Origin of the sequence: Collinsella sp. AM42-18AC, assembly GCF_003467965.1 — a bacterium.
Taxonomy (GTDB): Bacteria; Actinomycetota; Coriobacteriia; order Coriobacteriales; family Coriobacteriaceae; genus Collinsella.
The window spans coordinates 1-57671 of record NZ_QSFY01000002.1 but is presented as its reverse complement, the minus strand read 5'-3'; the positions used below and the strand labels follow the sequence as shown (position 1 = coordinate 57671).

Below are 57671 nucleotides of genomic sequence, written 5' to 3'. Positions count from 1 at the left end.
CGGGGCGCTTGATCTCGACAACGTCGACGGAGAGCTGGCCCTTGGAGACGCCAGCGACCTTCTCGAGCTCGGTGCGGAGGGTATCGATCTCGGCACCCTTCTTACCGATGACAACGCCGGGGCGAGCGGTGAGGATGATGACCTTCACCTTGTCGCCAGCGCGCTCGATCTCGACGCGGGAGACAGCTGCGCGGGAAAGACGCTTCTCGAGGTACTTGCGGATCTCGAGATCGTTACCGAGGGTCTTAGCGTAATCCTTCTCTGCGAACCAGCGGGAGCGCCAGTTCTCGGTGATGCCAAGACGGAAGCCGGTGGGGTAGACTTTCTGACCCATACAGCTTTACGCCTCCTTTCGAGGAGCAACGACGACGGTGATGTGGGAAGTACGCTTCAGAATGCGAGAAGCGGAACCCTTGGCGCGGGGACGGATGCGCTTAAGCGTCGGACCCTCGTCAACATAGGCAGCGGCGACAACCAGGTTGTCGGCACGCAGACCGTTGTTGTTCTCGGCGTTCGCAACGGCGGAACGGAGAACCTTCTCGACATCCACGGCGACGGCGCGGTCGCAGAAGTGGAGGATGTCGAAGGCCTGAGCGACAGGCTTGCGGCGGATCAGATCGACCACCAGGCGGGCCTTGCTGGGGGAAACACGCACGTACTTAGCGACGGCGCGAACCTCGGTGGCCTCAGTTTCAATAGACTTAGTTGCCATTTACGGTTAACCCCCTATTTGGCCTTGTGGCCACGGAACGTACGAGTCGGCGCGAACTCGCCGAGCTTGTGACCAACCATGGACTCGGTAACATACACGGGCACATGCTTGCGGCCGTCGTGGACGGCGATGGTGTGACCAACCATCTCGGGGAAGATGGTGGACGCGCGGGACCAGGTCTTCACGACGTCCTTCTTGCCAGCCTCGTTCATCGCGGTGATACGCGAGAGAAGGCGAGTCTCCACGAACGGGCCCTTTTTGAGACTTCTGCTCATAAGTGCTTTCTCCTAAAACTCGGTATCCGAAATTACTTCTTACGGCGACGAATGATGTGCTGGTTCGAGACCTTCTTCTTCTTGCGCGTACGAAGGCCCTTCGTCGGCTTACCCCAGGGGGTAACAGAGGGACGACCAGAGGTGTGGTTCTTGCCCTCGCCACCGCCGTGCGGGTGGTCGACAGGGTTCATGACGGTACCGCGGACGGTCGGGCGCACGTTCATGTGACGCTTACGGCCGGCCTTGCCGATGACGATGTTGGCGTGATCGGCGTTGCCGACCTCACCGACGGTGGCGCGGCAGGTAACGAGGATGCGGCGCATCTCGGAGGAAGGCATACGGACGATAGCGTACTTGCCCTCCTTACCCATCAGCTGGCAGGAGTTACCGGCGGAACGGGCGATAGCAGCGCCCTTGCCCGGCTGGAACTCGACGGCGTGGATGAGCGTACCGACGGGGATGTCGGCGAGGGGCAGAGCGTTGCCCGGCTTGATGTCGGCGTCAGAACCGGACATGATGGTCTGACCGACCTCGAGGCCCTTGGGGGCCAGGATGTAGCGCTTCTCACCGTCAGCGTAGTGCAGCAGAGCGATGCGAGCGGAACGGTTCGGATCGTACTCGATCGTGGCAACCTTGGCGGGCACGCCGTCCTTGTTGCGCTTGAAGTCGATCACGCGGTAACGACGCTTCACGCCGCCGCCCTGGTGGCGGGTGGTGATGCGGCCGTTGTTGTTACGACCGGCCTTCTTGGGCAGGGGCTCGAGAAGGGACTTCTCGGGCTTGGTGCAGGTGATCTCAGAGAAATCGGAGATCGTCTGCCAACGCCTACCAGCGGAGGTCGGCTTAAGGTGCTTTACAGCCATTACAATCCCTTTCAATAGGAATCCGTTAGCCATCGCAGACAGGGATTCGAGGTTCTGCCTCGGGTGCGATGACACCGGACGTATACACGGTTCCGGGCGTGTCCATTTTATACGCCCGAAACCTTGAGCTCTCGCCTCCCCTATTTGGGAGGCATGAGCTCACTCAACAGCAGCGAGTCTTAGGCCTGGTTGCCAAAGACCTCGATGGTGTCGCCCTCGGCCAGCGTGACGATGGCCTTCTTCCAAGAACGGGTCTTGCCGGCGACATAGCGCACGCGCTTGGTCTTGGGCTTGACCGTCAAGGTGTTCACGCGAACGACCTTGACGCCGAAGATCTCCTCGACAGCGTCCTTGATCTGATACTTGTTAGCATCCTTGGCGACCTCGAACGTGTACTTGTTCTGCTCCATGCCGGAGAAGGAACGCTCGGACACGATCGGACGGATGATGATCTCGTGGGCGGTCATTTATGCAAGCACCTCCCCGAAGTGAGCGGCGATGTCGGCGGGCATCAGCACAGCGTTGTTGTTGACGAGATCGTAGGTGTTGGCCTCGTCAGCGGTGATGATGAACGTCTTGGGAATATTGCGGAACGACAGGTAGGCGTTGACGTCCTCATCGCGAACGATGATGGTCAGACGCTTGCCCTCAAGGCCAAGAGCCTTGAGCATGGCAACGGCAGCCTTGGTGGAAGGCTTCTCGAAGCCGTAGTCGTCGACGAGCACGAGCTCGCCATCGGCCAGCTTGGCGGACAGCGCGGAGCGCATAGCCAGCTTGACCTCCTTGTTGTTCATACGCTTAGCGTAGGAACGGGGCTTGGGGGCGAAGACAACGCCACCGTGACGCCACTGGGCAGCACGGATGGAACCCTGGCGGGCACGGCCGGTGCCCTTCTGACGCCAAGGCTTCTTGCCGCCACCGGAAACCTCAGAGCGGCCCTTAGCGGACTGGGTGCCCTGACGCCAAGAGGCCATCTGGCACTTGACGATGTGGTGCATAACGTGGATGTTCGGCTCGATGCCGTACACCTCAGCGGCGAGCTCGGCCTCGGCGACCTTCTTGCCCTCGCTGTTCTTTACTTCAAACTTTGCCATTTAAGTGTTCTCCTTGGTATGACGCTGGGCTAAATGGGCTGGGCCCTTAGGCCATACGGATGGCGACGAGACCATTCTTGGCACCCGGGACAGCGCCCTTGACCAAGATGAGGTTCTGCTCGGCATCGATGCGGACAACGGAAAGGTTCTTGACGGTAACGCGCTCGTTACCCATGTGACCGGCCATCTTGACGCCCTTGAGGACGCGCGCAGGATAGGCGCACTGACCGATAGAACCGGGGTGACGCTGGAAGTGAGAACCATGCGTCATAGGACCGCGGCGCTGACCCCAGCGCTTGATGCGACCCTGGAAGCCCTTACCCTTGGAGGTACCGATGACGTCGACCTTCTCGACATCAGCGAAATCAGCGACGGTGACGACCTCGCCGACCTTGTGCTCCTCGCCGTTCTCGACGCGGACCTCACGAAGGAAGCGGACAGGCTCGACGCCAGCCTTGGCGAAGTGACCAGCCATGGGCTTGTTCACGTTCTTGGCCTTGATGTCGCCGAAACCGATCTGGACGGCGTCATAGCCGTCGGTTGCCTGAGTTTTAACCTGCGAGACAGCGCAGGGGCCAGCCTGGATGACCGTGACGGGAACGACGTTATCGTCCTCGTCCCAAACCTGGGTCATGCCAATCTTGCGGCCGAGAATCATGCTGATCAAGATATGATCCCAACTCTCGCGTGGTCTTGGGACAATGCGTACACCACCGAGCGTACGCCCCTAGAGGACCACTACTTACACGACGTGCTCCCCAGCCTTGTATTTCGCCCGGACTACCTGACAACCCTATTAAGCAGGCATTTTGTCCAGCCAGAATACTCCCCTGGTTTCACACAGCTGTTTAGTATACACGGCTGCGGGCGTATCCATTGAGATTCATATTTCACTCACATTGTTTACGCAGGTAAAGTGCGTGGATGGCTCCCGAGCACGGCGGAGGGCCGGAGAAATATATTAAGGTCCCTGCTCTACAGTCCTGCGCAAGACGGAGAGCACATTAAGTGCTCTCCTTTGCGTGCGGAACTCGCGATGACCTTAATATATTTCTCCGGCCCTCCGCCGTGCTCGGGAGACGACACGTTGATGTCTGCTTAACTCTGCTCGCTCAGGCTAATGACTTTGTTGGGGGTCCACTATTTGCTGGAGGGTGAACTTGCATTGCATTGGCTCGCCCTCTACTTGTGGCTTTGCCTCATCGAAATCAAAAATCATGATGGCGCAGTTGGGGAGTTTTGTTGGGAGCTCGAAGCCCTCTGGGGCTGCAGCCTTGATGAATTGGCGGCTGGCGCTGCCGTGGCTTACTGCTAGGAGGGTTTCGATCCCCTCGGCGCCCATGAGATTGGTGAGGGTGGCTACCATGCGCTCCTGCAGGGCATGACTTCCTTCTCCTCCAAAGGGGACCAAGTCCTCGCCGGGGTCCCAGACGTCGGTGGGTAGGGCGTCGTGGGGGCCTTCTTCGAAGGTGCCGTAGCTGCGCTCGATGATGCCTTCGCAGGGCTCGACTGCTGCATCCCGGCCGAGGAGTTCGGTTGCGACGAGACTTGCCGTGTCCATGGCTCGGCCTAAGGGCGAAGAGACCACTTTGTCGGGGACGACGCCGTGGGCTTTGAGCCATGCGGCTGCCATTCCCGCTTGCTTGCGGCCCAGATCGGTCAACGGAGAATCGCAGCGGCCCTGGACGAGCTTTTTAACGTTGAATTCTGTCTGACCGTGGCGGAGTAGATATAGACGCTTCATGCTCTCCCCTTCTGTATAACTTGCTTTGCTGGCACAGCCCTACTCGTGGGTGTGGCCTACGTAGTCTTCGTCGATCGTGATCTTGGCGACCGACTTGGGATATTCCGATTCGACCCGTTTCGCCAGCGCGCGCTTCAGGTCCTCGGCGCTCATCGCCAAATCCGAGGGACGTACGCAGTCAAAGATCACGTTGGTATGCGTGGGGCCCGGAACACAGCGTAGGTCGTGGATCGAGAGGCGGCTATCAATCTCTTGAGCCATAGCGTTGATGCGCAGACGCATGCTCGCCACCTTTGGATCGTCGGTCACGATGGGATCGTAATGGAGCGTGACGATCATGCCGTCTTCGACCCTAAACGACTGCTCGATGTTATCGAGCGTGTCGTGACTTTCCAGCGGGCTGGCCTCGGCTGCCATCTCGGCGTGAGCGCTTGCGAACTTCCTGCCCGGGCCGTAGTCGTGAACCATCAAATCGTGAACGCCCAAAACGCCGGGGTAGCTCATGATCTTGTCTCGAATGTGCTTGACCAGCTTTGGATCGGGTGCCTGGCCCAAAAGCGGGCTCACCGTATCCAGGATGAGCTCAAAGCCGCTCCAGCCGATATAGGCGCCAACGGCAAGGCCGACCCATGCGTCAAGATTGATGTGCGTCACCTGCGAAACAATTGCGCACGCCAGCACGGCACCCGTAGCTAGGACATCGTTCTTTGAGTCCTGAGCGGTCGCATGCAGCGTCTCGGACTCAATGCGATCGCCGAGCTTTTGGTTGAGGGCCGCCATCCAGAGCTTAACAATCATCGAAAGCACCAAGACTGCCACCAGGGCAAGCGAGAACTCGACAGGTTCGGGGTGGATGATGCGCTCAACCGAGGACTTCACCAGCTCAACGCCAATCAGCAGCACGAGCGCCGCCACGACCAGACCCGAGAGATACTCGTAGCGGCCATGTCCGTAAGGATGCTCGGGGTCGGCCGGCTTGCCCGCCAGCTTAAAGCCAAGCACGCTCACGATGTTCGAGCTGGCATCGGACAGGTTGTTCATGGCGTCCGCCACAATCGAAACCGATCCCGACAGCACGCCAATTGCACCCTTCGCAGCGCAAAGCGCAACATTAGCGAGAATACACACTATGCCCGTCAACGTTCCCACGCGCGCACGGTCGCCCTGCGCACGACGAACAATCCACTCGACCATCCTCATCAGTCCCCACGGTACTACCTATATATCTATTGCTCAAACGGATTGTAGTGTAGCCACTTTGCCCCCCAGATACAAAAAGGCCGCAACCCACACGGGCCACGACCTTGGAATGTGCCATGCGGGACTGCCCCTTTGTCGATCGATTTATGCGCTTGCTTCAGCAGCGCTCGCCACTGTTTCGAGCGAATCAGCTGCGTCTTCTGCCGCCTGCATCTTTGTCGGCACCACGCCAAAACAGCAGCTCAGCGCCGCAGACACCGCAAATGCTGCGCCGCCGGCAGCGCAGCACCACAGCAGATTCGAGATGCCGCCCGTGGCAAAGCCAATGACCATAAGGACATTCGTCATGCCGATGGTATAGGCCGTAACGTGGCCCACGGCCGCAACAAGGCCTCCGACGGCGCCGCCAATGGCCATGCATGTCAGACACCTGCCATATTTAAAGCCGCAGCCGTACAGCGCCGGCTCGCTTACGCCGCCAAGCACGCCCGAGATCGAATAGCCCAGCATGAGCGCCTTCTCGTCCTTATCCACAACGCGGAGCGACGCGCCAAAGGGCATGCCCCAAACGGCGAACGTCGCCATCGTCGCAGCGATCAGAATGCACGAATCCGTTCCCACACTCATAAACTGCGCATAGGCGAGCGATAGGACAACGTTGCTGACACCCGCGATCTTAAGAAACTCCCAGCCCGCGGCAAGTCCCATAAGCGTGAGCAGCGACACGATGCCACCGGAATTGCCAAGCATAAACATAAGCTGTCCCAACAGCATGCCCAGATAGCTGCCCGCCGGCGCCGTAATACACAGCGAGGCCGGAACCATGACGAGCATGGTTGCAAACGGAACAAACGAAAACGCCACGGCCTTAGGGATAACGCGCTGGAAGAAACACTCCACTCGCCATAGCACGGGTACCGAGATGAGAACCGGAATAACAGTCGTTGTGTAATCGTTGACCGGCGCGGGAAGCAGACCATACACGAAAGTCATCGCTGCCCCCGTCGTCGATGCGGCATCGACGAGCTTAAGCAGATCGGGCGCAATCAATACGCCGCCCAGCATCATGCCCAGCTGCTCCGAGCAACCGAGCTGGCGGGCGGCCGCCCAACCAAGATAAATGGGCAAAAAGTAGTAGCCGGCGTTATAGAGCCAACTGTAGAACAGGCGATAGATTTCGGAATCGGCAGACCACAGGCCCAGCATGCCTTCGCCCATAATGACGGCGGCGGTGCGGAACAACGCCGCGCAAACAATAAACGGCAGCGCCGACATCATGCTTTTGGACAGATAGTCCACCACGGCCATGGCGTTTGATGAAACCGTCGTTGTAAACGAGGTGTTAGAAACTTGTGACATGGAACGCCTTTCCCAATGTGACATGCGGGCTGTCCCTTTGTCACATCGTGCGGTACTGACCGATTGCGCGGTACTTTTCGTAGCGGAGGTTTGTGAGGGTCGCGTCGTCGAGCTGCCCAAGCGTATCGAAGGCATCAAATGCCGAGGACATGACGACACCGGCGATCTCCTCATGCGACAGGCCCCTATCGTCAACAATGCCGTCGATGATGCCGAGCGCCAACAGATCGGGGGCCGTGAGCTTAAGCGCCTCAGCGGCCTCATTCGCGCGCTCGGTATCCTTCCACAGGATCGACGCACAGGCCTCGGGGCTCACGACCGAATAGGCCGAGCTCGAGAGCATCAGGATGCGGTCGGCCACGGACAGCGCCAGCGCGCCACCAGAGCCGCCCTCGCCTGTCACCACCGAGACAATCGGCGTCTTAAGGCCGCTCATCTCCATGAGATTCTGGGCAATCGCCTCGCCCTGGCCGCGCTCCTCGGCACCGATGCCGCAAAACGCGCCCGAAGTATCAACCAGGCACAGAACCGGCCGACCAAATTTCTCGGCTTGGTGCATCAGGCGACGTGCCTTGCGGTAGCCCTCGGGATGCGCCATGCCAAAGTTGCGACGCATGCGCTCTTTGGTCGTGGTACCGCGCTCGATGGCGATAACCGTCACGGGTCGCCCGTCTTTCCAGCCGATGCCGCCCACCACGGCAGCATCGTCGCCAAAGTAGCGGTCGCCGTGCAGCTCTACGAATCCGTCGAGACCCAACGAGATCATCTCGCCTGCCGTGGCGCGGTTCGCCGAGCGAGTCTGTTTGACGATTTCGAGCGCGCTTTTTGGTGCGGCCGAGCGCTTAAACAAGTGTCCCAGCTTTTTGTCGCGACGACCCGTATGCACGATCTCATGCGGTGCCCCCAGGCCGGGCGCGTGCCCTTCGTGCAGCGCCAGCAGCTCGCCTACCGTGAGCGCAATCTCGCCACGCGGAACAACGGCATCGCAAAAGCCGTGCTCCAGCAAAAACTCGGAACGCTGGAATCCCTTGGGCAGACGCTTGTGCATGTTCTGCTCGATCACGCGCGGGCCGGCAAATGCCGTCAGGGCATCGGGCTCGGCCAGGATAATGTCGCCCTCCATGGCAAAGCTCGCGGTTACACCTCCGGTCGTGGGATCGGTGAGCACCGTGATATACAGGCCGCCCGCCTCGCTGTGGCGCCTAACCGCCGCAGAAATCTTGGCCATCTGCATGAGCGAGGTCACGCCCTCCTGCATGCGGGCGCCGCCCGATACGGTAAAGCCAACGACCGGCAGCCCCAACTCGGCCGCGCGCTCAAAGACACGACAGATCTTCTCGCCCACCACGGAGCCCATTGAGCCCATCATAAAGTTGGCATCCATAAAGAAGAGCGCGGTATCGCAGCCGCAGATTTTGCCCCTGCCGCACACAACGGCATCGCGCTCGCCCGAACGCTCGCTCACGCTCTTAAGCTTGTCGGCATAACCGGGAAACGAGAGGAAGTCCTTCGACGCCAGATTGGCATCCCATTCCTCAAAGGTACCCGCGTCGACCGTCATGCGCATGCGCGCGCGACCGCTCACGCGAAAGTGTTTGCCGCAACGAGGGCAGACCTCGAGGTTGTCGTGCAGGCGCGCCTCATCGATCACACGGCGGCACTCCGGGCATTTGACAAACACGTGGCGCGCGGGGAACTCGGCGCACGACTCGGTTATCGGCCCCTCAAGGACATTGACCGTCTTCGCTTTTCTATTCATCAGCATAGAGATGCCCCATCAGATCGGTGTGATACATGCCCGACAAAAACTCGTCGTTTGCCAGCACGTCGAGCTGAAGCTCGCTATTTTCGCTCACGCCCTCAATCACGAGCTCGCCCAGGGCCGAGCGCATCTTGCGAATGGCACCGTCACGCGTGGGCGCGCACACGATGAGCTTGCCGAGCATGGAGTCGTAGTACGGCGGAACGTTCGCTCCGGTAAACATGGCGGAATCCCAGCGCACGCGCGGACCACCCGGCACACGCAACGCGGTGACCGTTCCACATGACGGTAGAAAGTCCGGCGTTTCGGCATTGATGCGGCACTCCATGGCGTGGTTGCGGACCGGTACGTCCTCCTGCTCAAAGGGCAGAGGCTGGCCGGCAGCCACGCGCAGCTGCCACTTGACCAGGTCGGTATCGGTCACAAACTCCGTAACCGGATGCTCCACCTGCAAGCGCGTGTTCATTTCCATAAAGTAGAAATTGCCGTCATCTGAGTACAAAAACTCGATGGTGCCAGCGCCCTCATAGCCAACGGCACGAGCCAGGTCGCGCGCGGCCTTGTGCATGCGCGCGCGAATATCATCGCGTCCGTCGAGGCACGGCGCGGGGCTCTCCTCGATCAGCTTTTGGTTGCGGCGCTGCACCGAGCACTCGCGCTCGCCGAGCGAAAACACATGGCCCTGCTTATCGGCCATAATCTGTACCTCAACGTGATGCGCCGGCGCAACGAACTTCTCCATGTAGCACTCGCCGTCGCCAAAAACGGCCTCACCCTCGGCACGCGCCTCGATGAACGCCTTTGCCGCATCTTCCACGCGCTCGACCTTGCGAATACCGCGACCGCCGCCGCCCGCGCGCGCCTTAATAAGCACGGGGCAGCCGATGCGCTCGGCCTCGGCCGTTGCTTCCTCGGGGCTTTTGAGCAAATCGCAGCCCGGCACGATGGGCACGCCCGCAGCAGCGGCCGTTCGGCGTGCGGCGTCCTTGTCGCCCATGCTGTCGATCACCTCGGCCGAAGGACCGACAAACGCCAGACCGAACTTGTCGCAGTCGCGCACGAAGCTCGCCTTCTCGGAAAAGAAGCCATAGCCGGGATGAATTGCCTTAGCTCCCGACTTTACGGCACAGGTGAGCACGGCATCGTCGTTGAGGTAGCTCTCGGCAAGACGCGGGCCGCCGATGCAATACGCCTCGTCGGCAAGCTGCACGTGTAGCGCGTCCGCATCGGCCGTGGAATAAACGGCGACGGTCTTGATGCCCATATCGCGGCACGCGCGGATAACACGGACCGCGACTTCGCCGCGGTTGGCGATGAGCACTTTGTCGAACATGGAGCCTTCCTTAACTTTCGTGCATGAGTGCAAAAGACATATCGGCGCGGCAGCAAACCTCACCGTTGACGCTCGCAGTACCCGTCGCAAAGCGGAACGGCCCGCGCGCACGCGTGATGGAGCACACCAGATCAACCGTGTCGCCCGGGCGCACCGGACGCTTAAAGCGCACCTTATCGAGGCTCGTATAGAACGGCGTCGCGCCGCGCGCCTCCTCGTCGCCCATCAGCAGCACGCAGCAGTTCTGGGCGAGCATCTCGCACTGAATCACGCCGGGAACGACCGGGTTTCCCGGAAAATGTCCCTGCAAAAAGTACTCGTCGCCTGTAATCGTGATCTTGCCGTGGGCCTCGTCGCCCACCAGCTCGGCTTCGTCGAGCAAAAGCATCGGCTCGCGATGCGGTAACAGCTTCTTGAGCTCTTCTTTGTTCATGGATATCACCTATCCGATCCTCATGAGGCAGCTGCCAAACTCCACGAGGTCGCCGTCGGCCACGCAGATCTCGAGCACCTCACCGTCTGCCTCGGCCGTCACCTCGTTGAGAACCTTCATGGCCTCGATGATGCAGAGGGTCTCGCCGGCCTTGACCTTGGAGCCCACGCGCACAAATGGCTCGTCGCCCGGCGCAGGGGCAGCATAGAAGACGCCCACCATGGGAGCAGTCACCTCGGTGCCCTTGGGCTCCGGCGCGGCGGCAGGTGTCTGCGTGGCGGGTTCCGGTGCGGCAGGCGCGACTGTGGGAGCTGCAACTTGAGCGGCCATGGCGCTCGGCATAGGCATGGGCACGGCAACCGGCTGCGCCACACTCGCGCGCTCGAGTTCGACCGCGGTGCCATCGGGCTCCTCAACACGTACGCGCGTAAGGCCGCGGTCCTCCATCACATCGGCTATCTCGGCAAGTCTTTTGGAATCCATGCTCTAGCTCCTCGTATATCTACGCAGCGCGATGGCGGCGTTGTGCCCGCCAAAGCCCAGGTTGGTCGAAAGCGCCCAGGTAAGGTCGGCGCGAACCGCTCGATTAGGCGTGTAATCAAGATCGCAGGCGGGATCGGGCGTGTGGTAGTTAATGGTCGGGGGCACCACGCCCTGCTCGAGCGCCATGGCACAGGCCATGACCTCGATGGCACCCGTGGCACCGATCATGTGCCCGGTCATCGACTTGGTCGACGAGACGTGTGCGGCGCGTGCCGCGTCCTCGCCGAGCGCCCGCTTAATGCCTGTCGTCTCGGACGAATCGTTGAGCTTGGTCGAGGTGCCGTGGGCGTTGATGTAGAGACCCTCGGAAGGCTTGACGTCGCCCTCGGCTACCGCCAGCGATATCGCACGGGCAATGCCGGCGGCATCGGGGTCGGGACTCGTAATGTGATAGGCATCATCGGTGTTGCCGTAGCCCACGACCTCGGCATAAATGTGCGCACCGCGCGCCTGCGCATGCTCCATGCTCTCGAGTACCAGCACGCAGGCGCCCTCACCCATCACAAAGCCATCGCGGTCTGCGTCGAACGGGCGGCAGGCCGTCGCGGGATCGGGGTTGGTGGTCAATGCGCGGCAGGACGTAAAGCCTGCAACAGCATCGGGGATAATGGCCGCCTCGGCACCGCCCGCGAGGATCGCGTCGGCATAGCCGTGCTTAATAGCACGGAACGCCTCGCCCACCGCATGGGCCGAGGTCGCGCACGCAGTCACGACTGGCAGGGTCGGTCCCTTTGCCTTGTGACGGATTGCGATATTGCCCGATGCCATGTTGGGGATCATCATCGCGATCATGTAAGGCGATGCGCGGCGGGGCCCACGGTCGGCAATCGTATGGACGTTGTCGACGAGCGTCTGCATGCCGCCCACGCCCGACCCCACGTAAACGCCCAGGCGCTCGCGATCGATGGCGCCTTCGGCATCAAAGCCCGCATCGTGCATGGCCTCGTCCGAAGCCGCCATCGCAAACTGAACGCAGGGGTCGAGATGCTTGGCGTCACGCTTGCCAAAGTACTCGTTGCCGTCAAAGCCCTTGACCTCGGCCGCCACCTTGACGGCAAACGCATCGGTATCGAAGTGCGTGATCGGGCCGATGCCGCACGTGCCGGCACACATTGCCGCCCAGGTGGCAAGCGCGGTGTTGCCGAGCGGCGATACGGCACCTATGCCGGTGATTGCAACTCTCTGTTCCATCATGGTCTCCTCATCCAAGCCGTTCTTCGGCCCTGGTTTCTACATCGCCATTCCGCCGTCGACGCGCACGACCTCGCCCGTAATGTAAGCAGCCGCATCGCTCGCTAAAAAGCGCACCACGCCGGCCACTTCCTCGGGACGTGCCATGCGCTTAAGGGGAATCTGTTCCTCGGTTGCCGTACGCACCTTCTCCGAGAGCTTTGCCGTCATATCTGTCTCGACAAACCCGGGAGCGACCGCGTTCGCGCGTACGCCACGAGGCGCAAGCTCGCGCGCCACCGCCTTGGTAAGCCCTATCACGCCCGCCTTGGAAGCAGCGTAGTTGGCTTGCCCGGCATTGCCCATCAGGCCCACGACCGAGCTCATGTTGACGACGCAACCGCCGCGCTGGCGCATAAAGGTCTTGGTGAGCGCGCGCGTCATATTGAATGTTCCCTTGAGATTGACATCGAGCACGCGATCGAATGCGTCATCGCCCATGCGCATGAGCAGGCCATCGCGGGTGATGCCGGCGTTGTTGACGAGCGCCCAAATGGAACCAAAGTCGTTGAGGACCGCTTCCACGCACGCGTTGACGGCAGCGGGATCGGCCACGTCGCATTGATATGCGCGTGCCGTGGCGCCAACCGCCTCACAGGCTTCGCACGTCTTGCGCGCCGCATCGACGCCGCCGGCATAGACGACGGCGATATCAAAGCCGTCCTCCGCCAGACCGACAGCGCAGGCGCGGCCGATACCCCGCGAGCCGCCCGTGACCAGTGCCACGCGACGTGAGTCGTTGCGCTCGAGCGCGCCGTTGTTCAAGTTGCCCATGTCATTCCTTTCGGGTTACAGCCCTGTGGATTATGCGAGCTCGTCGGCAATAGCTGCGACCTGCTCGGCCGTCTCGCACGAATACACGCGAACGTCGCTCAGCGTACGCTTGACCAGGCCCGACAGCGTTTTGCCAGGGCCGACCTCAATAAACGTATCGATGCCCTGATCCTGCAGAGTATGCAGCGTGTCGACCCAGCGCACGGCATGACTCACCTGGTTGGCCAGCACCTCCGATGCCGCCTGCGGGTCGGCCGGATAGGGCGCTGCCGTCATGTTTGCCATAACAGGAATGAGCAACGGGGACGGCGCGTGACCGGCCTCGATATATGCAGCAAGGCCACAGGTCGCCTCGGCCATATAGGGGCTATGGAATGCACCCGACACCGCGACCTTCATGGCGCGACCGCCAGCCTCTTTTACCAGGACGTCGAGGGTCTGCAACGCATCGGGCGCTCCGGCCACAACCGTCTGCTGGGGGCTGTTGTAGTTGACCGGCCAGCAGTCCTCGCCGACCTGCGAAGCCAGGTTCTCGACTTGCGCCGCATCGAGTTTGATGACGGCGCGCATGCCGCCGGGGTGACGCTCGGCAGCCGCGGCCATCAGCGCCGCGCGCTCGCACACGAGCTCAAAGCCCGCTCGCGTATCGAACGCCCCCGCAAAGGTGAGCGCGGCGACCTCGCCCAGCGAAAATCCCGCACAGGCGGCAGGCACCACGCCGCGCTCACGCAGTGCGGCAGCCGCTGCCAGGTCATGGACGAACACGCAAGGCTGCGTGTTCTCGGTCTGCGACAGCTCCTCCTTGGAGGCGCTCCGGCACTGCTCGCTGGTTCCCGGACGTACCTCGTCGGCGATCGCGAACACCTCGGCAGCCGCCGGCGATGCCTCGATCAGGTCGACGCCCATCGCAGGGTGTTGGGCGCCCTGGCCGGCAAACAGAAACGCTACGCTACCCATGCGGACGCACCCTTCAGGACGCGCTCGGCGCCATCGACCAAGTCGTCAACGATTTCACGTGCGCTCTGGCACTCGTTGACCATGCCGGCAATCTGTCCACACAAAAACGAACCCTCCTCGTAATTGCCGTCCATGGCGGCCTTGCGAAGGGCGCCGGTGCCCATGGCCCCGAGCTCCTCGGAGCTTGCGCCCGCCGCCTCGCTCTTGGCATACGCGTTGGTGAAGGGGCTCTTAAGCGCACGCACCGGATGTCCCGTCGAGCGGCCGGTCGCACGCGTCGAGGTGTCGTTGGCCTTCAGGACCATCTCCTTGTACTGCTCCGATACGGTGCACTCGTCTGCGACCAGAAAGCGCGTACCCACCTGCACGCCGGCGGCACCCAGCATAAAGGCGGCCGCCACGCCGCGGCCGTCGGCAATACCGCCGGCGGCCACGACGGGAATGTCGACCGCATCGACGACCTGCGGCACCAGTGCCATCGTCGAGGTCTCGCCAATATGGCCGCCCGATTCGGTGCCCTCGGCAACAACCGCCGTGGCTCCACGACGCGCCACGAGGCGCGCCAGCGCCACCGAGGCAACGACCGGGATGACCTTGATGCCCGCCTCGTTCCACGCCTTCATGTACTTGGCGGGATTGCCGGCGCCCGTCACGACGACCGGCACTCGCTCGTCAATCACGACCTGCGCGACCTCGTCGGCAAATGGGCTCATGAGCATGACGTTGACGCCAAAGGGCTTATCCGTCTTGGTGCGCAGCTCGTGAATCTGATCGCGCAACCAGTTTGCGTCGGCATTCATGGCCGCGATAATCCCTAAGCCGCCTGCCTCGGACACGGCAGATGCCAGCGAGGCATCGGCAATCCAGGCCATGCCGCCCTGGAACACGGGCTTTTCGATGCCGAGCAGCTCGCAGAGAGGAGTCTTGAGCATCTCTACTTCTCCAATGCCGCCTCAACCGTATCGACGAACTCGCCGACCGTCTTAGGGTTCTCCTCGGTATCGAGCTGAATATCGAACTCGTCCTCGACGGCCACGAGAATCTCGACGGTACCCAGACTGTCGAGGCCGATCTCCTCGAGCGTGGACTCGGGCTTCATCTCGACGTCGTCAAGGCCGGCGGTCTCGCGGATAACGTCGCAAACGCGCTCGAAGGTCTTCTGATCTGCCATGGTAGTTCTCCTTTGTTTGTGCCCTAGGGGCGTTTTTATTTCCTATGTGCGACTACTTCCAACGAAGCAGATAGCCACCTATATCCAGGCCGGCGCCAAATCCAACGAGGGCGATGGTGTCGCCCGCATTCAGTGCGTCGGTACGTGCCAGCCGGTCAAGCGCAAAGGGAATGCAGGCGCTCGAAATGTTGCCGGTCTCGCGCAGCGTTCGAATCACGCGCTCGTCTGGCACGCCGAGGCGCTTGACCGCCTGGCTCAGGATTCGTTCGTTAGCCTGATGGAATACAAAATGATCGATATCTTCGACCGAAATGCCCGCATCGCTCGCAAGCTTATGGACCGTGTCGCAGATGGCGTTGACGCCGAACTTGAACACGCGGCGGCCATTCATGGACAGCACGCTCTCGCTATCTGCGGAGGCCTTAAACGGCGAGGTACCGACCAGACCGGGAACGCGCAACGTCTCGACATCGGGTGCGGTCGAAAGCTCAACAGCGAGGGGATTCTCTCCCCCAGCCTCTATGACCACAGCACCCGCGCCATCGCCAAAGAGCACGCACGTGGCACGGTCGGTCCAATCGAGCGCGCGCGTCATCTGCTCGGCGGCAATGACCAGCACATGCTCGGCGCGACCGCGGGCGATATAGCCCTCGGCAACATCGAGCGCAAATACGAAGCCGGCGCAGGCCGCCGAGACATCGAAGGCAGGGCACGTCGCGCCTAGTCGCTCAGCAACGGCACACGCCTCAGCGGGAACAAGGTGATCACCTGTCGTCGTCGAGCAGACGATAAGATCCAGCTGGCTCGCGTCGATTCCGGACACCCGGAGTGCCCGCTCGCTCGCCGCTACGGTAAGGTCGTCAAGTGACTCGGTGGTGCAGACGTGGCGGCTCTTGATACCTGTGCGGGTAAAAATCCACTCATCCGAGGTATCGAGGAACTCGGACAGCTCGTCATTGGAAACACTGCGCTCAGGAAGCGCCGAGCCTGTTCCAAGAATCGTGAAACCCATCACTAACCTCCTTTGCGTTGTTGACGTGTTTACATCGACCAAGAGAGGATAGCGCAATTTTGTCGTTGTTGACGTGTTAACATTAAATTGTCCAAATGCGACAAAGGCTTCACATTGTGTCTATCTCTCGAGACCATTGCGTTATTCACTTATTCATTAAGGAGGTGGCAGCCATAATGGATGCCAAATTAACGATAGTCGACGTAACCGGATCGACCAACGATGACCTGCTCGAAGCAGGAAAACAAGGAGCGCCGCACGGCACAGGACTTGCCGCCCGGGCTCAAACAGCAGGACGTGGCCGGCGCGGGCACAAGTGGGACTCAACCGTCGGCAACTTATTGCTTTCGATTGTCCTGCGCCCATGCGTTAATCCTGCAAAGTTCTCTGGTCTTGCCGCCGTCAGCGGCCTAGCGGTGCTCGAGGCGCTCGAAAAACAGGGTCTTGCAAACGATATTGGCCTCAAATGGCCCAACGACCTGGTCGCGCGTGAACGCAAACTCGGCGGCATTCTGGTCGAGGCCGCACGCGATAACGAAGGCAAACCTTTCGCCGTATGTGGCATTGGCGTCAATGTGAACTATGCGCCCCAAGAGGTGCCCGATGGCGGCCTGCCGGCAATCGGTCTCTCGGACCTTAACGAGAACGTTCCTGCTGTCGACATGCTCCTCGATGAGGTCTATCACGCAGTTATAGACGCTGTAGATGCGTGGGCAGAGCGTCTCAACGCCATGGAAGAAGACGCCGGACCGCTCGCGCCCGTCCACAGCGAATATATCGCTCACCTCAATTGGATTGGGGAGCACGTTATCGCCCGCTCCCCCGCTGGGGACGAGCTGGCGCGAGGCATCTTTAAAACCGTCGATGACTTTGGTCGAGCGTGCATCGAGACGGAAGGCGACTTACGATCCTTCCATTTTGAGGAGGCATCGCTGCGTCCCATGGGTAAATAAGGCGCCATAGCCACCCATTCGGCCGCATTACCTGGGCCCCAAGGCCACCATTCAAAACAAAAGAGCCCCGCTGCCGTTATGACAGCGGGGCTCTGTAAGCTATGAGCGATATCGCTTAGAGCTTGATGTCGATGTCGACGCCAGCGGGGAGGTCGAGACGCATGAGCGAATCAACAGTGCCCGAGGTGGGGTCGAGGATGTCGATGAGGCGCTTGTGGGTGCGCATCTCGAACTGCTCACGGGAGTCCTTGTTCACGTGCGGCGAGCGGATAACCGTGTACAGGTTGCGCTCGGTGGGCAGGGGGACAGGACCGGAAACGCGAGCGCCGGTCTTCTGAGCGGTCTCAACGATAAGCTTCGCGGACTGATCGACGACCTCGTGATCATAGCCCTTGAGGCGAATGCGGATCTTCTGGGTAGCCAACTTAAACCTCCAAAGAGTGCGAGAGACGTTCTCGCGGATTACGTAACAGGGAGCTCGAACTTAGGCGTTCTTGCTCATGACCTCGTCCACGATGGACTTGGGCGCGGGCTCATAAGAGTCGAACTGCATCGTGTAGGATGCACGGCCCTGGGTCTGGGAGCGAAGGTCGGTAGCGTAACCGAACATCTCGCCCAGCGGCACCTTGGCACGGATGAGCTTGCTGTTCTTGCGATCCTCCATGCCCTCGATCTTGCCGCGGCGACCGGAGAGGTTGCCCATAACGTCGCCCATGTACTGCTCGGGAGTCTCGACCTCGACAGCCATGATCGGCTCGAGCAGCTGCGGGTCGGACTTCTTGAGGGCGTCCTTGATAGCCATGGAACCGGCGATCTTGAAGGCGGCCTCGGAGGAGTCGACCTCGTGGTAAGAACCGTCGAACAGGGTGACCTTAACGTCGAGGACCGGGAAGCCGGCGATAACACCGGTGTTCAGGGCCTCCTGGATGCCCTTGTCGATGGACGGGATGTACTCCTTGGGCACGACGCCGCCGACGATAGCGTTGACGAACTCGTAGCCGAAGCCCTCCTCCATCTTCTCGAGCTTGATGACGGCGTGGCCGTACTGACCGCGACCGCCGGACTGACGGACGAACTTGCCCTCAGCCTTCTCGACGTCGTGACCAGCGGTCTCGCGGTAGGCAACCTGGGGCTTACCGACGTTAGCGTCAACCTTGAACTCGCGGAGCAGACGGTCGACGATGATCTCGAGGTGCAGCTCGCCCATGCCGGCGATGATGGTCTGGCCGGTCTCGTGGTTGGTGGACACCTGGAAGGTCGGGTCCTCCTCGGCGAGCTTGGTCAGAGCCAGGGACATCTTGTCCTGCTCGGCCTTGGTCTTGGGCTCGATGGCAACGTCAATAACGGGCTTAGCGAACTCGATCTTCTCGAGGACGATCTCCTTGCCCTCGGCGCACAGGGTGTCACCGGTGGTGGAGTTCTTGAAGCCGACGCAAGCGACGATGTCGCCGGCGGCAGCGTCGTCACGGTCGATACGCTCGGCGGCGTTCATCTCGAGGATGCGGCCGAGGCGCTCGCGCTGACCATTGGAAGCGTTGACCACGTAGGAGCCGGACTCGGCACGGCCGGAGTAAACGCGGACGTAGGTGAGCTTACCGACGAACGGGTCGGTCATGATCTTGAAGACCAGGCCGGAGAAGGGCTCGTCGAAGGAAGGATGACGCTCGATCTCCTCGCCGGTGTCCGGATCGGTACCGGTGACGGCCTCGACGTCAAGCGGGCTGGGCAGGTAGTCGACGACAGCGTCGAGCAGCTCCTGAACGCCCTTGTTCTTGTAGGCGGAGCCCACGAAGACGAGGTTGAGCTCGTTGGCCAGAACGCCCTTGCGCAGAGCGGCCTTGAGCTCCTCGACGGTGAAGTCCTCCTCCATGAGGATCTTCTCCATGAGCTCGTCGTCAAAGCTGGCAGCAGCGTCGAGGAGCTCCTCGCGCTTGGTGGCAGCGATATCGGCAAACTCAGCCGGGATCTCGTCCATCGGCTCGGGGTAGGTCATGCCCTTCTCGTCGGCCTTGAAGTCCCATGCGGTCATGGTGACCAGGTCGATGACGCCCCAGAAGTTGTCCTCGGCGCCCATCGGGACCTGAGCGGCCACGGCGTTAGCGTCGAGACGATCCTTCATGGTCTCGATAGCGTTGAAGAAGTCAGCGCCCACGCGGTCATACTTGTTGATGAAGGCGATGCGGGGAACGTTGAAGGTAGAAGCCTGACGCCAAACGGTCTCAGACTGAGGCTGAACGCCGGCAACGGCGTCGAAGACGGCGACAGCGCCATCGAGGACGCGCAGGCAGCGCTCGACCTCGGCGGTGAAGTCAACGTGGCCCGGGGTGTCGATGATCTGGATGCGGTAGTCCTTGCCGTCCTTGTTCCAGAAGCAGGTGGTAGCAGCGGAGGTAATGGTTACGCCGCGCTCCTGCTCCTGAACCATCCAGTCCATGGTGGCAGCGCCCTCATGGACCTCACCGATCTTGTGGGTCTTACCGGTGTAGTAAAGAATACGCTCGGTCGTGGTGGTCTTACCGGCATCGATGTGAGCCATGATGCCGATGTTACGGGTATCGGAAAGCTTGTACTTAGGCTTAGCCATGTTAGTTCCTTACCTTAACTTACCAACGATAGTGAGAGAACGCGCGGTTGGCCTCGGCCATCTTGAAGACGTCCTCACGCTTCTTGACGGAAGCGCCCAGGCCGTTGGAGGCGTCGAGGATCTCGTTGGCGAGACGCTCGGCCATGGTCTTCTCCTTGCGAGCGCGGGAGAAGTTGACGATCCAGCGGATACCCAGAGCGGTGGAACGACGGGAGTTGACCTCCATCGGGACCTGATAGGTAGCGCCACCGACACGCTTGGGCTTAACCTCGAGCGTGGGCTTGACGTTGTCCATAGCCTTCTTGAAGGTAGCGAGAGCGTCGCCACCCTCGGACTTCTCGGCAACGATCTCGAAAGCGGTGTAAACGATGCGCTCAGCGGTGGCCTTCTTGCCGTCAAGAAGGACCTTGTTGATGAGCTGAGTCACCAGGCGGTTGTTGTAAACGGCGTCAGGCTGAACCTCACGACGATTAGCTGCTGCACGACGCGGCATGTGAAATCTCCTTAAGTGTCTACCGTGCGGCGCTCAAGACGGCACACGGCGAAAGTATCAAAACGTTATCTGGCTTATTTAGCCTTGGGGCGCTTAGCACCGTACTTGGAACGGGCCTGCATACGGTTCTGGACCGGAGCAGCGTCGTAGGCGCCACGGATGACGTGATAACGGACACCAGGGAGGTCACGGACACGACCGCCGCGGACGAGCACGATGGAGTGCTCCTGCAGGTTGTGGCCCTCACCCGGGATGTAAGCAGTAACTTCGATGCCGTTGACAAGGCGAACACGGGCAACCTTACGAAGAGCCGAGTTCGGCTTCTTGGGGCTCGTGGTGAAGACGCGGGTGCACACGCCGCGCTTCTGGGGGTTGTGCTGCAGAGCAGCGTTCTTGGACTTCTTGGGCACGGAACGACGGCCCTGGCGAACCAGCTGGTTAATAGTAGGCAAAGCGTACTCCTTCTCGAATGATTCCAGCTTTCTGTAAAGTGCAACGGCTTGAATCGAGGGGTCAGCATCCCCCTACGAAACACGCAGTTCGATAGGATACGTGGCGTTAGCTGTGCCGTCAACAGACCACGCCGCCGGGCGTATCCCAAAATTGGCACATTTCCGCAAAGCCTACACAAAAGGAATCCCCTCCTGTGCGCGCTGGCGGATCCCCGGCCCGGGCGGCCCGCCGTTTAAGTTTGCTGCTCTACAGTCCTGCGCAAGACGGAAAGCACATTAAGTGCTTTCCTTTGCGTGCGGAACTCGCGACAAACTTAACCCCTGTGCCGCCCGGGCCGGGGATCCGACGTGCTCGTCAGGGCAACGTTACCTGCCAAAAAGGGACAGGTTTATTTTGGTCGGTTTTATCTGGGAAAACGCCGCTCTTCACGGTGATCCGCATCCATTTGCCACGTTCTTCCGAGAATCAGACAAATAGCGTTCAATCTAACCGCCCATTTAACGCTAAAAAGGCCGCTTCCCCTCTTGGGAAGCGGCCTAGACCTTACGAATAGACGATGGTAAAGGGTACTTTCGTTTCGGTCTCCCCCGTTGATGTGTACCTCGCGCCCTCGAGGGTTACCGAGACCACTTGATCGACATCAATCAACTTCGTTGGCACCCAAATGTTCTCTCCGCTATTGCGTCCCATCGAAACATAGAAATTGTACGCCCCTGCGTCGTCATCTTCGATAATCTGCTCCGATCCATCCTTGTAGCTGACGGTCAGTTTATGATCAACTGCTTCATAGCCCAGATCATCGATGTGCGTCTGGATGGAAAACGGACTGATCTCGAGAGGCGAGTCATCAGAGCGGAGTTCTTTTGTATCGACGTGCGCTCCGACGTTAAACTCTTGCGTCGATACCTCGATCACCTTCGCATCCCCACCTTTGCCCTCCGTCCAACTGATATTCCAGGTGACCGCATGTCGTAAATCTCGATCGCGATTCCAAGATGCAAAGTACATCGTGCCGTTAATGACCGTGTCGCTTGATGTGTCTTTATCAATGGTGCAGCGTGTATCAGCCCATTCCTCGCCGAAGTTCATGCTGGGTGTACTGACGCCCCCTTCTTCTTCACCATAGAGAACAAGTTCGCCAAGCTCTGCCGCCGGCTTGTAGTAGTTAACGCCATTCGGATTGGACAATGTAAACGTCACAGCACCGCAACCGTTCTCGTCGATTGCCATCTCATGAATGTCGAGCGTATAGCCGTTGCCCTCGACGGACAGATTGACCTTCTGGACTGCACCCTCCAGGCTTTGGGGCGCGATACCATCACCAAACTCTCTGGTGTAGGTATATTTCGTCCCCGACGAGCCGCCATTTGTCCAGGTAACGGACTCTCCGTTGCCATGGTTTCCCCAGGCAGAGGCAAAATAACTGGAATTGACAACAGCGTAGGCGACCCCTCCGGTCGCCAGCACTCCGGCAAGACATCCGATTACGGCAACATACAGAGGCTTCGCGTGACCCTTTCGGCGAAGCGGCTCGCCAGCAGCGGCATAAAGAACACGGTCAGCAAGATCGCTATCGGCTTGGACGGACTCGAAGGCCTGCTTGATCTGGTTGGATTTCACGGTCGCCCTCCTCTAGGATGAACTTGAGCTTCGATCTGCCGCGAGCTAAACGCGTTCGAACGGTCGCGGCTGGCACATGCAGTAACTCGGCAATTTCTGAAGTCGAGAAGCCCAGATAGTAATAGAGCACGATAGGAATACGGAATCGCTCCGGAAGTCGCATAACGTCTGACAGGACCGCCTTGGTCTCCTCCTGCGCCGTCGAAAGCGAATCGGCCAGGTTCTCAATATCCTCCACGCGCCTCCATGGCTTTCGAAAGAGAGATTTACATTCATTGATCGTGACCCGGATAAGCCATCGACGAAGATGCTCCCAGTTTTCAAATTGCGCGTCGCTTTTGAGCAACTTAAGAAAGACGTCTTGAGCGACATCGTCGGCGTCAGCGCGATCACGCAGATACGTCAATGCGATCCGAAACACGACATCCCGGTGGTCTTCGACCGCCTGTCTAAAAGCTTGTTCTTCCATAATCACCTCCCGGTGACATTAATGGTTCTCGATGAGGCCCTCACCATAGATACGCTCTTGTCGGGCGAAATGTTTCAAATTCAAGCATGAAAAACCGACCAAAATAAACCTGTCCCTTATTGGCAAGGGATCAACGGAACGCAACAGGTTGAGCATACGCAAGCGAGCGGTCCCCAGAGCGTACAAGGTGGCATGAAAAAGGCAGGGCATTGACCTTTTGGTCATGCCCTGCCTTTTGAATGACAGATTGTAGCTCTGGGGACCGCGCAGCGACGGAGGTCGCCGCCGTTCGTTAGAACGGCGGAACTAATTACTCCTCGTCGTTGTCCTTGGCCTCTTCGGCGTCGTCGGTGTCTACGAGCTGGTTGAGTAGCTCGTCGAGGGAAGCCATGTCCTCGTTGATGGCACCGTTGGCGGGAGCCTTCTTGTCGTCGATCGGGGCGCCCAGGAGCTCCTCGTCGGCGTCGGCGTGATGCGTCGGCGCGGCGGAGGTGCCCAGCAGGATGTCGTCCGGACCGTCGGGGCTAAAGACCATCTGCAGCAGCTGCGAGAGGTCTTCCTCGTCGGCAACGTCGTCGTTGTTCTCGAGGATGTAGAGCAGGTCGTGGGCCTCCAGACCGTCACGGAGCTCCTCGATCGCCTTGGCACCGATGCCATCGATGCGCAGCAGATCCTCCTCGGACTTGCCGACTAGGTCGCCGACCGTCTCGATGCCGACCTCGCTGAACTTGTTGGTCCAGCGCTGCGACACGCCCAGGTCGTCGAACAGGTACAGGCGAGCCTTCTCGGCGGAGATGGTGTGGCCGTTGCGGGTGAACGAACCGTCAGCACCACCGAACTCGTCGTAGCCGGCCCAGTCGAGCTGCTGCGGGAGCTGCTCGTCCAGGTCCTTGAGCTCCACAGGAGCCCACTCGGGCAGCGACTTGGCGTTGGGCGAAGCCGGGCCATCGATGTCGACATAGCCATCGGCCGTGCGATACGTCAGCTTGGCGTTGGCGTACGGCTTGAGGCCGGTACCAGCCGGGATCTTCTTACCGACGATGACGTTGGACTTAAGGTCGAGCAGATGGTCGACCTTGCCCTCGATGGCAGCCTCGGTAAGGACACCGGCGGTACGGATGAACGAAGCGCTCGACAGCCAGGAGTCGATGTTGGACGCGACCTTGAGCGTACCCAGGATGACGGGCTCGGCCACGGGAGCCTGACCGCCCAGACGGGCAACGCGCTCGACCTCGTCGGCGAACTCGTAGCGGTCGACGTACTGACCAAGCAGGTACTTGGAGTCGCCGGGGTTGGTGATCTGAACGCGACGCAGCATCTGACGTGCGAGCACCTCGATGTGCTTGTCGTTCAGGTCGACGCCCTGGCTGGTGTAGACGTCCTTGACGCTCTCGACGAAGGTGTGCATCGTCGACTCGATGTCGGTCAGCTTGCGCAGGTTGCGGAAGTTGACGAAGCCCTTGGTGATCTGGTCGCCAGCGCGAACCTCGCAGCCGTCCTCGATCTCGGGCATGAAGCGCACCGAAGCGGGGACGCGACGCTCGTCGAGGACACGGGTGTGATCCTCGGAGTCGGTGAGCGTCAGCACGTACTCGGACTTCTCGGGCTTAATCGAGAGGTGACCAGAGTACGGAGCCAGCTCGGCCTCGCGACCCAGGATCTTCTCGTTGACGTTGCCGACGATATCGAACATACGGCTGACCGTAGGCAGACCCTGCGTAATATCGTCGACGCCAGCGACGCCGCCGGAGTGAATGGTACGCATCGTAAGCTGCGTACCGGGCTCGCCGATGGACTGGGCGGCAATAATGCCGACCGCGGTACCGATGGCGACCGGACGACGGGTGGAAAGATCCCAGCCGTAGCACTTCTGGCACACGCCGTACTTGGAGCGGCAGGTGAGCAGCGCGCGAAGCTTGACCTTCTTAAGGCCGGCATCGACCATCTTCTGGATGTCGGCGACCTTCTCGATGTAGCCGTCCTGCTCAAAGAGCACGGTGCCATCGGGGGCCACGACGTCCTCGATGAAGCAACGGCCGACGAGGTCGGTGTTGAGGTCGGTGGTGCCGGGGATGATGAGGTTGTAGGTGACGCCCTCGTGCGTACCGCAGTCCTCCTCGCGGACGATGACGTCCTGGGCCACGTCGACCAGACGACGGGTCAGGTAACCAGAGTCCGAGGTGTGGGATGCGGTATCGACCAGGCCCTTACGGGCGCCGTAGGTCGAAATGAAGTACTCGAGCGGCAGCAGGCCCTCGCGGAAGTTCGCCTTAATGGGAAGGTCGATCGTCTCGCCGGACATGTCTGCCATCAGGCCACGCATGCCGCCGAGCTGACGCAGCTGGGTCTTAGAACCACGGGCGCCGGAGTCGGCCATCATGTAGAGCGGGTTCTCCTCGTCGAACAAGTCGAGCATGAGCGCTGCGACCTTATCGGTACAAGCGGTCCACTCGTTAACGACTTCGATGTGGCGCTCCGTCTCGTTGATGAAGCCCTCCTCGAAGTACTCGTTGATCTGGTCGACGTTGGCCTGGGCGCGATCGAGCAGCTCCTGCTTCTCGGCAGGGATGAGAGCGTCCCACACCGAGATGGTGAGGCCGGCGCGGGTAGCGTAGTGGAAGCCGGAGTACTTGATGGCGTCGAGGATCGGACCGACCTTGGCCTCGGGGTAACGATCGCAGCAGTCCGCAACCAGCTTGGCCACGTCGCCCTTGACCATCTTGTAGTTCATGAACTCATAGTCTTCGGGCAGGCACTGGCGGTTGAAGATGATGCGGCCGATAGAGGTCTCGAAGCGCGCGGTCTTGTTGCCGGTGACGTCGTAGTCGACAAACTCGTTCTTGCCGTTCTTGACGCGGAAGATACGGGTGCCGTCCTCGTTGATGACATTGGCGTCGGCAGCGGACACGCGGACCTGAATCTTGGCCTGCATGTCGACCTCGGAGCGGCAGTCATAGGCGTGCAGCGCGTCGTCGAAGCTGGCGAACACGTGGTTCTCGCCCGGCAGACCGTCGCGGACCTGGGTCAGGTAGTACACACCGATGATCATGTCCTGCGAGGGGATGTTAACCGGCTTGCCGGATGCCGGCGAGCGCAGGTTGTTCGCAGAGAGCATGAGCACGCGAGCCTCGGCCTGAGCCTGGCTGGACAGCGGCACGTGGACAGACATCTGGTCGCCGTCGAAGTCGGCGTTGAAGGGCGAGCAGACCAGCGGGTGCAGGTGGATAGCCTTGCCCTCGACCAGCACCGGCTCAAAGGCCTGGATGGACAGACGGTGCAGGGTCGGTGCGCGGTTGAGCAGCACGACGCGGCCGTCGATGACCTCTTCGAGGATGTCCCACACAAAGGTGGCACCGCGGTCGATAGCGCGCTTGGCGCCCTTGATGTTCTCGACCTTGCCAAGCTCGACCAGGCGCTTCATGACGAAGGGCTTGAAGAGCTCCAGCGCCATGGTCTTGGGCAGACCGCACTGGTGCAGCAGCAGCTTGGGGTCGGTAACGATTACCGAACGGCCGGAGTAGTCGACACGCTTACCCAGCAGGTTCTGACGGAAGCGACCCTGCTTGCCCTTGAGGGCCTCGGCGAGCGACTTGAGCGGGCGACCGCCACGGCCAGAGACCGGGCGACCACGACGGCCGTTGTCGAACAGGGCGTCCACGGACTCCTGGAGCATGCGCTTCTCGTTGTTCACGATGATCGCAGGGGCGTCCAGATCGAGCAGGCGCTTGAGTCGGTTGTTACGGTTGATCACGCGACGGTACAGGTCGTTGAGGTCGGACGCGGCGAAGCGGCCGCCGTCGAGCTGGACCATCGGGCGCAGATCGGGCGGAATGACCGGGATGACGTCCAGGATCATGTTCGCGGGGCTGTTGCCGCCCTTCAGGAAGGCGTCAACGACCTCGAGGCGCTTGACGGCCTTCTCGCGCTTCTGCTTCTGGGAGTCCTCGTCGGCGATGATGGCCTTGAGCTTCTCGGCCTCGGAGGGGAGGTCGATGGCAGCGAGCAGGTCGCGGACGGCCTCGGCACCCATGCCACCCTTGAAGTACATGGAGTAGTAGCGGGTCATCTCGCGGAACAGCGGCTCATCGGAAATGAGGTCGCGCTCGGTGAGTTTCATGAAGGCGTTGAAGGCGTCCGTACGGAGCTGCTTCTCGTCCTTGCACTCTTCCTCGATGTCGACGATGCCGGAGGCGATCTCCTCGGGGGTCAGCGGCTCCTCGTCAGAGAACTCGTCAAAGTTCTCGGGGTCGCCCTGCTCCTTGAGGGACTCGATCTGGCGGGCGCACTCGGCATCGATCTCTTCCAGATCGGCGGCGAGCTCCTCGCGCAGGTCGTCGGCGTCGGCCTCGCGGGCCTCGTAGTCAACCTCGGTGATGATGTAGCTGGCAAAGTACAGAACCTTCTCGAGGTCCTTGGACTTGATGTCGAGCATACGGCTCATCGGGAAGCTCGTGGGGCTCTTGAAGTACCAGATGTGGGACACGGGAGCGGCGAGCTCGATGTGGCCCATGCGGTCGCGACGCACCTTGGCCGAGGTGACCTCGACGCCGCAGCGCTCGCAGACGATGCCCTTAAAGCGGATGCCCTTGTACTTGCCGCAGGAGCACTCCCAGTCCTTGGCGGGACCGAAGATCTTCTCGCAGAACAGGCCGTCCTTCTCGGGCTTGAGGGTACGGTAATTGATGGTCTCCGGTTTCTTGACCTCACCGTGCGACCAGGAACGGATCTGGTCGGCGGAGGCAAGGGAGATCTTTACCGAGTCAAAATCAGTAGCTTCGAAATCTGCCACAGTCAACTACTCCTTATCAGTGGTCGTGGCGGCGACAGCCTCGGGTGCCTCGGCGGTCTCGGCATCCTCGGCCTCGACGTCGGCGTCAACGCCGGCGAGAGCAGCCAGGTCGTCGAGAGCGGAGGTCTCCTCGGCGGTCACAGGGGCGGAGGCGTCCTCGTCGGCATCGTGCATGGGCTCGATGTCCAGCGCGAGGGAGCGAATCTCCTTGACGAGAACCTTGAAGGACTCGGGGATACCCGGGACAGGAACGTTCTCGCCCTTGACGATGGACTCGTAGGTCTTGACGCGGCCCACGGTATCGTCGGACTTGACGGTCAGGATCTCCTGCAGGACGTTGGAAGCACCGTAAGCGTACAGTGCCCAAACTTCCATCTCGCCGAAGCGCTGGCCGCCGAACTGAGCCTTGCCGCCCAGAGGCTGCTGGGTAACCAGGCTGTAAGGGCCGGTCGAACGGGCATGGATCTTGTCGTCGACCATGTGGCCGAGCTTGAGGATGTAGGACGTACCCACGGTAATGGGCTCGCGGAACTCCTCGCCGGTGCGGCCGTCGAACAGACGGGTCTTGCCGCGCTCGTCAAGCTGGGTGACGAACTCGGGGCGCATGTGATCGCCAAAGGCAGCGGTGGCCTTGTTGAGCATGTTCTTGTTGGCACGACGGATGACCTCGGCGATCTCGTCCTCCTTGGCGCCGTCGAAGACGGGCGTGGCGGTGAAGAACGGGCCGGGGACGTACTTGTCGGAGTCGGCCTGCTCGGTATCCCAACCGCAGGCAGCAGCCCAGCCAAGGTGGCACTCGAGCAGCTGGCCGACGTTCATACGCGAAGGAACGCCCAGCGGGTTGAGGATAACGTCGATCGGGGTACCGTCAGCCATGTAGGGCATGTCCTCGACCGGCAGAACGTTACAAATAACACCCTTGTTGCCGTGGCGGCCGGCGATCTTATCGCCCTGCTGGATCTTACGACGCTGGGCGACGTAGACGCGCACCTGCTCGTTGACGCCGGGGGCCAGGTCGTCGCCGTTCTCGCGGCTAAAGCGGACGACGTCGATAACGCGGCCGTAAGCGCCGTGAGGCATCTTAAGGGAGGTGTCGCGGACGTCGTGGGCCTTGGCACCGAAGATGGCGCGCAGCAGGCGCTCCTCGGCGGTCAGAGCGCTCTCGCCCTTAGGCGTGACCTTGCCGACCAGGATGTCGCCAGGGCCGACCTCGGCGCCGATGCGGATGATGCCGTCCTCGTCGAGGTTGGCAAGCATGTCCTCGGAGAGGTTCGGGATCTCGCGGGTGATCTCCTCGGGGCCGAGCTTGGTGTCGCGGGCGTCGATCTCGTGGCGGGTGATGTTGATGGTCGTCAGCAGGTCCTCGGCCACCAGGCGCTCGGACACGACGATACCGTCCTCGTAGTTGAAGCCTTCCCACGGCATGTAGGCCACGGTGAGGTTCTGGCCCAGTGCGAGCTCGCCGTGATCGGTCGAAGGACCGTCGGCCAGGGGCTCGCCCTGCTCAACGGTGTCACCGACGCGCACGAGCGGACGGTGGTTGATGCAGGTGGACTGGTTGGAGCGCTGGTACTTGGCCAGGTGATACTCGTCCATGCCGCCGGCATGCTTGACGATGATCTTGGCGGCGTCGGCAAAGATGACCTCGCCGGCGTTCTTGGCCAAGGTGACCTCGCCGGAGTCCAGAGCGGCGCGACGCTCCATGCCGGTACCGACATAGGGAGCGGCGGGGTGAACCAGCGGCACGGCCTGACGCTGCATGTTAGCGCCCATCAGCGTACGCTTGGCGTCGTCGTGCTCAAGGAACGGGATCAGCGTGGCTGCGACGGAGAGCATCTGACGCGGCGAGACGTCCATGTAGTCGACATCCTCGACGGGCACGTCGGCGGGAGCGCCGAAGGAGCCGTCGAAGTCGCGGGTACGGGCGATCACGGTATGCGGACGGACGATCTTGCCCTCGGCATCGGTCGTGATGAACTCGTTGGTCTTGGGATCGAGCGGCGTGTTGGCCGGCGCGATGACGTGCTTCTCTTCCTCGTCAGCGGTCATCCAGTCGATCTGGTCGGTGGCAACGCCGTTCTCGACGCGACGGAACGGGGCCTCGATGAAGCCATACTCGTTGACGCGGGCGTAGAGAGCGAGCGAGCCGATCAGGCCGATGTTGGGGCCTTCGGGGGTCTCGATCGGGCACATGCGGCTGTAGTGCGAATTGTGAACGTCGCGGACGGCCGTCGGCACGTTGGTGCGGCGGCTGGAGCCGGACTTGTGGCCGGCAAGACCACCAGGGCCGAGTGCGGACAGACGGCGCTTGTGGGTCAGACCGGTCAGGGGGTTCGCCTGGTCCATGAACTGCGAGAGCTGCGAGGAACCGAAGAACTCCTTGATGGAGGCCACGATCGGGCGGATGTTGATGAGCGACTGCGGGGTGATCTCGTCGATGTCCTGGGAGCTCATGCGCTCACGGACGACGCGCTCCATACGGCTCATGCCGATACGGAACTGGTTGGCGACGAGCTCGCCGACGGTGCGGATGCGGCGGTTGCCAAAGTGGTCGATGTCGTCGACCTTGAAGCCCTGCTCGCCGGCAGCGAGGGACAGCAGGTAGCGCAGCGTCGCGACGATATCCTCGTCGGTGAGCACCGTGACCTCTTCCTCGGTGGTGAGGTTGAGCTTCTTGTTGACCTTGTAACGACCGACGCGGGCCAGATCGTAGCGCTGCGGGTTAAAGAGCAGACCCTCGAGCAGGCTGCGGGAAGCGTCCACGGTGGGAGGCTCGCCCGGGCGCAGGCGACGGTAGATCTCGATAAGGGCATCCTCGCGGGTGAGGGCGGTGTCGCGCTCCAAGGTGCGCTTAATCACATCGGAGTTGCCGAGCAGCTCGATGATGTCGTCATTGGTGACGGCGATGCCAAGGGCGCGCAGGAACATCGTGGCGCTCTGCTTGCGCTTGCGGTCGATAGAGACCATGAGCTGGTCGCGCTTGTCGACCTCAAACTCGAGCCAGGCACCGCGGGACGGGATGATCTGGGCCTTGTAGATCTGCTTGCCCGAATCCATCTCGGAGCTGTAGTACACGCCCGGGGAGCGGACGAGCTGCGAGACGACGATACGCTCGGTACCGTTGATGATAAAGGTGCCCTGATCGGTCATCATGGGGAAGTCGCCCATGAAGACGAGCTGTTCCTTGATCTCGCCGGTCTCCTTGTTGGTGAGACGGACGTCGGTCAGAAGCGGGGCCTGATAGGTCATGTCCTTCTCGCGGCACTCCTCGACGGTGTGCGCGGGATCGCCGAACTGATGCTCGCCGAAGGTAACCTCGAGAACATGGTTCTGGCTCTGGATGGGGCTGGATTCCTTGAACGCCTCACGAAGGCCCTCGTCCTTAAAACGCTCAAAGGATTCCCTTTGAACAGAGATAAGGTTGGGGAGCTCCATGGCCTCCGGGATTTTCCCGAAGCTGACGCGCTTGCGCTCAGTGGCAGTGTATGCGTAGGTCACCAGGTTTTTCCTCCTTCACGGAAATGCTCGGTGGGTTGGCGAGGCATAGCTTCGCCAGTTATCGCAACCTAATAGTTTATCAGGTACCGACCGTTGGGCAAGAAAAGCCTTGACGCGATTGAGTTTTTGGAGTAGCAAAGATTTTCGACAGAAAAGGTGCAGGTAGATACGTATATATCGAACACCTGTTCATATATTTTCTGTGAACAGCGCTGCTGATGCGCGCCGTTGAATGGCGGAATGGCGGCGAGGGGTTGATCGAGCGGAAGCTGCGTCCCGTTTTGAGGCCCCAAACTGGGACGCAGCTTCCGATTGAGCCCTGTTTGGGAAAGCACATCCCATTCTGAGCCGAAATTCCGGGTCGCAGTTTCCGCTAGGGGCCCCAACCGGAAAGCACATCCCAGAATTCGACGAAATTATGGGTCGCACTTTCCGGGGCTAAGCTGTAGCTCGCATAAAAAACGGGTGCAGACCGAAGTCCGCACCCGTAAATGTCGATGACCGAAGGCTTACTTGCGCATCAAACCGCCGCGCTCGTCGATGGCGTCCCAGAAGGCGCCAGCAAAGCGAGGATCGCTTGCGGCCATGAGGGCGTTGGTGGCCATCCAGCCAGACGGGGTGCCGGTGTCGTAGCCCGAAAGTGGATCGATGACGACGGCGTACATGGCCTCGCGGTCGAGCGAGCGGGCCATGGCGTCGGTCAGCTGGATCTCGCCGCCCTTACCAGCCTGCTGATCGGCCAGCAGGTCCATGACCAGCGGGCTCAGCAGGTAGCGACCGACGATGTACAGGTTGGACGGAGCCGCCTCGGGAGCGGGCTTCTCGACCAAACCGCCGATGCGCCACACGGCACCCGGCTCGCCATCGGCAACGTCCTCGGCGCCCTCGAGCGAACCCACGCGCTCGCCGGCGATAACGCCGTAGCGGCTGACTTCCTCGGGCGAGCAAGCAGCGACGGCGATAACCGAAGCGCCACCGTGCTCTTTGGAAACGGCGAGCATCTTGTCGCAGATGTCGCGGTTAGGCACAACGTAGTCGCCCAGAAGAACCAGGAAGTTCTCCCCTGCCACGGCGTCGGCAGCAGAGCGGATAGCATGGCCGAGGCCCTTGGGCTCGTACTGATAACGGAAGTCGACCGGCATACCGCCAGCATGGGCGACGGCATCGGCATAGGCATTCTTGCCGCGCTCGCGCAGCAGGTTCTCGAGCGAGCGATCGGGCTGGAAGTAGCTCAGCAGCTCGGGCTTACCGGGAGAGGTAACGATGATGGCGTCGTCGACCTCCTCGGGGTCGAGTGCCTCCTCAACGACATACTGAATGACCGGCTTGTCGAGCACCGGCAACATCTCTTTGGGCGTGCACTTAGTGCCAGGCAGAAAACGCGTGCCAAGACCGGCGGCGGGGATGATTGCCTTCATGTTATTCAAGGATCCTTTCGCAGGCGCAGAATGCGCCCTATGCGTGCGGCACGGCGGCCGCAGACCAAATTGCGATACCGAAGTATCTTACCGCCGGAGACATACGTCACCGTAAGGCAAACGCAATTCTTCAGCAGGTCAACGCAAATTATTGCTCGAATGGTGCAATTTTACGCCCCAGCGGTAACGGGATTGGCACGGCGAAGACAACGGTGTTCTGCGTGCCGAGCAATGGGAATGAGAGGCCAAAACAAAAAAGACGGGGCTCGCATAGCGAGTCCCGTCTGCAAAGAAATCTGGCGAGAGAGCCTGATTACTTGAGGGTGACAGCAGCGCCAGCAGCCTCGAGCTTCTCCTTGGCAGCCTCGGCGTCCTCCTTCTTGGCACCCTCGAGAACAGCCTTGGGAGCGCCCTCGACGACCTCCTTGGCCTCCTTCAGGCCAAGGTTGGTGAGCTCACGGACGGCCTTGATGACCTGGATCTTGTTGTCGCCGAAGCCCTCGAGCACGACGTCAAACTCGGTCTTCTCCTCGGCCTCAGCAGCGCCAGCAGCAGGAGCGGCGACAACAGCGGCAGGAGCAGCGGCAGAAACGCCGAAGGTGTCCTCGATAGCCTTGACGAGCTCGGAAGCCTCGAGAAGGGTCATTTCCTTAAGAGCATCGATGATCTCATCGGTGGTAAGCTTAGCCATTTCTAAGTCCTTTCGGTTTCCGTGTCTGTGCACGGAGATCAGTTAAAACACGGCGCGAATGCGCCAGGGGTGCGGCGTTGCCGCCGCGGGTGAAAACAGCGACTAGGCTGCCTTCTGCTCGGAGACCTGCTGGATCGAACGAGCGAGACCAGAGGAAACGCCGTTGACGCAGACAGCGATGTCGCGAGCGAAACCGGAGATGAGACCGGCGATCTGGCCGAGAAGCTGATCCTTGGTGGGCAGCTCGGCGATAGCCTTAACATCATCGGCGGAAACGGCCTTGCCGTCGGAGATACCGCCCTTGATCTCAAGGACGCCCTTGGACTTAGCAGAGAAGTCCTTAAGGGCCTTAGCGGCCTCGACCGGCTCGGTCTCGTAGAACACATAAGCGACGGGGCCGGCGAGGATCTCGTCGAGCTCGGGCTGCTCCTGGTTCTTGAGAGCGATCTTGACCAGGTTGTTCTTGTAGACCTTCATCTCGGCGCCGCACTCACGGAGCGTATGACGCAGCTCCTGAGCCTGCTTAACCGTCAGACCGTTGTAGTTGACGACGAACAGACCGGCGTTCTCGGCGATACGGGACTCAATCTCTGCAACCTTGTCGATTTTGTACTGCTGGGGCATGAATTACACCTCCTCGAATTCTTTCCGGGCACGGTCCGCCACAAGGACGTGACGGGGGCATGTCCAAAAAGAAAGCCCCCGCGCTGCATGAGCGACGGGGGCGAGAAGACATATCTACTCGACCACCTCGGCTGGCGGGAAGTCCCATTAAGCTCGCGGGTAAGACCCGTTTGCGCCGGCTGTCTCTGGCAGCGGATTCGTGCGTGAACCGAAAGTATTATGGCGGGGACCCCGGCGTCGGTCAACGGGCGCGAGGATTCGTACACAAACCCTGCATACGCTCCGGTCCGAGGGGCCGGGTTGAGATTTTCGCTCGGTCAAGTCCTGGCTCGCACGAAGAGCACATTAAGTGCTCTTCGGCTCGTGCGGAATCTACGAAAATCTCAACCCGGCCCCTCGGACCGGAGCTGCGGTAACTTTGCTGCGAATCCTCGTGTCCGTTGAGCGACGTGCCCCACTCATAATGCTTGGGTCGGTGGGCTGATGTGTTGCATCCCTGAGGGCTAAAAGGTTGAAATGAAGGTGGACAGGCGGTGGAGGCCTTCGTCTAGGTCTTTGTCGGAGACGCAGTAGCTTAGGCGGATATGACCTTCGGTGCCGAAGCAGTCGCCCGGGACTAGGGCTACGTTTGCCTCTTCGATGGCTTTGATGCAGAAGTCTTCGCTGGTTAGGCCGAACTTTTTGATGCTCGGGAAAGTGTAGAAGGCTCCTGCGGGCTCTACTACGTCGAGGCCCATGGCGTTTAAGGCTGCGAGTACGCGTTCGCGGCGGGCTCGGTAGACTTTGAGCATGGGGGTTGGGTCGACGGTGAGGGCTCGGGCTGCGGCGTCCATCTCGAAGGAGACGGCACTCGATACTAAGTATTGGTGAGCTTTTGCAATCTCGGCGATGACGGGGGCTGCCGCTGCGAGCCAACCCAAGCGCCAGCCGGTCATGGCCCATGGCTTGGAGAAGCTCTCGATGACGACCGTCTGCTCGCGTAGCTCCGGGTGGCGTTGGGCAAAGCGCTCGTAGCCGTCCACATAGACGAGGCGGTTGTATACGTCGTCGCAGACCACGTAGATGCCCGCCTGCTCCGCTACGCGCGCCACGGCGTCGAGCGATGCCGCGTTGAGAATGCAACCCGTGGGATTGTTGGGCGTGCAGATGACGATGGCCTTGGTCGCCGGGGTCACACAGGCGCGAAGCGCATCCTCGTCAATCTGAAATTGCGCAGGCTCCGTATCCAAAAAGACCGCTTTGGCGTGATTGGCTACGACGATGCTCTCGTACAGGCCAAAGGCCGGCGTGGGGATAATGACCTCGTCGCCGGGGTTGAGCATGGCCATGAATGTTGCCGACAGGGCCTCGGTCGCGCCGTCGGTCAGGATGACCTCGTCGGCCGAAAACGTAAGGCCCGCGTCCCCCATGTAGGCAGACAGTGCCTCGCGCAGGACAGGGCGACCGTTGTTGGGCGGATAGTGTGTGTCGCCGCGGCCCAGTGCGGCGGTCACCTCGGCGCTAATCACATCGGGCGTGGGAAAATCAGGCTCGCCGAGCGCAAGCGCGATGCATCCCGGATGCTGAGCGGCGAGCGCGTTGATTCGGCGGATACCGGAGGGCTTGAGCGTGGCAAGCGAGGTATTCATGGGCAGGCGCATGGCGTTCCTTTCGTAAGGGTTGCACTAGGATAGCGCGGCGAGGCGCCACCAGACGGTGTAACCTAAACGGAAACCGACCGGAAAGGAGGCAGCATGGAGACGACCGCACGCGGCGATGTACCAAAAACACTGCATAACATCGCGTTTGTCAGTATTCCCAAGAGCGCCGATCTTGAGTTTTTGCTCTGGGACCTGCAGGATGCCATCGCCGCCTATGCACAGATTTCCGGCACCGCACTCCCCCATCCAGTCGACTTGGAGGCGGATGATGCCGGCAGCGTTGCCGGTACCGCCGATGGCATTGTGTTCGCCGTTGAAGATGCACCCAATGATGAAGCGATGGCGCCCATTGAGCAGGTGCTCGACCGCTTTGGCGGCGCAGGGACGCGTGCCTACGTTGTTGTCCAGGCCGACATCGGCGGCCTGGAGCGAGCACACGGGCTCGTCGTGCGTCTGCGAGCGGCGTGCGACCTTCGTGGGCTGTCATGGTGCGGCGGCGTTGTCGCCTGTACCGGCAGCGGCTTCGCGGCGCTTCGTCACTCACCGCGCATGGGACTCTTGCGGCGACCGTTTTCGGAAGCGATGGACAAGCTCGTAGGCGCCGTTCGTATGGGCTGTTCGGTTGAGCATGCGCAGCGACTTGGTGGTGGTAATGCCGAGGACGTCGACGCCGACGGCATGGCTTGCGCCGAGCCAGCCGTGCCCGTGCCGATCTGGCGAGGCGTTCTGAAACGCCTCGGCGCCCGCACTCAATCAATAATCTAAATTAATGAGCTGCCCAGTCAACGGCTTCACTCCAACGCTCGACAAGCCGCTCCAAACGCCACGCCGCGTTGGCAGGACTCGTCGACGGCAGCACGATGGCGGGTAGCCCCGTCCGCTCTTGTAGATAGCGTTTGTAGAGCCGTCCGGCCGTGCCGCCGTTGCAAACAACGATCTCGATCGGCGTGGCATCCACAATGCGTTCAATATGTGCCGGCACAACGTTTTTGATGCTAGCGTCACTCGAGCCCTTAATGTCGCAGCTCTCGATCACGTCCCACAGGGCCACACCGCCGTTGAGCAGCATAGCCCGCTTGGCAGCAATCGAGGCGGCGAGCGTCGCGGGCTCGCCGCTCGCCAAAGAGTCTCCCTCGTTGGGCGGCACGGGCGCACCAAGGCACGCGGCCATCACACGCCAAAAGCGGTTCTGCGGATTGCCATAGTAGAAGGCATTGGCACGCGAGAGCACCGAGGGAAACGACCCCAGCACCAAAACGCGCGAGCGCCGGTCGAACACGGGCTCAAACCCATGCTCAATATGCTGATAGCCCTCGTCAGACACAGGCATGGGCTAGGCCCTCAGCAGATAGCGCACCTCATAGGGTGCAAGCTCGAGGGTACCCGTAAGCTCGAGCGTGGGCGCATCGTCGGCAAGCAGGTCGACAAAGGAGCCGTTGAGCTCGCCGGCTCCAAAGGTATAGGGCTCGTTCACGGCATTGACCGCCACGAGCACCGTCGCGCCGTCACAGGCGCGCTCGAACAGCAGCTGCTTGTTCTGGATCACCACGTTGCGATAGGCACCGTAGTTGAGAGCACGGGCCGCCGCGTCGTCGGCCGAGCGAAGGTGCGCGAGCTGCTTGATGAAGGCCGTCAGCTCGTTGGGCGCAGGCTCATCGAGCGCAGGTCGCAGCGCCCAGTCGCCATCGGGGCCACCCTTTTCACCGGCAATTCCCCACTCGCTGCCATAGTAGACGCACGGGATGCCCGGCATGCCAAAGAGCATGCCATAGGCGGGACGCAGGCACGACTTGTCGGTGAGGATGCTCGCCAGGCGCGGCACGTCGTGGTTGTCGACAAACGACAGCAGGTGCTTGCCGCGGTAGATGCACCACGGATCGCCGCCAAACTGGCGATGCAGCGAATGCGCGATCTCGAACATATTGACCGAGTTAAAGCTGGAGTACAGGCCCTTGTAGCACTCGTAGTTGGTGCAGGAGTCGAGCATCTCGTCGTTGACGATCTGGTTGTAGTCACCGTGAAGCGTCTCGCCGATCAGCACAAAGTCGGGCTTGAGCTCACGGGTAAAGGCGTGCAGGCGACGCATAAAGTCGCGGTCGAGCATATAGGCAACGTCCAGGCGCAGACCGTCGACGCCAAAGACCTCGGCCCAGCGGCGCACGGACTTGAGCAGGTAATCGACCACGGCGGGGTTTTGCAGGTTGAGCTTCACGAGCTCAAAATGGCCTTCCCAGCCCTCGTACCAAAAGCCGTCGCCATAGCAGGAATCGCCGTCAAAGCTGATGTGGAACCAATCCTTGTACGGCGAGTCCCACTTACGCTCCTGCACATCGCGGAAGGCCCAAAAGCCACGGCCCACATGGTTAAAGACCGCATCGAGCACCACGCGGATGCCATGGGCGTGCAGCGTCTCGCATACGGCGGCAAAATCGGCATCCCCGCCCAGGCGGCGGTCGATATGGCGCAGGCTGCGCGTATCGTAGCCGTGGCTATCAGACTCGAGCGGCGGGTTAATCAGCACAGCGCCAATACCGAGTTTTTGCAGGTAGTCGGCCCATTGGGCGATCTTCATGATGGGCGCATCGGGGTTGGGCGCAGCGTTGGCAGCCTGGGCGAGCTCATCCTCGGCAACGGGCGCGGCGTTTTCGCGCGGAGCTCCGCAAAAGCCCAGCGGATAGATCTGATAGAACGTCGTCTCGTATGCCCACATAGCAACCTCCCGGCAATCTTTCACGCAACGCCATCCATTGTATGCCCGCCGCGCATCCCCTCCCCCAAAATAAGTTGCGGTGAAATAGGGACTGTTGAGACCAATAAACCGGGCAAACAGTCTCTATTCCACCGCAACTGATGAGAGAACGTGATTAGGCGACGGGCTTTGCGCGGCGTATGACCGGGAACAGCACCGTAATGGCGAGGATGACGCCCACGACGGTAATCGCCCCGCCCGCAAAGCCAATCCAAGCGATACCGGGACCCGAAACCACGGCGCCGCCGATTGCGGTGCCCGTGCCGATACCGAGGTTAAACAGGCCCGAGAAGATCGACATGGCGACGGCCGACGAATCCGCCGGCGTGTACTTGATGAGCTCGGCCTGGAACGCCACGTTAAAGGCTGTGGAGCAGCAGCCCCATAGCGCACAGACGGCAAGCACTGCTACGAGCGACGATGCGACCGGACCCATGAGCAGCAGAGCCACCGGCACGCCGGAGAGCGTGATAGCCAAGAACGGGAAGCGATGCCCATCGAACAGGCGGCCAAACAGCCAGCTTCCGAGCAGACCGGAGCAGCCAAACGCCGTCAGCGTCATGGTAATAGCGCTTGCGTCGACGTGCGCGACCTGCGCCAGGAACGGCTCGATATAGCTGTAACCCGCATAATAGCCGGTTGCCATGAACACCGTGACCGCATAAAGCGCGATGAGGAATGGATTCTTGAGCAGCTCGGGCAGCTGCTTAACGGTAAAGCGCTCGCCCACCGGCATGGCCGGGAACACCGCGGCCTGGTACACCACCGCGGCGGCAGAGAAGGCACCGACCACGGCAAACGTCATGCGCCAGCCCACAGCTAGTCCGATGGCGCGGCCGATCGGCAGGCCAAAGATCTGCGCGATGGACGAGCCCGTGGCGATTATGCTGATGGCGAGCGCCCCGTGGCGACTGTCGACCAGGCGCGAGGCCATGATTGAAGCGACTGACCAGAACACGGCATGCGCGCAGGCGACCACCAGACGCGCGCAAACCAAAATAGGATAGGTGGGCGCCACAGCGGACAGGAACTGGCCGAGCGAAAACACGGCCAAAACGCCCAACAGCATCCGCTTGAACTCAAAGCGCGAGGCAAACACCATGAGTGGCAGCGACAGCAGCATGACACCCCAGGCGTAGACCGAAATCATGATGCCTGCCTGGGCCTCGGTGAGCGAGAACGATGCGGCGATATCAGTCAGAAGGCCAATGGGCATGAACTCTGATGTGTTGAACACGAACGAACAGCAGGCGAGCCCGATAAGCGGGAACCACTGCTTGAGCGAGATGCCATCTTGTCTTGCCTGAGTCATGTAGGAAACCTCTCCGATTGTCTTGGGCGGTGGGCGATTATATAGCAACGGCCCCGCATCCGTCAGTACAGATGCAGGGCCGCAATCAACTCAATACACAGAGGTTGCGCCGTCAATAAATAGCTAAGCCAACCCCAGCAATATGCCCGCCGAATGCACGACAAACGCCACGATCCAGGCGACCGTCACCTGAAACGCGAATACAGCCACGGCATAGCGCGCGCCCAACTCGCTCTTGACGGCGCCGATGGACGCCACGCAAGGCGGGTACAGCAGCGTAAAGACCAAGAACACGTAGGCGGTAAACGGCGAAAACATGGTCGACAGCGCCGCGGGCGACGTTGCGCCCAAAAGCACCGTGAGCGTCGAGATGACGCTCTCCTTGGCGATAAGGCCGGTGACGAGCGCCGTCGAGGCGCGCCAGTCGCCAAAGCCGAGCGGCGCCAGCACCGGCGCGATGATGCTGCCGAGGCCCGCAAGCAGGCTTTGCGACTGGTCGGCGACCACATTAAAGCGGATATCGAACGTCTGAAGGAACCAGATGACCACCGTAGCGGCAAAGATAATGGTAAAGGCCTTGGTAATAAAGTCCTTGGCCTTATCCCATGCCAGCATCACCGTCGTCTTGATGCTCGGCAGGCGGTAGTTGGGAAGCTCCATGATAAACGGCACCGGGTCGCCCTTAAATGCCGTGCGGTTGAGTACCAAAGCCGCGATGCAACCGACCGCAATGCCAATCAGATAGAGCGAGACCATGGCGGGAACCGTCGCCTGCGGGAAAAACGCCCCGCACAGCAGACCGTAGACCGGCAACTTGGCCGAGCAGCTCATGAACGGCGTGAGCATGACCGTCATCTTGCGGTCGTGCTCGGATGGGAGCGTACGGGTCGACATGATAGCCGGCACGGTGCAGCCAAAACCAACGAGCATGGGCACGAAGCTGCGGCCCGACAGACCAAAGCGGCGCAGCACCTTATCCATGACAAAGGCCACACGCGCCATGTAGCCGGAGTCTTCCAGAATGGAGAGGAACAAGAAGAGCACGACGATGATCGGCAGGAAGGTCAGCACGCTACCCACGCCCGTGAGCACGCCGTCGACCGCGAGTGAACGCACCACGTCGTTGGTGCCAAACGCCTTGAGGCCCGCGTCGGCCGAAGCAATGATGGCAGCAATGCCGTCCTCCATGAGGCCCTGCAACGCCGCGCCGATCACGCCGAACGTCAGCCAAAAGACGAGGCCCATGATCACCAGGAACGCCGGAATGGCCGTGTAGCGACCCGTCAGGATGCGATCGATCTTGACGGAGCGCACGTGCTCGCGGCTCTCGTGGGGCTTCACCACGCAGCGTCCGCACACGTCGCCGATAAAGGTAAAGCGCATGTCGGCCAACGCGGACAGGCGGTCGGTGCCCGCCTCGCCCTCCATCTGGGTAATGATGTGCTCGATGGCGTCGAGTTCGTTGCGGTCCAGGTGAAGCGCCTTTGTCACCAGCTCGTCGCCCTCGACCAGCTTGGTCGCTGCAAAACGCACCGGGATATGCGCCGTCGCGGCGTGGTCCTCGATAAGGTTGGCAATGCCGTGGATGCAGCGATGCAGTGCACCGCCGTCCGGACCGTCGGGCGCGCAAAAGTCCAGGCGGCCGGGACGCTCGCGGAACCGCGCCACGTGCAGAGCGTGCTCCACCAGCTCGCCGATGCCCTCGTTGCGGGCAGCGCTAATGGGGACAACGGGCACGCCCAGCAGGCTCTCGAGCAGGTTGACATCGATGGCGCCGCCGTTGGCCGTCACCTCGTCCATCATGTTGAGCGCAATGACCATGGGACGGTCGAGCTCCATGAGTTGCAGCGTCAAATACAGGTTGCGCTCGATGTTGGTGGCGTCGATGATGTCGATGATGGCATCGGGATGCTCGTCGAGGATGAATTGGCGGCTGACGATCTCCTCGCCTGTGTACGGCGACAGCGAATAGATGCCGGGCAGATCGGTGACGCTCGCCTCGGGGTGATTGCGGATGGTTCCGTCTTTGCGGTCGACCGTCACGCCGGGAAAGTTACCGACGTGCTGGTTGGAACCCGTCAGCTGGTTGAACAGCGTGGTCTTACCGCAGTTTTGGTTGCCGGCGAGGGCAAAATGCAGCGGCGAGCCCTCGGGCACGGCCGTCTTTGCCGCGCGGGGCGAATACGTTCCCTCGCCGAGTGCCGGGTGCTCCGTCGTGCCGATTGCGGCGTTCACACGCGGACCCGTATCGGTGTCATGAATGCCCACGAGCTCGATGCGAGCGGCATCGTCCTTGCGCAGCGTCAACTCGTAGCCGCGCAGGCGAATCTCGAGCGGGTCGCCCATGGGGGCGTACTTCATCATGGTGACTTCGGTGCCCGGCGTTAGACCCATGTCCAAAATATGCTGTCGGAGCGCCTGATCGTCGGATGTCACCGATGCGACAACGGCGTCCTTTCCAATCTCGAGTGTATCGAGCTTCACGCGCTCATCCTTTCGTTAGACGCGGTTAACCGTTTACCGGGGCTAACCAACTCGTAACGACAAATGATAGCGCTCTGAACTATTTTATAAAGTCAAATACCGATGTTTACCTGCGCAAACTTTATGCGGTGCGCCCCGAAAGCTCTTTGCGCATACCGCTCAGCGAGATCGAAACGGAACCCGACCGCGCGGTAGCAGTGAGTCGATCACCCTCGACTGACCCCGTGCATGCAAAGGGCGCCTTGCCCATCAAGACATGGGAGATAGTACCCGAGAGTTCAAAGAAATCGCCTTCAGCGCGGGCGCTCGAGAGAGCGATATTGAGACCCCTGACGTTTAGTACTGCCCTGAGCACGCCGTTCACCCCATGTGAAAACGTCACCTCGCCGCGTTTACTCCCCACCGGCGTCTGGGCCGAAACCACATACGTACCCTCAAGCATGGCTCCTCCTCTAAGCAGACTTTTTGAAACGGGCAAGTAGTCTACTTTTACATATGGCGCTCCAGGAAGCGGAAGGCTAGGCGAATCCAAGGACGGACCGCCACCTGCTTGTCCTCGTTGTCGACTGCGGTGTTGGCGTTGCCGAGCGAAAGGCCGTGGCCGCCCTGGTCAAAGACGTGCGTCTCACAAGCGACGCCCTCCTCGACCATGCGTTGGGCAAACGGATAGACCTGCGCGATCGGCGCCGTCTTGTCGTCGGACACGCCCCACACAAAGGTCGGCGGCATCTGACGCGAAACATGCGTGGTGGGGCAGATATCGGCCAGGTGCTCGTCGGTGGCCTCGCCGCCCGTCACCATCGACAGATAGTCGTTGAGTAAATCGCGCCCCGTCTTGCCACCCGTCTTGGGCACGCGCAGGTCGATGCGCGGGTCGCGCGTCTGCATATCACGCACATAGGCAAAGTCGAGCAGCGGATAGCCCAGCACCACGGCATCGGGGCGAATGTCGTCCGGACGCGCCCCGGCAAGTGCCGCGAAGGGGCCGGTCTTCCACTGCGTTGCCAGCGAGGCACAGATCATGCCGCCCGCCGAGAATCCCACGACGCACACGCGCTTAGGATCGACATGCCACTCGTCGGCGTTGGCGCGCACCGTGGCGACCATCTTGGCAAGATCTGCCTGGGGGCGCGGAAAGCTCACGTCACCCGTAGAACTCGTGACATAGTTGAGCACAAAGGCCTGGTAGCCGCGGTCCAAAAATGCAAACGCCACCGGGTCCTGCTCGTGCGGAGCGATATGCGTAAACCCGCCTCCGCCGCAGATGATCACCGCGGGGCGGCGGCCATTGGGCTTGTCGGGCAGCGGCTCGGCACCCAGATACGTAAAGGTCGCCGGATAATCCTCGGTCGGCTCCTCGCCCCACAGCGCATAGTTCTCGACAATCATATGTGCTCCCTTCGCGCAAATTATGCGCCCTTGTTTTTGCCTTCAAGCGTACCCCACTTGAACCCGTGGCGCAGAAACACACCAGCAATAAGTTTCCCTTCAACTGATATATCACATAATCCCAGCTCAGAGGTATCGCTGAGCAGCGTAAAATAGGGGGCGTTGACCAAGCCGCGAAACACATATGAAACGTTTCCGGCAAACCAAACGCGCGATATGCGCCTATTTAAGTTGGAGGCAACTATGGGTCTGCTCGATTCGCTTAAGTCCACCTTCACCTCGACCGGCGAGGCGTCTGTTCCGCCCGCAGCAAGCTTCGCCACCCGCGAAGGCGTCATCTATGCCCCCGTCAACGGCGTGCTCGTCAACCTGGACGAAGTTCCCGACGAGACGATCGCCTCGGGCATGCTTGGCCAGGGCTATGGCATCGAGCCCATTACCGGCACCATCTATGCGCCCGCCAACGGCCGCATCGGCGCCACCACTGTCACCAACCACTCCATTGGCATGATCACCGAGGACGGTCTTCGCGTGTTCATCCATGTTGGCCTGGGCACCGTGGAAATGAACGGCAAGGGTTTTGCCCGCTTTGTCGAGATGGGCGATGTGGTCAAGGCAGGCCAGCCGCTCATCAGCTTCGACCGCGAGGCCATTAAGGCCGCTGGTCACGAGGACATCGTGACCGTCATCGTCTCCGAGCTCGATCGTCTTAAGAGCATCGACCATGTCGGCGAGTCTGGAACGCTTATCGGCGGCAACCCGCTCGTCAAGCTTGGCGACCCGCTGCTGGTAGCCAAGACCAAGTAGCCAGGCCCCGCGCCACACAGCCAAAAGGCACCTCGTCAAGCGCCCGCGACCATCTGGCCGCGGGCGCTTTTCGTTTGAAAAACCATCCCGCCAATGCCTTATCTGTATAGCCCAAATGAGCCGAGCTGCTAGAATATCGAACTGTATGGATAGCTATCATTCAACCGTTATGGGAGGATACGTGAACCGCACCAAAATCGCGCAGCTCTATGCCGATGCCGAGTCGCTCGGTGGCCAGACCGTCACCGTTGCCGGCTGGGTCAAGTCCGTCCGCGACATGAAGAACTTTGGCTTCGTTACGCTCAACGACGGCAGCTGCTTCCGCGACCTGCAGGTCGTCATGAACCGCGAGGCGCTCGACAACTACGACGAGATTGCCCATCAAAACGTCTCGGCCGCACTCATTTGCACCGGCACCGTCAAGCTGACCCCCGATGCGCCCCAGCCCTTCGAGCTTTCTGCTACCTCCATCGAGGTCGAGGGCGTCAGCGCTCCGGATTACCCGCTGCAGAAGAAGCGTGCCACCGTCGAGTTCCTGCGCACTCAGCAGCACCTGCGCCCGCGCACCAACCTGTTCCGCGCCGTGTTCCGTATCCGCTCTGTCGCGGCTGCCGCCATCCACCGCTTCTTCCAGGAGCAGGGCTTTGTCTACGTCAACACCCCCATCATCACCACGAGTGACTGCGAGGGCGCCGGCGAGATGTTCCGCGTGACCACGCTCGACCCCAAAAACCCGCCCCTCACCGAGTCCGGCGAGGTCGACTGGAGTCAGGACTTCTTTGGCAAGCATGCGAGCCTCACCGTTTCCGGCCAGCTCAATGCCGAGAACTTTGCCATGGCCTTTGGCGACGTGTACACCTTTGGCCCCACCTTCCGCGCCGAAAACTCCAACACCACGCGCCACGCCGCCGAGTTTTGGATGATTGAGCCCGAGATGGCATTTGCCGACCTCAACGACTACATGGATAACGCCGAGGCCATGCTCAAGTACGTTCTTAAGGACGTTATGGCCACCTGCCCCGACGAGCTCAACATGCTCAACAAGTTTGTGGACAAGGGTCTGCTCGAGCGCCTGGACCATGTCGCCAACTCCGACTTTGCCCGCGTCACCTATACCGAGGCCGTCGAGATCCTGGAGCAGGCCGTCGCCGCCGGTCACAAGTTTGACTATCCCGTGAGCTGGGGCATCGACCTACAAACCGAGCATGAGCGTTTCCTGACCGAAGAGCACTTTAAGCGCCCGACCTTCGTAACCGACTACCCGGCCGAGATCAAGGCCTTCTACATGCGCATGAACGAGGACGGCAAGACCGTCGCCGCCGCCGACTGCCTGGTTCCCGGTATCGGCGAGATTATCGGCGGCTCCCAGCGCGAGGAGCGCCTGGATCTGCTCGAGGCCCGCATCAAGGACCTGGGCATGAATCCCGAGCAGTACAAGTACTACCTTGACCTGCGCCGCTACGGTTCCTGCAAGCACGCCGGCTACGGTCTGGGCTTCGAGCGCTTGGTCATGTATCTGACCGGCGTGGGCAACATCCGCGACGTCCTGCCGCACCCGCGCACCGTGGGCAACGCCGACTTCTAATCGTCGGACGCTAGCTCGCGTCGCCACACGCCAACGCTCATCGCATAAGCGTCTCTCGACATCGGTCGAGAGACGCTTTTTTCAACAGCATCCGTCAAGCTTTTGGCAAGTTTTTGGTCAGTTGAGCAGGGCTGTTGAAAACTCGACCCGCCGTTTGCCGACGACTACCGACCGCCCAGAGCGCCCTGTGCCCCTGGGAAAGCCCCACGTCCTAGGCTCCATACCGTCGCCACCCAAAACGGAAAGGACGTGGGCACCATGACCGAAGCCGCTGTTGAAACCTACGACACCACGACGAGGGGCGCCGCCTCGATGGCAGCCTATCGCGCCGTTCGCATCCTGCAACTATTAAGCGAAAACACCGGCGAGGACAAGGCCATGCTTTCCGATGAGTTGATCCGGCGCCTCGCCCATCCCGACGACCCCGCCCGCATGCCCATCTCGGCGGCGCGGCGCAGCATCTACACCGCCATCTCCGCGCTTCGCCATGCCGGATACGAAATTGAGTACAAACGCGGCGTGGGCTACAAACTTCTTACCCGCCCGCTTGCTGACGAAGAGATCATACGGCTCCACGGCATGGTCATGCGCAACCGGTCGACGCCCATAGCCATTCGAAAGAGCATGGCGCAGCACCTGGTCGCCATGGCGAGCGCCGATGTTCGCGACTATCTCGATATGCCCGAACCGGCACCGGCCGCCAACGACGCACCCGTCAAGACAACGCGTCCGCACGCCAAGCGTATCGACACGTGCGAGCTCATCGAACAGGCCATCGACCATGGAACAACCGTCAGCTTTGATATCACAAACGTCCTGACCCGAGGCGAAATCGAGGTGGTGCGGATGACGGTCCGGCCCTTTGCCATCAGGCAGCGCGACGGCGTCTCGTATCTGCTGGGAACGGTCTACGACACCCGAGGCGCCGACGACACCCTGCGCACCGTTGAGGTCAGCCGCATGAGAAACGTCAGCACGCGTTTGCTCGACGGCAAGAAACTCTTTGCCGCGCTAGACGAAGAAGACAGCACCGCACCCGCAGCGTAAGCCCCGTTACCGTCCGTCGTTCCTCAGCACCGCCCATCCGGTTCAGTATTAAAAAACGCGCCAGGATGTTGTAAAAATGGGCATCGGCGTTACTATAGTCCCACTTGCACTTTTTCCTAGTGCAGTGTTTCCAGCCATTTTTATACTGGGGGTAATGATATGAAGGACATCACCATCAGCCGCAGGAGCCTTCTTGTCTCCGCTGGCCTGCTCGCGCTCGCTCCGCTCGCCGGATGCGGCGGCAACTCTGGTTCCGGCTCCGCTGCCGCCGGTTCCGACTACACCATCGGCGTTCTGCAGCTCACCGAGCACTCCGCGCTCGATGCCGCCAACGACGGCTTCGTCAAGGCCATCAAGAAGAGCGGTCTCAAGGTCAAGATCGACCAGAAGAACGCCCAGAACGACCAGTCCACGTGTAAGTCCATTGCCGACAAGTTCGTAGGCGACGGCGTCAACCTGATCTATGCCATCGCTACGCCTGCCGCGCAGGCTGCCGCCGGCGCCACCGCCGATATCCCCATCGTTGGCTGCGCCATCACCGACTACGCCGCTTCCGGCCTGGTCCAGGACAACGACAAGCCCGGCACCAACGTCACGGGCGCTTCCGACCTCACCCCGGTCGCCGAGCAGCTCGAGATGATGCAGAAGGTCCTGCCCGACGTTAAGAAGGTCGGCCTGCTCTACTGCACCGCCGAGTCCAACTCCGACGTCCAGATCAAGGCCGCCAAGAAGGAGCTCGACAAACTGGGCCTCGAGTACACCGACTTCACCGTCTCGAGCTCCAACGAGATCCAGTCCGTCGTCGAGTCCGCCGTGGGCAAGGTCGACGCGCTGTACTCCCCCACCGACAACACCATCGCCGCGGGTGCTTCGCAGGTCGGCCAGATCTGCAAGGAGAACAAGCTCCCCTTCGTTACCGGCGAGGAGGGCATGTGCAAGGCCGGCGGCCTGTTCACCCTCTCCATCAACTATGAGGACCTGGGCTACGCCGCAGGCGAGATGGCCGTTAAGATTCTGAAGGGCGAGGCTAAGCCCGAGGATATGCCGATCAAGCACCTCTCGAGCAAGGACCTGGTCGTCGTCAAGAACGACGAGATGGCCGAGGCTCTGGGCATCGACCTTTCCGCTCTGGACGCGTAGCGTCATGCGTGGCAATGCATCTAGAGCCCGCGCTCGTGCCATAGCCGCGTTATTCAATATCTGAGCCACAGGGGCGAACGCTAAAGACCGGCGTCCGCCCTGCTTGTTTCGGATGAGACAAAACATCCGTCCGCAACTCTTTTATGCAGCGTTACCGCTATTATGGAAAATCACGTGTCCACCCTATCCTAGGAGGTATGAAGCATGCTCATTGCATTGCAGGGCGCCGTTTCGCAGGGCGTCCTCTGGGGCATTATGGTGCTTGGCGTGTTTATCACGTTCCGCCTGCTCGACATCCCCGATATGACCTGCGACGGCAGCTTTGCCCTCGGCGGCTGTGTTTGCGCCGTGCTCATCGTCAACAACAACGTCGACCCCTTGCTCGCCGTGCTGGCCGGCATGTGCGCCGGTGCCATCGCCGGCGCTGTCACGGGCATCTTGACCACCGTCTTTGAGATTCCCGCGATCCTCGCCGGAATCCTTACGCAGATCAGTCTGTGGTCCATCAACCTGCGCATCATGGGCAAATCCAACACGCCCATCCTTGCCAAGGGCACCATCTTCTCGTCTGTCAGCCACATGACGGGCCTGCCGCAGTCCACCGTTGCCATCATCCTGGGCATTGTGCTGGCCGTGGCCATCGTCGCCATCCTGTACTGGTTCTTTGGCACCGAGATCGGCTCGGCGCTGCGTGCCACCGGCAACAACGAGTACATGATCCGCGCCCTGGGCGTCAACACCAACTCCACCAAGATGATCGCCCTCGTGCTCTCCAACGCCCTTATCGGCCTTTCGGGTGCGCTCATCTGCCAGAGCCAGAAGTACGCTGACATTGGCATGGGCACAGGCGCCATCGTTATCGGTCTTGCCGCCATTGTTATCGGCGAGGTGCTCGGCCGCCTGCTGCCCGGCGGTCTGACGCAGTTTAGCGTCCGTCTTGCCTCTGCCGTCTTTGGCTCCGTGGTGTACTTCCTCATTCGCGCCATCGTGCTGCAGCTGGGCATGGATGCCAACGACATGAAGCTGCTCTCCGCCGTGATCGTTGCCGTGGCCCTGTGCGTGCCCGTGGTTTGGGAGCGCTATAAGCTCCGCAGCTCCTACACGAAAGGGGATGAGGCAGATGCTTAAGCTCTCGCACGTCAAAAAGACCTTTAACAAGGGCACCGTCACCGAGAAGCGCGCACTCACCGGCGTTGACCTCACCCTTAACGACGGTGACTTTGTGACCGTGATCGGCGGCAACGGCGCCGGCAAGTCCACGCTGCTCAACATGATTGCCGGCGTGTATCCGCTCGATTCGGGCGTTATCGAGCTCGACGGCACCGACATCTCGCGTCTGAGCGAGTCGCAGCGCGCCAAGTACCTAGGCCGAGTGTTCCAGGACCCCATGCGCGGCACCGCAGCCGACATGCAGATTGCCGAGAATCTAGCCCTCGCCAAGCGTCGCGGTCAGCGTCGAGGTCTTTCGTGGGGCGTCACCAAGGCCGAGAAGGACGAGTACGTTGAGCTGCTCAAGCGCTTGGACCTCGGTCTGGACACACGCCTCAACGCCAAGGTCGGCCTGCTCTCGGGTGGCCAGCGCCAGGCACTCACCCTGCTGATGGCCACGCTCACCAAGCCGCGCCTGCTGCTGCTCGACGAGCACACCGCGGCCCTCGACCCCAAAACGGCATCGAAGGTGCTCAACCTGACCGAGGAGATCGTCGACGAGAACCACCTGACCACGCTCATGGTCACGCACAACATGAACGACGCCATCCGTCTGGGCAACCGTCTGATCATGATGCACGAAGGTCACGTGATTTACGACGTGGCGGGCGATGAGAAGAAGTCACTCACCGTGGCCGACCTGCTGCAGAAGTTCGAGGAGGTCTCGGGCGGCGAGCTCGCCAACGACCGCATGCTGCTGAGCTAAAACCTGCCAAAAAGGGACAGGTTTATTTTGGCAGGTTTTATCTGCGCAAACGTCAAAACCGCCGCAAAGGGACAGGCACCTTTGCGGCGGTTTTCGCATATTATGTCGATAATCCAGCGTCAGCAGGGACCACTGGTCAAGAACTAAGGAAACTGCCTTGAGAAGATCTCTTCCCCGCCGTGCAAACCTTATACCCAACAAGAAGCCCGTCTGAATTTGATCGGACGGGCTTCTTGTTGGGTATCATGGTTGAACGATCATGAGGAGGTTTCCCTACATGGAATTGTTTGAGCCAATTCTTCATTTCTTTGCACAACGATGGGTCCACAACATCATCTGGGCAGGTATCTTGGCTATCGGCACCGCCGTTGCCGCCAAGGTCGCGTCCAAGACCCTGCGCCACCTGCTTAACCGCGACGATAACCCACTCCCTTCATCGAGCATCTTCATCAACATCGCGCGCGCCGTCATATGGACGATCGGCGGCAGTTTTATCCTCGACAACTGCTTTGGCGTTAACGCAAACGCCCTCGTCGCCGCTCTTGGCGTCGGCGGCATCGCCATCTCACTCGGCTTTCAGGACACACTTTCAAACCTCATCGGCGGCATGCAGGTGACGTTTATGGGCATTATCAAACCCGGCGACAATATCGAGGTCGGCGGCGTGTCGGGCGTGGTCCAAGATATCACCTGGCGCCATACGACCATCGAGGACGCCTGCGGGCAGACCATCATCGTCCCCAACTCCAACATCTCCAAGAACACGCTCGTGCATTTGATGCCCTTTGGGCGCGTGGCCGTCCCCGTCGCGGTCAAAGACCCCTCCAAATGGGCGTCGCTCGATGCGTTAGCAGGCGAGCTCGCCAGCGCCACCAAAACGGCTGTCTCGCCCATCTCAGGCTTTGACAAGGAGCCCTATGTGCTCTTTAGCGAGATCGGCGACTTTGGCATCAAGGGCAAGATCATCTTTATCGTCAGCGACGACAGCACTACTTTCACGGCAGCCGACGCCTGCATCCGCGCCATCGCCCCCATCATCGCCTAAACCACCACAAAGGGGACAGGCACCTTTGTGGTGGTTTTCATTCGTGGTACCATGATTCATATAGTTGTTTAAACGACTAAGGGAGCAAAACTATGGAAGAGGCCTATCGTCAAGCACGCAAGCGCGGCGAGCAAGGACGTCGACGCGCCATTAGTCAAAGCGAGCATCCGTACCTCACGGACCTCGATAGCTTAGTTGCTCAGCTCCCCTTAGGCCAGCGAGAGAATGTCGGCCTGAGAGACATTCCGCTCGAAATGGTCGTCGGCACGGTTACCAAGGGCCGTCAGTCCGCCTTTTCATGCAACTTTATGCCCTTGCTGCCGTTTGGCACCGAGTTCGCCCGCAAATGGTCCAACCTCTACGACATCCAGGTGACCGAGGGCTATCGCGACCCCATCATCGTCACCGAGTTCATGCATCGGTTCTATGTCCAGGAAGGCAACAAACGTGTCAGTGTCCTCAAATTCCTGGACGCCCCGACGGTTTCGGCCAAGATTACCCGTCTCTACCCCGGCACATGGGATTCCGTCGAAAGCCGCCTGTACGGCGAGTTCTGCGCGTTTTGGCGCGTCTGCCCCCTATACGAGATCGAGTTCTCTCGCGAGGGAAGCTACGAAACGCTCGCCAAGATGCTCGGTCAGAACCTTATCGAAAAATGGCCGCAGAAAAAGGTCGACTACCTGCGCCACACCTTCCTGCTCTTTAAGCGTGCCTACCTTCGCGCGGGCGGCGACCACCTGGACATTACGCCCGCCGACGCCATGCTCGTCTACCTCAATGTGTACAACCAGGACCGCCTGCTGGATACGCCAACGGATATCGTCGTAAACCGCCTGTGCAAGATCTGGCGCGAGCTGGTCATCGCCGGGAAAAGTGACGAGGACAAGGTCGATCTTGTCGAAGCGCCGAGTGTCGATGAGGAGGAGTCGCCCGCCAAGTCCACCTCCGGTGTGCTCAACTTCTTTATGGGCAAGACCGTCTATTCGGCGGCCAATCCCCTGCGCATCGCCTTTATCCATGAGTTCCCCTGTGCGACGTCGAGCTGGGACAGCCTTCACGACCAAGGGCGTCAGTATCTCGATGAGCACTTTGGCGGCATCGTGCGCACCGAGGCGTTCGAGGACTGCCACGATCCGGACGTGTTCTACGCCGCCGTGGAGACCGCCGTCAAGCACGGGGTGAACGTCATCTTCTCGACTTCACACCGCCTGATGGAATATACGCTCAGAGCCGCCGTTGAGTATCCCCAGGTGCGATTCCTCAACTGCTCTATCGGCCTTCCCCACCAAAGCGTCCGTTCGTACTTTGGCAAGATGTACGAGGCCAAGTTTCTCCTGGGCGCCCTTGCGGCCAGCATGGCGGACAACCATCGCATTGGCTACCACGCGTCGGTCTTTGCGTCGGGAGCGCTTAGCGAGATCAACGCCTTTGCCATCGGCGCCTCGCTGCTCGACCCTCGTGCGCAGGTAATCCTCACCTGGGGCGATGTACCCGCCGGCGGTCTTGCCGAAGCCATGTGTCGCGAGGGCGTGAGCGTCATGACCGGCGCCGATATGTCCAAGTCTCTCGAGGACCCCACCGCCTACGGGCTTCACCGTCTGGTAAACGGCAAGGAAGTTACCGGTATTGCTATGCCGGTATGGAACTGGGGCCGTTACTACGAACTCATCGTACGCAGCCTACTGCACGGCACATGGGACGAGACCGCCGATGACCAGCAGGTGCGCGCCGTCAACTACTGGTACGGTATGAGCTCCGGCGTCATCGATATTCGCTACGCTCCGGGCCTACCCTATCAGACGCGTAAACTTGTGCAGCTGCTTCGCAACGGCATTGTCGAGGGCTCCATCAACCCATTTGGCGGCGAGCTCCACAGCCAGGACGGCGTGGTTCAGATTGAGGGCTTCCCTCCCCTGCCGAGTACGCAGATTGTCGAGATGAACTGGCTGGCTGACAACGTTATAGGCTCGATTCCGCAGCTCGATAACGAGCCGGAGGTCCGTGCCCTATGAATATCCTAGCCATTGCCGATGTAGAGGAGCGCTGCCTGTGGGAATGTTTTCGCAAGGAGCGCTTTGAGGACGTTGACCTGATTCTATCCGCAGGCGACCTGGATCCGGACTATCTTGAGTTTTTGGTCACTGTCATCAACAAACCGCTTGTGTACGTTCGTGGCAACCACGACGACCGCTACGCGCGCCATGCACCGGGCGGGTGCATTTGTGTTGAGGACAGCGTATATGTGTACCGAGGTATTCGCATTGCGGGTCTGGGCGGTTCCATGCGCTACCGCGACGGCGCGAACATGTATACCGAGCGCGAGATGGCAAAACGCATGCGCAAGCTATCGCGAAAAATCGCACTGGTAGACGGATGCGATATTCTACTTACCCATGCACCCGTCGCAGGCATGGGCGACCTGGACGACCTGCCGCATCGAGGATTCGAGTGCTTTAATGCGGCTCTTGAGTCTTGGGGTCCCGACTATATGATTCACGGGCATGTGCACCAAAGCTACGGCCCCAACTTTCAACGCGAGCGCCAACACCCATGCGGAACGAAGATTGTCAACGCCTGCGGCTATACCAAGATCGAAATTGACGAGGCGCGCTACCCCACGCGCGGTTGGAAGGCCGCTTGGCTCAACTCGCAAACCATGCGCCGCGAGCTCAAACGCCACGAAGCAATCGAGTCTTCAACCGCCAGAACCCCCTGGTAACTGCCAACAACCACCACGAAGGGGATAGGCACCTTTATGGTGGTTTTGCTGACTCGTCCGACCTGTCCATCACGGTGCTTGTGTAATTAACGAGAACACTCATTGTTTTGTAAGGACGGCGCTCACGTGCCGTCTTTTTTTGTCAACTTATGCAGTCTCGACCGTGTTGTATGTAGAGGGACCTCGCGAGACGCCTTCCCTATATCCACCACGACCAATTGGAGGTGACACTATGCCTGCACGCCGTAACCGCAATAGCACGCTCCGATGCGATGCCGATCAGATCGAGCGGGAAGCAAAGCGCTTGGTCGACACGTATTCCGACCTCATCCTTCGATTGTGCTATTCGGCCCTTGGATCCGCTGACGACGCTCAAGACATCTGCCAAGACACGCTGATCAAGATTCTCCAACGCACTCAACCGTTCGACTCGCTCGAACACGAACGTGCTTGGGTGATCCGAGTCGCACTGAACGCATGTCGCGATATCGGCCGTACGCACGCGAATCACCCGGTTGTCGACCTCGATTCGCTCCCCGATTTCTGCGCACCCGTAACACATACCGAGCAAGAATTCGCGCAACGCGACTGCGCCATTCTTTCCGCTGTCACGGCCCTGCCTCAAGCACAGCGCATCGCCATCTTTTTGCACTACTACGCAGGCATGAGCATCAGGGAAATCGCAGACGCCGTTCACGCGACGCCAGCTGCAACCGCCCAGCACCTTAGCCGCGGACGTGCGTCACTTCGGCTTTCCTTGAAAGGAGACCACAATGACTACGAATTCGAATGACTATCGCCACGCCCTGGAGCACATTTCGTTTACCGATAATGCGAAGCAGCACATGGCAAACTCGATTGCTCAGTCCGTCGCCTCGAGCGATGCGGCGACCGCTCAAAGCAACTTTAATGGCACGCGACGCAAGCCGCGCATCGCCCGCCATCCCGTAAGAACAGTCGCTCGCATTGCCGCTGTAACGGCAGTCCTCGCTATCGTCATTGGAGGCGCTGGCACGGCTATGGCAACAGGCGTCCTGCCGCTTCCTTCTGACATGCTTTCCGACATCTTTGACGGACCTGCTTCTCAAACCGAGATCATCGACCGTATTGGCCGGCCCGTCGGTGCTAGCTGCTCCAACAACGGAGTCACCGTGACCGCCGACGCCATCATGGGCGACAAGGATATGGTTACCATCGCCTATACGCTTACGTTCGACGATCCCGCTGCCCTGAAAAAGCTTTCCGAGCCGGGCGAGAACGGAACTATCGCCGGAAGTGTCGATGGAAACGTATACGTTGATGGCGAGCATGGCGGCCAAGGCCAATCATGGCTCATTGACAAGAACCCCAATGACTCCAGCATTCAATACTTTACACAGTTCAGCGTTGAATCACCCGGCCTTATGGGCAGGACCGTCCGCACGCATATCAACTCTCTCGTTGTGCCACGTGCTGGCAAAGAGCTTCCCGAGTATAAGAAAATACTTACGGGCCCATGGGATCTTAAGTTCCAGCTGAATTACGAAGATACATCCGTTACGATTCCCGCGCCCAAATCGGTCAACTTTAACGGCACCAAGGCGACGATTCAAGAGGCCACCGTATCCTGCGTTGGCGTTTCAGTCCGCTACAACATAGATCGTTCCATCGAACACGACAACAACAGCGGCAAGATGTCTCAAAACATGGAGGAGTCTATGGATGCCGTTGGCAACATACCCCTCATCGTGACGTTCAAAGACGGTCATGTTGAGGACGCAACCAGCCACAGCGGCTATTTCGCAAATAAACTGGATAACGGCACCACTGATGTCCACAAGACCTGGCCGTTCTCGCAAGTTTGTGACACAGACAAGATTGCAAGCGTACAAATTGGCGATACGGTCATTCCCATGAATTCGTAACGCTACGCGGCTCGTATATGCACCCGGTTCCGCGCTTCGCGTCTAAAGATGCGCTGTCATCGAGCAGCGTGAGCGCAAGGCCGCCCGTATGGTCGGCTGGGAACACCTCGTTGCGCTAAAAACCACCACGAAGGGGACCGGCACCTTTGTGGTGGTTTTGCTGACTCGTCCGACCTGTCCCAACGGTTTGTCTCAATCTGTAACAGGTAGGGCCCAAATAATCGGTTAGCTGTTACAGATCGAGACAGACCACGGATGCTCAGCCGAAAATCTCAATCTGTAACAGGTAGGAACGATTTTGCCCCTTAGATGTTACAGATTGAGATATTTGACAGCTTGAATCGGCATCGCCTACAGCGCGGCGACGACCTTGTCGCCCATCGTCGTGGTGCCGAGGATCTTATCTGCCGGGGTGTTGACATCGGCGATGTCACGGGTGCGCCAGCCCTCGTCGAGCACGCGCGCCACGGCGCTCTCGATCCACGCGGCTTGCTCGCCCATGTCGAGCGCGTAGGTCAGCAGCATCGCCACCGACAAGATTTGAGCCAGCGGATTGGCCACGCCGAGCCCCGCGATGTCAGGAGCGCTGCCAGCGCTCGGCCCAAACAGCGATACGCCATCATCCAGCGAGGCAGAGGCAAGCATACCGAGCGATCCGGTAATCTGAGCCGCCTCATCGGACAGGATGTCGCCGAACATGTTCTCCGTCACCACGACGTCAAAGTCTGCCGGTCGACTGATGAGCTGCATGGCGGCGTTGTCGACGAGCAGGTCCTCAAGCTCCACGTCGGAGTACTCCTCGTCTTGCACGCGATGCACGATCTCGCGCCACATGCGGCTCGTCTCCAGCACGTTGCGCTTATCAACGCTCGTCACCTTGCCGCGACGTTTGCGCGCCGCCTCAAATGCCTGGCGCGCAATGCGCTCAATCTCGTACTCGCGATACTCCATCACGTCGACCGCACGCTGACCGGCCGCACCCGCAGCGCCCGCGCAGGTCACGGATGCGGGCGCCAAAGTCCCACGGCATGTTGTAGCCCATCGTATCGGGGATGTTCACGACCGTGGCACCGGCCTTTACGGCCGCCTCGATAATGCGCACCAGAAACTCCTGATCGGAGCGGCCGGCATCCTCGGCATAAAACTCAACATCGTCAACGAACTTGCGAGCATGTTTGACGGCATGGATCGCTCACTCAATTGCCCTTTCCTCAGTCATATGGAGCTTGTCGCGCAGGTGACTGGTGCTCACACCCAGCCCTGTATGGATACGGGGCCTCTGGGCCGTTTTGAGCGCCTCTGCAGCCACTTCGATACCCCTGTCGACAGCGCGCGTCAGGCCGCATACCGTGCATCGGTCGCCCGCAATCTTGCCAATCTCCTGTACGGAGCGAAAGTCACCAGGACTCGAGATGGGAAAGCCCGCCTCGATAACGTCCACGTTCATGCGCACCAGCTGGCGGGCGATGAAGAGCTTTTCCTCGGTATTCATGCTGGCGCCCGGCGACTGCTCACCGTCGCACAGGGTGGCGTCAAAGATTGTGATTTTGTGGCTTATATGTTCCTCCTGATTGACCGTTTTATGACAGATGGCTTTCAGGAGAGAGAGAAGGCCTAGAGATAGAAAAATACCCGTGTCGCTCATCACGCCTGAAAGCGGCAGACGATAGCGCACCCGGGTACAACAAATCGTTATAGCGAGATTACAACCCTAGCGCGCTATCCAATCTAGTAGCGCTAGGCCTAGGAGCTGTTGCGTGTTCTTAAACATGTTGGGCTCCCTTCGGCCTCGGGTAGTACTACATCGCGCTAAAGTACAACACAAGTAAAACCACCACAAGGGTGCCTGTGAACTGCGCCCCGAAACTTGGACTGAATAAA

The 57671-nt window shown here is 60.5% G+C and carries 52 protein-coding genes and 1 pseudogene (1 of these 53 running past the window's edge); 13 read left to right on the top strand and 40 right to left on the bottom strand.

Features of this window, described 5'->3' with window-relative positions; all coding sequences use genetic code 11:
* From rpsC to DW913_RS01795, 20 genes are all read right to left on the bottom strand, one after another.
* Nucleotides 1-334 carry the beginning of a 30S ribosomal protein S3 gene (gene rpsC / locus DW913_RS01890; RefSeq protein ID WP_006235037.1) on the bottom strand. The gene continues 377 nt to the left of window position 1, outside the view, so the window shows 334 of its 711 coding nt (coding positions 1-334); the start codon lies at nt 332-334; the stop codon falls past the left edge of the window.
* Between the two features lie 6 nt (nt 335-340).
* Nucleotides 341-712, bottom strand: coding sequence for a 50S ribosomal protein L22 (rplV, locus tag DW913_RS01885; protein ID WP_006235036.1), 372 nt, complete (start codon nt 710-712; stop codon nt 341-343).
* Between the two features lie 14 nt (nt 713-726).
* Complete coding sequence (rpsS, locus tag DW913_RS01880) at nt 727-987, bottom strand: 30S ribosomal protein S19 (protein ID WP_006235035.1); 261 nt, start codon at nt 985-987, stop codon at nt 727-729.
* Between the two features lie 32 nt (nt 988-1019).
* Nucleotides 1020-1850: a 50S ribosomal protein L2 gene (gene rplB, locus DW913_RS01875; protein WP_055250219.1), complete on the bottom strand. Its 831-nt coding sequence runs from the start codon at nt 1848-1850 to the stop codon at nt 1020-1022.
* Nucleotides 1851-2029: 179 nt separating this feature from the next.
* Nucleotides 2030-2317, bottom strand: a complete 288-nt coding sequence (gene rplW, locus DW913_RS01870; RefSeq protein ID WP_006235033.1) for a 50S ribosomal protein L23 — start codon at nt 2315-2317, stop codon at nt 2030-2032.
* Complete coding sequence (gene rplD, locus DW913_RS01865; protein WP_006235032.1) at nt 2318-2944, bottom strand: 50S ribosomal protein L4; 627 nt, start codon at nt 2942-2944, stop codon at nt 2318-2320.
* 46 nt (nt 2945-2990) lie between these two features.
* On the bottom strand, nt 2991-3611 hold the full coding sequence (gene rplC, locus DW913_RS01860; protein ID WP_035137484.1) for a 50S ribosomal protein L3: 621 nt from the start codon (nt 3609-3611) through the stop codon (nt 2991-2993).
* Between the two features lie 450 nt (nt 3612-4061).
* A complete protein-coding gene (locus DW913_RS01855) occupies nt 4062-4688 on the bottom strand; it encodes a histidine phosphatase family protein (RefSeq protein WP_117797427.1) in 627 nt (208 codons plus the stop codon).
* Between the two features lie 39 nt (nt 4689-4727).
* A complete protein-coding gene (locus tag DW913_RS01850; protein ID WP_199580043.1) occupies nt 4728-5882 on the bottom strand; it encodes a cation diffusion facilitator family transporter in 1155 nt (384 codons plus the stop codon).
* Between the two features lie 150 nt (nt 5883-6032).
* Nucleotides 6033-7247, bottom strand: a complete 1215-nt coding sequence (locus DW913_RS01845) for a PTS fructose transporter subunit IIB (protein WP_117797425.1) — start codon at nt 7245-7247, stop codon at nt 6033-6035.
* A 40-nt stretch (nt 7248-7287) separates the two neighbouring features.
* Nucleotides 7288-9012 carry an acetyl-CoA carboxylase, carboxyltransferase subunit beta gene (gene accD / locus DW913_RS01840; RefSeq protein ID WP_089572485.1) on the bottom strand — a complete coding sequence of 575 codons (1725 nt, stop codon included), beginning with the start codon at nt 9010-9012 and terminating at the stop codon, nt 7288-7290.
* Entirely contained in the window at nt 8999-10342 is a 1344-nt protein-coding gene (locus tag DW913_RS01835; RefSeq protein WP_117797424.1) for an acetyl/propionyl/methylcrotonyl-CoA carboxylase subunit alpha, read from the bottom strand. The genes accD and DW913_RS01835 overlap by 14 nt, the downstream gene beginning before the upstream one ends.
* A gap of 10 nt (nt 10343-10352) precedes the next feature.
* Complete coding sequence (fabZ, locus tag DW913_RS01830; RefSeq protein WP_099432064.1) at nt 10353-10775, bottom strand: 3-hydroxyacyl-ACP dehydratase FabZ; 423 nt, start codon at nt 10773-10775, stop codon at nt 10353-10355.
* 9 nt (nt 10776-10784) lie between these two features.
* A complete protein-coding gene (gene accB / locus DW913_RS01825) occupies nt 10785-11258 on the bottom strand; it encodes an acetyl-CoA carboxylase biotin carboxyl carrier protein (protein ID WP_117629227.1) in 474 nt (157 codons plus the stop codon).
* A 3-nt stretch (nt 11259-11261) separates the two neighbouring features.
* The gene (gene fabF, locus DW913_RS01820; RefSeq protein ID WP_117797423.1) at nt 11262-12509 is read right to left on the bottom strand and encodes a beta-ketoacyl-ACP synthase II; all 1248 of its coding nucleotides are present in this window, start codon (nt 12507-12509) and stop codon (nt 11262-11264) included.
* 39 nt (nt 12510-12548) lie between these two features.
* Nucleotides 12549-13322, bottom strand: a complete 774-nt coding sequence (gene fabG / locus DW913_RS01815) for a 3-oxoacyl-[acyl-carrier-protein] reductase (protein WP_117797422.1) — start codon at nt 13320-13322, stop codon at nt 12549-12551.
* A 30-nt stretch (nt 13323-13352) separates the two neighbouring features.
* Nucleotides 13353-14279, bottom strand: coding sequence for an ACP S-malonyltransferase (locus tag DW913_RS01810; protein WP_117797421.1), 927 nt, complete (start codon nt 14277-14279; stop codon nt 13353-13355).
* Nucleotides 14267-15211: an enoyl-[acyl-carrier-protein] reductase FabK gene (gene fabK, locus DW913_RS01805; protein WP_117797420.1), complete on the bottom strand. Its 945-nt coding sequence runs from the start codon at nt 15209-15211 to the stop codon at nt 14267-14269. Before fabK ends, DW913_RS01810 begins: the two co-directional genes overlap by 13 nt.
* A gap of 2 nt (nt 15212-15213) precedes the next feature.
* Nucleotides 15214-15450 carry an acyl carrier protein gene (locus tag DW913_RS01800; RefSeq protein ID WP_117797419.1) on the bottom strand — a complete coding sequence of 79 codons (237 nt, stop codon included), beginning with the start codon at nt 15448-15450 and terminating at the stop codon, nt 15214-15216.
* Nucleotides 15451-15502: 52 nt separating this feature from the next.
* Entirely contained in the window at nt 15503-16462 is a 960-nt protein-coding gene (locus DW913_RS01795; protein WP_117797418.1) for a 3-oxoacyl-ACP synthase III family protein, read from the bottom strand.
* Nucleotides 16463-16638: 176 nt separating this feature from the next.
* Between DW913_RS01795 and DW913_RS01790 the strand changes: the two genes are divergently transcribed.
* Nucleotides 16639-17415, top strand: a complete 777-nt coding sequence (locus DW913_RS01790; RefSeq protein ID WP_158566169.1) for a biotin--[acetyl-CoA-carboxylase] ligase — start codon at nt 16639-16641, stop codon at nt 17413-17415.
* 115 nt (nt 17416-17530) lie between these two features.
* Here the strand turns inward: DW913_RS01790 and rpsJ are convergent, their stop codons facing one another.
* From rpsJ to DW913_RS01725, 12 genes are all read right to left on the bottom strand, one after another.
* A complete protein-coding gene (rpsJ, locus tag DW913_RS01785; RefSeq protein WP_022094184.1) occupies nt 17531-17839 on the bottom strand; it encodes a 30S ribosomal protein S10 in 309 nt (102 codons plus the stop codon).
* Nucleotides 17840-17899: 60 nt separating this feature from the next.
* A complete protein-coding gene (gene fusA / locus DW913_RS01780) occupies nt 17900-19999 on the bottom strand; it encodes an elongation factor G (protein ID WP_117797416.1) in 2100 nt (699 codons plus the stop codon).
* A 19-nt stretch (nt 20000-20018) separates the two neighbouring features.
* The gene (rpsG, locus tag DW913_RS01775) at nt 20019-20492 is read right to left on the bottom strand and encodes a 30S ribosomal protein S7 (protein WP_006235013.1); all 474 of its coding nucleotides are present in this window, start codon (nt 20490-20492) and stop codon (nt 20019-20021) included.
* A 74-nt stretch (nt 20493-20566) separates the two neighbouring features.
* Entirely contained in the window at nt 20567-20944 is a 378-nt protein-coding gene (gene rpsL / locus DW913_RS01770) for a 30S ribosomal protein S12 (protein WP_117797415.1), read from the bottom strand.
* Nucleotides 20945-21488: 544 nt separating this feature from the next.
* Nucleotides 21489-22565: a DUF4179 domain-containing protein gene (locus DW913_RS01765; RefSeq protein WP_117797414.1), complete on the bottom strand. Its 1077-nt coding sequence runs from the start codon at nt 22563-22565 to the stop codon at nt 21489-21491.
* On the bottom strand, nt 22516-23034 hold the full coding sequence (locus DW913_RS01760) for an RNA polymerase sigma factor (RefSeq protein WP_187364957.1): 519 nt from the start codon (nt 23032-23034) through the stop codon (nt 22516-22518). Before DW913_RS01760 ends, DW913_RS01765 begins: the two co-directional genes overlap by 50 nt.
* Before the next feature lie 310 nt (nt 23035-23344).
* The gene (locus DW913_RS01750) at nt 23345-27823 is read right to left on the bottom strand and encodes a DNA-directed RNA polymerase subunit beta' (protein WP_199580722.1); all 4479 of its coding nucleotides are present in this window, start codon (nt 27821-27823) and stop codon (nt 23345-23347) included.
* A 6-nt stretch (nt 27824-27829) separates the two neighbouring features.
* Entirely contained in the window at nt 27830-31258 is a 3429-nt protein-coding gene (locus DW913_RS01745; RefSeq protein WP_006235007.1) for a DNA-directed RNA polymerase subunit beta, read from the bottom strand.
* 572 nt (nt 31259-31830) lie between these two features.
* Nucleotides 31831-32739 (bottom strand): UTP--glucose-1-phosphate uridylyltransferase, encoded by a 909-nt coding sequence (locus DW913_RS01740; protein ID WP_117797411.1) that lies wholly within the window; start codon nt 32737-32739, stop codon nt 31831-31833.
* A gap of 313 nt (nt 32740-33052) precedes the next feature.
* On the bottom strand, nt 33053-33430 hold the full coding sequence (gene rplL, locus DW913_RS01735; protein ID WP_006235005.1) for a 50S ribosomal protein L7/L12: 378 nt from the start codon (nt 33428-33430) through the stop codon (nt 33053-33055).
* 102 nt (nt 33431-33532) lie between these two features.
* The gene (gene rplJ, locus DW913_RS01730; RefSeq protein ID WP_117797410.1) at nt 33533-34054 is read right to left on the bottom strand and encodes a 50S ribosomal protein L10; all 522 of its coding nucleotides are present in this window, start codon (nt 34052-34054) and stop codon (nt 33533-33535) included.
* A 503-nt stretch (nt 34055-34557) separates the two neighbouring features.
* Complete coding sequence (locus DW913_RS01725) at nt 34558-35694, bottom strand: pyridoxal phosphate-dependent aminotransferase (RefSeq protein ID WP_117797409.1); 1137 nt, start codon at nt 35692-35694, stop codon at nt 34558-34560.
* Nucleotides 35695-35787: 93 nt separating this feature from the next.
* On the opposite strand from DW913_RS01725, the gene DW913_RS01720 reads away from it, so the two are divergent.
* Entirely contained in the window at nt 35788-36459 is a 672-nt protein-coding gene (locus DW913_RS01720) for a hypothetical protein (RefSeq protein ID WP_117797408.1), read from the top strand.
* A gap of 1 nt (nt 36460) precedes the next feature.
* Here the strand turns inward: DW913_RS01720 and DW913_RS01715 are convergent, their stop codons facing one another.
* The 6 genes from DW913_RS01715 to DW913_RS01690 form a co-directional block, all read right to left on the bottom strand.
* Nucleotides 36461-37024, bottom strand: coding sequence for a DNA-deoxyinosine glycosylase (locus DW913_RS01715; protein WP_117797407.1), 564 nt, complete (start codon nt 37022-37024; stop codon nt 36461-36463).
* Nucleotides 37025-37027: 3 nt separating this feature from the next.
* Nucleotides 37028-38404 carry an alpha-amylase family glycosyl hydrolase gene (locus tag DW913_RS01710; protein ID WP_117797406.1) on the bottom strand — a complete coding sequence of 459 codons (1377 nt, stop codon included), beginning with the start codon at nt 38402-38404 and terminating at the stop codon, nt 37028-37030.
* Nucleotides 38405-38558: 154 nt separating this feature from the next.
* On the bottom strand, nt 38559-39755 hold the full coding sequence (locus DW913_RS01705; protein ID WP_117797405.1) for an MFS transporter: 1197 nt from the start codon (nt 39753-39755) through the stop codon (nt 38559-38561).
* 123 nt (nt 39756-39878) lie between these two features.
* Entirely contained in the window at nt 39879-42239 is a 2361-nt protein-coding gene (feoB, locus tag DW913_RS01700; protein WP_117797404.1) for a ferrous iron transport protein B, read from the bottom strand.
* A 121-nt stretch (nt 42240-42360) separates the two neighbouring features.
* Nucleotides 42361-42681 carry a hypothetical protein gene (locus DW913_RS01695; protein ID WP_117797403.1) on the bottom strand — a complete coding sequence of 107 codons (321 nt, stop codon included), beginning with the start codon at nt 42679-42681 and terminating at the stop codon, nt 42361-42363.
* A 47-nt stretch (nt 42682-42728) separates the two neighbouring features.
* On the bottom strand, nt 42729-43628 hold the full coding sequence (locus DW913_RS01690) for an alpha/beta hydrolase (RefSeq protein WP_117797402.1): 900 nt from the start codon (nt 43626-43628) through the stop codon (nt 42729-42731).
* Between the two features lie 243 nt (nt 43629-43871).
* On the opposite strand from DW913_RS01690, the gene DW913_RS01685 reads away from it, so the two are divergent.
* The 11 genes from DW913_RS01685 (at nt 43872) to DW913_RS01635 (ending at nt 55790) form a co-directional block, all read left to right on the top strand.
* Nucleotides 43872-44435 (top strand): PTS glucose transporter subunit IIA, encoded by a 564-nt coding sequence (locus DW913_RS01685; RefSeq protein ID WP_022093882.1) that lies wholly within the window; start codon nt 43872-43874, stop codon nt 44433-44435.
* A gap of 181 nt (nt 44436-44616) precedes the next feature.
* A complete protein-coding gene (gene asnS, locus DW913_RS01680; RefSeq protein ID WP_117635367.1) occupies nt 44617-46020 on the top strand; it encodes an asparagine--tRNA ligase in 1404 nt (467 codons plus the stop codon).
* A 258-nt stretch (nt 46021-46278) separates the two neighbouring features.
* Entirely contained in the window at nt 46279-47067 is a 789-nt protein-coding gene (locus DW913_RS01675; RefSeq protein WP_117797401.1) for a WYL domain-containing protein, read from the top strand.
* Between the two features lie 159 nt (nt 47068-47226).
* The gene (locus tag DW913_RS01670) at nt 47227-48207 is read left to right on the top strand and encodes an ABC transporter substrate-binding protein (RefSeq protein ID WP_117797400.1); all 981 of its coding nucleotides are present in this window, start codon (nt 47227-47229) and stop codon (nt 48205-48207) included.
* A gap of 204 nt (nt 48208-48411) precedes the next feature.
* Nucleotides 48412-49335: an ABC transporter permease gene (locus DW913_RS01665; RefSeq protein WP_022093886.1), complete on the top strand. Its 924-nt coding sequence runs from the start codon at nt 48412-48414 to the stop codon at nt 49333-49335.
* On the top strand, nt 49328-50122 hold the full coding sequence (locus DW913_RS01660) for an ABC transporter ATP-binding protein (protein WP_022093887.1): 795 nt from the start codon (nt 49328-49330) through the stop codon (nt 50120-50122). The genes DW913_RS01665 and DW913_RS01660 overlap by 8 nt, the downstream gene beginning before the upstream one ends.
* 277 nt (nt 50123-50399) lie before the next feature.
* Nucleotides 50400-51167 (top strand): mechanosensitive ion channel family protein, encoded by a 768-nt coding sequence (locus DW913_RS01655; RefSeq protein ID WP_117797398.1) that lies wholly within the window; start codon nt 50400-50402, stop codon nt 51165-51167.
* Nucleotides 51168-51259: 92 nt separating this feature from the next.
* On the top strand, nt 51260-53179 hold the full coding sequence (locus DW913_RS01650; RefSeq protein ID WP_117797396.1) for a BMP family ABC transporter substrate-binding protein: 1920 nt from the start codon (nt 51260-51262) through the stop codon (nt 53177-53179).
* Entirely contained in the window at nt 53176-53886 is a 711-nt protein-coding gene (locus tag DW913_RS01645) for a metallophosphoesterase (RefSeq protein WP_117639531.1), read from the top strand. The genes DW913_RS01650 and DW913_RS01645 overlap by 4 nt, the downstream gene beginning before the upstream one ends.
* A 232-nt stretch (nt 53887-54118) precedes the next feature.
* A complete protein-coding gene (locus tag DW913_RS01640; RefSeq protein ID WP_117583099.1) occupies nt 54119-54679 on the top strand; it encodes an RNA polymerase sigma factor in 561 nt (186 codons plus the stop codon).
* On the top strand, nt 54660-55790 hold the full coding sequence (locus DW913_RS01635) for a DUF4179 domain-containing protein (protein WP_117758648.1): 1131 nt from the start codon (nt 54660-54662) through the stop codon (nt 55788-55790). The genes DW913_RS01640 and DW913_RS01635 overlap by 20 nt, the downstream gene beginning before the upstream one ends.
* 351 nt (nt 55791-56141) lie before the next feature.
* Here the strand turns inward: DW913_RS01635 and DW913_RS01630 are convergent, their stop codons facing one another.
* Both DW913_RS01630 and DW913_RS01625 read right to left on the bottom strand, forming a co-directional pair.
* Nucleotides 56142-56792, bottom strand: a complete 651-nt coding sequence (locus DW913_RS01630) for an isocitrate/isopropylmalate family dehydrogenase (RefSeq protein ID WP_233502585.1) — start codon at nt 56790-56792, stop codon at nt 56142-56144.
* Nucleotides 56716-57282: pseudogene (locus DW913_RS01625) on the bottom strand (hypothetical protein). The gene DW913_RS01630 and the pseudogene DW913_RS01625 overlap by 77 nt, the downstream one beginning before the upstream one ends.
* Nucleotides 57283-57671 lie beyond the last annotated feature (389 nt).

Excerpts from the sequence above, each read along its gene's own strand:
- DW913_RS01650 (WP_117797396.1), top strand. The coding sequence starts at position 51,260 with ATGGAAGAGGCCTATCGTCAAGCACGCAAGCGCGGCGAGCAAGGACGT.
- DW913_RS01640 (WP_117583099.1), top strand. The coding sequence starts at position 54,119 with ATGCCTGCACGCCGTAACCGCAATAGCACGCTCCGATGCGATGCCGAT.
- DW913_RS01705 (WP_117797405.1), bottom strand. The coding sequence starts at position 39,755 with ATGACTCAGGCAAGACAAGATGGCATCTCGCTCAAGCAGTGGTTCCCG.
- DW913_RS01745 (WP_006235007.1), bottom strand. The coding sequence starts at position 31,258 with ATGGAGCTCCCCAACCTTATCTCTGTTCAAAGGGAATCCTTTGAGCGT.
- accD (WP_089572485.1), bottom strand. The coding sequence starts at position 9,012 with ATGCTGATGAATAGAAAAGCGAAGACGGTCAATGTCCTTGAGGGGCCG.
- DW913_RS01740 (WP_117797411.1), bottom strand. The coding sequence starts at position 32,739 with ATGAAGGCAATCATCCCCGCCGCCGGTCTTGGCACGCGTTTTCTGCCT.
- DW913_RS01845 (WP_117797425.1), bottom strand. The coding sequence starts at position 7,247 with ATGTCACAAGTTTCTAACACCTCGTTTACAACGACGGTTTCATCAAAC.
- DW913_RS01635 (WP_117758648.1), top strand. The coding sequence starts at position 54,660 with ATGACTACGAATTCGAATGACTATCGCCACGCCCTGGAGCACATTTCG.
- rpsS (WP_006235035.1), bottom strand. The coding sequence starts at position 987 with ATGAGCAGAAGTCTCAAAAAGGGCCCGTTCGTGGAGACTCGCCTTCTC.
- DW913_RS01720 (WP_117797408.1), top strand. The coding sequence starts at position 35,788 with ATGGAGACGACCGCACGCGGCGATGTACCAAAAACACTGCATAACATC.
- DW913_RS01725 (WP_117797409.1), bottom strand. The coding sequence starts at position 35,694 with ATGCGCCTGCCCATGAATACCTCGCTTGCCACGCTCAAGCCCTCCGGT.
- DW913_RS01695 (WP_117797403.1), bottom strand. The coding sequence starts at position 42,681 with ATGCTTGAGGGTACGTATGTGGTTTCGGCCCAGACGCCGGTGGGGAGT.
- DW913_RS01835 (WP_117797424.1), bottom strand. The coding sequence starts at position 10,342 with ATGTTCGACAAAGTGCTCATCGCCAACCGCGGCGAAGTCGCGGTCCGT.
- DW913_RS01655 (WP_117797398.1), top strand. The coding sequence starts at position 50,400 with ATGGAATTGTTTGAGCCAATTCTTCATTTCTTTGCACAACGATGGGTC.
- fusA (WP_117797416.1), bottom strand. The coding sequence starts at position 19,999 with ATGGCTAAGCCTAAGTACAAGCTTTCCGATACCCGTAACATCGGCATC.
- DW913_RS01710 (WP_117797406.1), bottom strand. The coding sequence starts at position 38,404 with ATGTGGGCATACGAGACGACGTTCTATCAGATCTATCCGCTGGGCTTT.
- DW913_RS01690 (WP_117797402.1), bottom strand. The coding sequence starts at position 43,628 with ATGATTGTCGAGAACTATGCGCTGTGGGGCGAGGAGCCGACCGAGGAT.
- DW913_RS01855 (WP_117797427.1), bottom strand. The coding sequence starts at position 4,688 with ATGAAGCGTCTATATCTACTCCGCCACGGTCAGACAGAATTCAACGTT.
- DW913_RS01660 (WP_022093887.1), top strand. The coding sequence starts at position 49,328 with ATGCTTAAGCTCTCGCACGTCAAAAAGACCTTTAACAAGGGCACCGTC.
- DW913_RS01810 (WP_117797421.1), bottom strand. The coding sequence starts at position 14,279 with ATGGGTAGCGTAGCGTTTCTGTTTGCCGGCCAGGGCGCCCAACACCCT.
- fabF (WP_117797423.1), bottom strand. The coding sequence starts at position 12,509 with ATGGAACAGAGAGTTGCAATCACCGGCATAGGTGCCGTATCGCCGCTC.
- DW913_RS01850 (WP_199580043.1), bottom strand. The coding sequence starts at position 5,882 with ATGGTCGAGTGGATTGTTCGTCGTGCGCAGGGCGACCGTGCGCGCGTG.
- DW913_RS01670 (WP_117797400.1), top strand. The coding sequence starts at position 47,227 with ATGAAGGACATCACCATCAGCCGCAGGAGCCTTCTTGTCTCCGCTGGC.
- rplL (WP_006235005.1), bottom strand. The coding sequence starts at position 33,430 with ATGGCTAAGCTTACCACCGATGAGATCATCGATGCTCTTAAGGAAATG.
- DW913_RS01795 (WP_117797418.1), bottom strand. The coding sequence starts at position 16,462 with ATGGGTTTCACGATTCTTGGAACAGGCTCGGCGCTTCCTGAGCGCAGT.
- accB (WP_117629227.1), bottom strand. The coding sequence starts at position 11,258 with ATGGATTCCAAAAGACTTGCCGAGATAGCCGATGTGATGGAGGACCGC.
- rplB (WP_055250219.1), bottom strand. The coding sequence starts at position 1,850 with ATGGCTGTAAAGCACCTTAAGCCGACCTCCGCTGGTAGGCGTTGGCAG.
- DW913_RS01665 (WP_022093886.1), top strand. The coding sequence starts at position 48,412 with ATGCTCATTGCATTGCAGGGCGCCGTTTCGCAGGGCGTCCTCTGGGGC.
- fabK (WP_117797420.1), bottom strand. The coding sequence starts at position 15,211 with ATGCTCAAGACTCCTCTCTGCGAGCTGCTCGGCATCGAAAAGCCCGTG.
- DW913_RS01790 (WP_158566169.1), top strand. The coding sequence starts at position 16,639 with ATGGATGCCAAATTAACGATAGTCGACGTAACCGGATCGACCAACGAT.
- fabG (WP_117797422.1), bottom strand. The coding sequence starts at position 13,322 with ATGGGCAACTTGAACAACGGCGCGCTCGAGCGCAACGACTCACGTCGC.
- fabZ (WP_099432064.1), bottom strand. The coding sequence starts at position 10,775 with ATGAACAAAGAAGAGCTCAAGAAGCTGTTACCGCATCGCGAGCCGATG.
- DW913_RS01675 (WP_117797401.1), top strand. The coding sequence starts at position 46,279 with ATGACCGAAGCCGCTGTTGAAACCTACGACACCACGACGAGGGGCGCC.
- DW913_RS01645 (WP_117639531.1), top strand. The coding sequence starts at position 53,176 with ATGAATATCCTAGCCATTGCCGATGTAGAGGAGCGCTGCCTGTGGGAA.
- DW913_RS01685 (WP_022093882.1), top strand. The coding sequence starts at position 43,872 with ATGGGTCTGCTCGATTCGCTTAAGTCCACCTTCACCTCGACCGGCGAG.
- DW913_RS01715 (WP_117797407.1), bottom strand. The coding sequence starts at position 37,024 with ATGCCTGTGTCTGACGAGGGCTATCAGCATATTGAGCATGGGTTTGAG.
- DW913_RS01800 (WP_117797419.1), bottom strand. The coding sequence starts at position 15,450 with ATGGCAGATCAGAAGACCTTCGAGCGCGTTTGCGACGTTATCCGCGAG.
- rplW (WP_006235033.1), bottom strand. The coding sequence starts at position 2,317 with ATGACCGCCCACGAGATCATCATCCGTCCGATCGTGTCCGAGCGTTCC.
- rpsG (WP_006235013.1), bottom strand. The coding sequence starts at position 20,492 with ATGCCGCGTCGTGCAGCAGCTAATCGTCGTGAGGTTCAGCCTGACGCC.
- rplD (WP_006235032.1), bottom strand. The coding sequence starts at position 2,944 with ATGGCAAAGTTTGAAGTAAAGAACAGCGAGGGCAAGAAGGTCGCCGAG.
- rplV (WP_006235036.1), bottom strand. The coding sequence starts at position 712 with ATGGCAACTAAGTCTATTGAAACTGAGGCCACCGAGGTTCGCGCCGTC.
- rplJ (WP_117797410.1), bottom strand. The coding sequence starts at position 34,054 with ATGCCCCAGCAGTACAAAATCGACAAGGTTGCAGAGATTGAGTCCCGT.
- DW913_RS01760 (WP_187364957.1), bottom strand. The coding sequence starts at position 23,034 with ATGGAAGAACAAGCTTTTAGACAGGCGGTCGAAGACCACCGGGATGTC.